65 protein-coding genes and 3 tRNA genes (1 of these 68 running past the window's edge) are annotated in these 53,966 nt (G+C 50.8%); 22 read left to right on the top strand and 46 right to left on the bottom strand.

From position 1 onward, the window contains the following. From P8H26_RS02220 to P8H26_RS02155, 14 genes are all read right to left on the bottom strand, one after another. The coding region (locus P8H26_RS02220; RefSeq protein WP_289631205.1) for a glycosyltransferase family 2 protein at positions 1-585 on the bottom strand (585 nt) is incomplete at its 3' end. Beyond that, a complete protein-coding gene (locus P8H26_RS02215; protein WP_289631204.1) occupies positions 582-1,685 on the bottom strand; it encodes a hypothetical protein in 1,104 nt (367 codons plus the stop codon). The genes P8H26_RS02220 and P8H26_RS02215, both read right to left, overlap by 4 nt. Before the next feature lie 136 nt (positions 1,686-1,821). After that, a complete protein-coding gene (locus P8H26_RS02210; RefSeq protein ID WP_122094406.1) occupies positions 1,822-2,046 on the bottom strand; it encodes a hypothetical protein in 225 nt (74 codons plus the stop codon). Positions 2,047-2,148: 102 nt separating this feature from the next. Beyond that, positions 2,149-2,415 carry a hypothetical protein gene (locus P8H26_RS02205; RefSeq protein WP_289631203.1) on the bottom strand — a complete coding sequence of 89 codons (267 nt, stop codon included), beginning with the start codon at positions 2,413-2,415 and terminating at the stop codon, positions 2,149-2,151. After that, positions 2,415-3,212: a hypothetical protein gene (locus tag P8H26_RS02200; RefSeq protein WP_289631202.1), complete on the bottom strand. Its 798-nt coding sequence runs from the start codon at positions 3,210-3,212 to the stop codon at positions 2,415-2,417. Before P8H26_RS02200 ends, P8H26_RS02205 begins: the two co-directional genes overlap by 1 nt. 49 nt (positions 3,213-3,261) lie before the next feature. Continuing rightward, a complete protein-coding gene (locus P8H26_RS02195; protein ID WP_289631201.1) occupies positions 3,262-3,675 on the bottom strand; it encodes a hypothetical protein in 414 nt (137 codons plus the stop codon). Then, positions 3,647-4,948 carry a hypothetical protein gene (locus P8H26_RS02190; protein ID WP_289631200.1) on the bottom strand — a complete coding sequence of 434 codons (1,302 nt, stop codon included), beginning with the start codon at positions 4,946-4,948 and terminating at the stop codon, positions 3,647-3,649. Before P8H26_RS02190 ends, P8H26_RS02195 begins: the two co-directional genes overlap by 29 nt. Positions 4,949-4,968: 20 nt before the next feature. Beyond that, complete coding sequence (locus tag P8H26_RS02185; RefSeq protein ID WP_289631199.1) at positions 4,969-5,172, bottom strand: hypothetical protein; 204 nt, start codon at positions 5,170-5,172, stop codon at positions 4,969-4,971. Between the two features lie 53 nt (positions 5,173-5,225). Then, complete coding sequence (locus P8H26_RS02180; protein WP_289631198.1) at positions 5,226-5,588, bottom strand: hypothetical protein; 363 nt, start codon at positions 5,586-5,588, stop codon at positions 5,226-5,228. Beyond that, on the bottom strand, positions 5,588-6,040 hold the full coding sequence (locus P8H26_RS02175) for a hypothetical protein (RefSeq protein WP_022711849.1): 453 nt from the start codon (positions 6,038-6,040) through the stop codon (positions 5,588-5,590). The genes P8H26_RS02180 and P8H26_RS02175 overlap by 1 nt, the downstream gene beginning before the upstream one ends. Position 6,041: 1 nt before the next feature. Then, positions 6,042-6,515 carry a hypothetical protein gene (locus P8H26_RS02170; RefSeq protein WP_075655074.1) on the bottom strand — a complete coding sequence of 158 codons (474 nt, stop codon included), beginning with the start codon at positions 6,513-6,515 and terminating at the stop codon, positions 6,042-6,044. Next, a complete protein-coding gene (locus P8H26_RS02165) occupies positions 6,515-9,139 on the bottom strand; it encodes a phage tail protein (RefSeq protein WP_289631197.1) in 2,625 nt (874 codons plus the stop codon). The genes P8H26_RS02170 and P8H26_RS02165 overlap by 1 nt, the downstream gene beginning before the upstream one ends. Positions 9,140-9,163: 24 nt before the next feature. Continuing rightward, complete coding sequence (locus tag P8H26_RS02160; RefSeq protein WP_289631196.1) at positions 9,164-9,595, bottom strand: GNAT family N-acetyltransferase; 432 nt, start codon at positions 9,593-9,595, stop codon at positions 9,164-9,166. Further along, positions 9,595-10,260: a hypothetical protein gene (locus P8H26_RS02155; protein ID WP_289631195.1), complete on the bottom strand. Its 666-nt coding sequence runs from the start codon at positions 10,258-10,260 to the stop codon at positions 9,595-9,597. Before P8H26_RS02155 ends, P8H26_RS02160 begins: the two co-directional genes overlap by 1 nt. Before the next feature lie 64 nt (positions 10,261-10,324). Here P8H26_RS02155 and P8H26_RS02150 point away from each other — a divergent pair, with 64 nt between their 5' ends. The 3 genes from P8H26_RS02150 (at position 10,325) to P8H26_RS02140 (ending at position 11,465) form a co-directional block, all read left to right on the top strand. After that, on the top strand, positions 10,325-10,564 hold the full coding sequence (locus P8H26_RS02150) for a DUF982 domain-containing protein (RefSeq protein ID WP_022711854.1): 240 nt from the start codon (positions 10,325-10,327) through the stop codon (positions 10,562-10,564). 429 nt (positions 10,565-10,993) lie between these two features. Next, positions 10,994-11,194: a hypothetical protein gene (locus P8H26_RS02145; RefSeq protein WP_156831459.1), complete on the top strand. Its 201-nt coding sequence runs from the start codon at positions 10,994-10,996 to the stop codon at positions 11,192-11,194. A gap of 31 nt (positions 11,195-11,225) precedes the next feature. Further along, positions 11,226-11,465, top strand: coding sequence for a hypothetical protein (locus P8H26_RS02140; protein WP_289631194.1), 240 nt, complete (start codon positions 11,226-11,228; stop codon positions 11,463-11,465). Here P8H26_RS02140 and P8H26_RS02135 read toward each other — a convergent pair. Then, on the bottom strand, positions 11,462-12,088 hold the full coding sequence (locus P8H26_RS02135; RefSeq protein WP_289631193.1) for a hypothetical protein: 627 nt from the start codon (positions 12,086-12,088) through the stop codon (positions 11,462-11,464). The genes P8H26_RS02140 and P8H26_RS02135 overlap by 4 nt on opposite strands. 72 nt (positions 12,089-12,160) lie before the next feature. Between P8H26_RS02135 and P8H26_RS02130 the strand changes: the two genes are divergently transcribed. Then, positions 12,161-12,697: a hypothetical protein gene (locus tag P8H26_RS02130; RefSeq protein WP_289631192.1), complete on the top strand. Its 537-nt coding sequence runs from the start codon at positions 12,161-12,163 to the stop codon at positions 12,695-12,697. A gap of 37 nt (positions 12,698-12,734) precedes the next feature. Here P8H26_RS02130 and P8H26_RS02125 read toward each other — a convergent pair whose 3' ends face one another. The 22 genes from P8H26_RS02125 to P8H26_RS02025 all read right to left on the bottom strand — a co-directional run bounded on the left by P8H26_RS02125 (position 12,735) and on the right by P8H26_RS02025 (position 29,982). Beyond that, the gene (locus P8H26_RS02125) at positions 12,735-14,513 is read right to left on the bottom strand and encodes a hypothetical protein (protein ID WP_289631191.1); all 1,779 of its coding nucleotides are present in this window, start codon (positions 14,511-14,513) and stop codon (positions 12,735-12,737) included. Positions 14,514-14,521: 8 nt separating this feature from the next. Further along, positions 14,522-14,701 (bottom strand): phage tail assembly chaperone, encoded by a 180-nt coding sequence (locus tag P8H26_RS18140; RefSeq protein ID WP_075655064.1) that lies wholly within the window; start codon positions 14,699-14,701, stop codon positions 14,522-14,524. 20 nt (positions 14,702-14,721) lie between these two features. After that, complete coding sequence (locus P8H26_RS02120; protein ID WP_221724009.1) at positions 14,722-15,138, bottom strand: hypothetical protein; 417 nt, start codon at positions 15,136-15,138, stop codon at positions 14,722-14,724. Next, entirely contained in the window at positions 15,135-15,551 is a 417-nt protein-coding gene (locus P8H26_RS02115; protein WP_022711860.1) for a phage tail tube protein, read from the bottom strand. Before P8H26_RS02115 ends, P8H26_RS02120 begins: the two co-directional genes overlap by 4 nt. A 43-nt stretch (positions 15,552-15,594) precedes the next feature. Then, positions 15,595-16,059, bottom strand: a complete 465-nt coding sequence (locus tag P8H26_RS02110; protein WP_289631190.1) for a hypothetical protein — start codon at positions 16,057-16,059, stop codon at positions 15,595-15,597. A 2-nt stretch (positions 16,060-16,061) separates the two neighbouring features. Further along, the gene (locus P8H26_RS02105; RefSeq protein ID WP_289631189.1) at positions 16,062-16,403 is read right to left on the bottom strand and encodes a hypothetical protein; all 342 of its coding nucleotides are present in this window, start codon (positions 16,401-16,403) and stop codon (positions 16,062-16,064) included. Further along, complete coding sequence (locus P8H26_RS02100) at positions 16,400-16,771, bottom strand: hypothetical protein (RefSeq protein WP_289631188.1); 372 nt, start codon at positions 16,769-16,771, stop codon at positions 16,400-16,402. Before P8H26_RS02100 ends, P8H26_RS02105 begins: the two co-directional genes overlap by 4 nt. A gap of 26 nt (positions 16,772-16,797) precedes the next feature. After that, positions 16,798-17,829 (bottom strand): major capsid protein, encoded by a 1,032-nt coding sequence (locus P8H26_RS02095; RefSeq protein WP_289631187.1) that lies wholly within the window; start codon positions 17,827-17,829, stop codon positions 16,798-16,800. Between the two features lie 27 nt (positions 17,830-17,856). Continuing rightward, a complete protein-coding gene (locus tag P8H26_RS02090; RefSeq protein WP_289631186.1) occupies positions 17,857-18,210 on the bottom strand; it encodes a head decoration protein in 354 nt (117 codons plus the stop codon). Positions 18,211-18,251: 41 nt separating this feature from the next. Then, positions 18,252-18,761: a hypothetical protein gene (locus P8H26_RS02085; RefSeq protein WP_289631185.1), complete on the bottom strand. Its 510-nt coding sequence runs from the start codon at positions 18,759-18,761 to the stop codon at positions 18,252-18,254. A gap of 47 nt (positions 18,762-18,808) precedes the next feature. Beyond that, a complete protein-coding gene (locus P8H26_RS02080; protein ID WP_289631184.1) occupies positions 18,809-19,699 on the bottom strand; it encodes a S49 family peptidase in 891 nt (296 codons plus the stop codon). Beyond that, positions 19,696-21,345, bottom strand: a complete 1,650-nt coding sequence (locus P8H26_RS02075) for a phage portal protein (RefSeq protein WP_289631183.1) — start codon at positions 21,343-21,345, stop codon at positions 19,696-19,698. Before P8H26_RS02075 ends, P8H26_RS02080 begins: the two co-directional genes overlap by 4 nt. After that, positions 21,342-21,566, bottom strand: a complete 225-nt coding sequence (gpW, locus tag P8H26_RS02070) for a gpW family head-tail joining protein (RefSeq protein ID WP_289631182.1) — start codon at positions 21,564-21,566, stop codon at positions 21,342-21,344. Before gpW ends, P8H26_RS02075 begins: the two co-directional genes overlap by 4 nt. A gap of 11 nt (positions 21,567-21,577) precedes the next feature. Next, positions 21,578-23,608: a phage terminase large subunit family protein gene (locus P8H26_RS02065; protein WP_289631181.1), complete on the bottom strand. Its 2,031-nt coding sequence runs from the start codon at positions 23,606-23,608 to the stop codon at positions 21,578-21,580. 11 nt (positions 23,609-23,619) lie between these two features. Further along, entirely contained in the window at positions 23,620-24,312 is a 693-nt protein-coding gene (locus P8H26_RS02060; protein ID WP_022711871.1) for a hypothetical protein, read from the bottom strand. A gap of 190 nt (positions 24,313-24,502) precedes the next feature. Further along, complete coding sequence (locus P8H26_RS02055; RefSeq protein WP_289631180.1) at positions 24,503-25,291, bottom strand: hypothetical protein; 789 nt, start codon at positions 25,289-25,291, stop codon at positions 24,503-24,505. Positions 25,292-25,794: 503 nt separating this feature from the next. Further along, positions 25,795-26,508 (bottom strand): GGDEF domain-containing protein, encoded by a 714-nt coding sequence (locus P8H26_RS02050; RefSeq protein ID WP_289631179.1) that lies wholly within the window; start codon positions 26,506-26,508, stop codon positions 25,795-25,797. A gap of 309 nt (positions 26,509-26,817) precedes the next feature. Beyond that, complete coding sequence (locus tag P8H26_RS02045; RefSeq protein WP_289631178.1) at positions 26,818-27,468, bottom strand: transcription termination/antitermination NusG family protein; 651 nt, start codon at positions 27,466-27,468, stop codon at positions 26,818-26,820. Further along, positions 27,465-28,631: a helix-turn-helix domain-containing protein gene (locus P8H26_RS02040; RefSeq protein WP_289631177.1), complete on the bottom strand. Its 1,167-nt coding sequence runs from the start codon at positions 28,629-28,631 to the stop codon at positions 27,465-27,467. Before P8H26_RS02040 ends, P8H26_RS02045 begins: the two co-directional genes overlap by 4 nt. Beyond that, on the bottom strand, positions 28,628-29,026 hold the full coding sequence (locus P8H26_RS02035; protein ID WP_289631176.1) for a helix-turn-helix domain-containing protein: 399 nt from the start codon (positions 29,024-29,026) through the stop codon (positions 28,628-28,630). Before P8H26_RS02035 ends, P8H26_RS02040 begins: the two co-directional genes overlap by 4 nt. Then, positions 29,023-29,304, bottom strand: coding sequence for a DUF2312 domain-containing protein (locus P8H26_RS02030; protein ID WP_289631175.1), 282 nt, complete (start codon positions 29,302-29,304; stop codon positions 29,023-29,025). Before P8H26_RS02030 ends, P8H26_RS02035 begins: the two co-directional genes overlap by 4 nt. A 189-nt stretch (positions 29,305-29,493) precedes the next feature. Further along, a complete protein-coding gene (locus P8H26_RS02025) occupies positions 29,494-29,982 on the bottom strand; it encodes a phage regulatory CII family protein (RefSeq protein ID WP_289631174.1) in 489 nt (162 codons plus the stop codon). A gap of 391 nt (positions 29,983-30,373) precedes the next feature. Between P8H26_RS02025 and P8H26_RS02020 the strand changes: the two genes are divergently transcribed. The 13 genes from P8H26_RS02020 (at position 30,374) to P8H26_RS01960 (ending at position 39,191) form a co-directional block, all read left to right on the top strand. Then, positions 30,374-31,120 carry a LexA family transcriptional regulator gene (locus tag P8H26_RS02020; protein ID WP_245257343.1) on the top strand — a complete coding sequence of 249 codons (747 nt, stop codon included), beginning with the start codon at positions 30,374-30,376 and terminating at the stop codon, positions 31,118-31,120. A gap of 224 nt (positions 31,121-31,344) precedes the next feature. Next, positions 31,345-31,563 (top strand): hypothetical protein, encoded by a 219-nt coding sequence (locus P8H26_RS02015; RefSeq protein WP_289631173.1) that lies wholly within the window; start codon positions 31,345-31,347, stop codon positions 31,561-31,563. 120 nt (positions 31,564-31,683) lie between these two features. Then, positions 31,684-31,890, top strand: a complete 207-nt coding sequence (locus P8H26_RS02010; RefSeq protein ID WP_289631172.1) for a helix-turn-helix transcriptional regulator — start codon at positions 31,684-31,686, stop codon at positions 31,888-31,890. Positions 31,891-32,083: 193 nt separating this feature from the next. Continuing rightward, positions 32,084-32,326: a hypothetical protein gene (locus P8H26_RS02005; RefSeq protein WP_289631171.1), complete on the top strand. Its 243-nt coding sequence runs from the start codon at positions 32,084-32,086 to the stop codon at positions 32,324-32,326. Further along, complete coding sequence (locus tag P8H26_RS02000; RefSeq protein WP_289631170.1) at positions 32,319-33,092, top strand: DUF5131 family protein; 774 nt, start codon at positions 32,319-32,321, stop codon at positions 33,090-33,092. Before P8H26_RS02005 ends, P8H26_RS02000 begins: the two co-directional genes overlap by 8 nt. Before the next feature lie 2 nt (positions 33,093-33,094). Next, positions 33,095-33,283 carry a hypothetical protein gene (locus P8H26_RS01995; RefSeq protein WP_075655016.1) on the top strand — a complete coding sequence of 63 codons (189 nt, stop codon included), beginning with the start codon at positions 33,095-33,097 and terminating at the stop codon, positions 33,281-33,283. Continuing rightward, positions 33,283-34,371: a tyrosine-type recombinase/integrase gene (locus P8H26_RS01990; protein ID WP_289631169.1), complete on the top strand. Its 1,089-nt coding sequence runs from the start codon at positions 33,283-33,285 to the stop codon at positions 34,369-34,371. The genes P8H26_RS01995 and P8H26_RS01990 overlap by 1 nt, the downstream gene beginning before the upstream one ends. A gap of 359 nt (positions 34,372-34,730) precedes the next feature. Further along, the gene (locus P8H26_RS01985) at positions 34,731-35,963 is read left to right on the top strand and encodes a site-specific integrase (RefSeq protein ID WP_289631168.1); all 1,233 of its coding nucleotides are present in this window, start codon (positions 34,731-34,733) and stop codon (positions 35,961-35,963) included. A 225-nt stretch (positions 35,964-36,188) separates the two neighbouring features. Continuing rightward, positions 36,189-36,431 carry a helix-turn-helix domain-containing protein gene (locus P8H26_RS01980; protein ID WP_289631167.1) on the top strand — a complete coding sequence of 81 codons (243 nt, stop codon included), beginning with the start codon at positions 36,189-36,191 and terminating at the stop codon, positions 36,429-36,431. After that, a complete protein-coding gene (locus P8H26_RS01975; protein WP_289631166.1) occupies positions 36,428-36,637 on the top strand; it encodes a hypothetical protein in 210 nt (69 codons plus the stop codon). Before P8H26_RS01980 ends, P8H26_RS01975 begins: the two co-directional genes overlap by 4 nt. Beyond that, positions 36,634-36,897, top strand: a complete 264-nt coding sequence (locus tag P8H26_RS01970; protein WP_289631165.1) for a hypothetical protein — start codon at positions 36,634-36,636, stop codon at positions 36,895-36,897. Before P8H26_RS01975 ends, P8H26_RS01970 begins: the two co-directional genes overlap by 4 nt. Beyond that, entirely contained in the window at positions 36,894-37,727 is an 834-nt protein-coding gene (locus tag P8H26_RS01965) for a hypothetical protein (RefSeq protein ID WP_289631164.1), read from the top strand. The genes P8H26_RS01970 and P8H26_RS01965 overlap by 4 nt, the downstream gene beginning before the upstream one ends. An 855-nt stretch (positions 37,728-38,582) precedes the next feature. Beyond that, entirely contained in the window at positions 38,583-39,191 is a 609-nt protein-coding gene (locus P8H26_RS01960) for a hypothetical protein (protein ID WP_289631163.1), read from the top strand. Positions 39,192-39,233: 42 nt separating this feature from the next. Here the strand turns inward: P8H26_RS01960 and P8H26_RS01955 are convergent, their stop codons facing one another. Continuing rightward, positions 39,234-41,987 carry a phage tail tape measure protein gene (locus tag P8H26_RS01955; RefSeq protein WP_289631162.1) on the bottom strand — a complete coding sequence of 918 codons (2,754 nt, stop codon included), beginning with the start codon at positions 41,985-41,987 and terminating at the stop codon, positions 39,234-39,236. A 109-nt stretch (positions 41,988-42,096) separates the two neighbouring features. Here P8H26_RS01955 and P8H26_RS01950 point away from each other — a divergent pair, with 109 nt between their 5' ends. The 3 genes from P8H26_RS01950 to P8H26_RS01940 all read left to right on the top strand — a co-directional run bounded on the left by P8H26_RS01950 (position 42,097) and on the right by P8H26_RS01940 (position 44,993). Further along, a complete protein-coding gene (locus P8H26_RS01950) occupies positions 42,097-42,522 on the top strand; it encodes a hypothetical protein (RefSeq protein ID WP_289631161.1) in 426 nt (141 codons plus the stop codon). Continuing rightward, entirely contained in the window at positions 42,519-44,408 is a 1,890-nt protein-coding gene (locus P8H26_RS01945) for a prohead protease/major capsid protein fusion protein (RefSeq protein WP_289631160.1), read from the top strand. The genes P8H26_RS01950 and P8H26_RS01945 overlap by 4 nt, the downstream gene beginning before the upstream one ends. Positions 44,409-44,594: 186 nt before the next feature. Beyond that, on the top strand, positions 44,595-44,993 hold the full coding sequence (locus P8H26_RS01940) for a hypothetical protein (protein ID WP_289631159.1): 399 nt from the start codon (positions 44,595-44,597) through the stop codon (positions 44,991-44,993). Positions 44,994-45,225: 232 nt separating this feature from the next. Here P8H26_RS01940 and P8H26_RS01935 read toward each other — a convergent pair. After that, positions 45,226-45,299, bottom strand: a tRNA-Cys gene (locus P8H26_RS01935). A gap of 155 nt (positions 45,300-45,454) precedes the next feature. After that, positions 45,455-45,745 (bottom strand): hypothetical protein, encoded by a 291-nt coding sequence (locus P8H26_RS01930; RefSeq protein WP_289631233.1) that lies wholly within the window; start codon positions 45,743-45,745, stop codon positions 45,455-45,457. A 413-nt stretch (positions 45,746-46,158) separates the two neighbouring features. Between P8H26_RS01930 and P8H26_RS01925 the strand changes: the two genes are divergently transcribed. Together P8H26_RS01925 and P8H26_RS01920 are read left to right on the top strand one after the other, a co-directional pair. Further along, positions 46,159-46,233 (top strand) — tRNA-Asn (locus tag P8H26_RS01925). 271 nt (positions 46,234-46,504) lie between these two features. Beyond that, a tRNA-Asn gene (locus P8H26_RS01920) sits at positions 46,505-46,579 on the top strand. Between the two features lie 136 nt (positions 46,580-46,715). On the opposite strand, the gene P8H26_RS01915 is transcribed toward P8H26_RS01920, so the two are convergent. From P8H26_RS01915 to kdpA, 6 genes are all read right to left on the bottom strand, one after another. After that, positions 46,716-47,411, bottom strand: coding sequence for a response regulator transcription factor (locus P8H26_RS01915; protein WP_289631158.1), 696 nt, complete (start codon positions 47,409-47,411; stop codon positions 46,716-46,718). Continuing rightward, positions 47,411-50,161, bottom strand: a complete 2,751-nt coding sequence (locus P8H26_RS01910) for a sensor histidine kinase KdpD (protein ID WP_289631157.1) — start codon at positions 50,159-50,161, stop codon at positions 47,411-47,413. The genes P8H26_RS01915 and P8H26_RS01910 overlap by 1 nt, the downstream gene beginning before the upstream one ends. Positions 50,162-50,188: 27 nt before the next feature. Beyond that, positions 50,189-50,752: a potassium-transporting ATPase subunit KdpC gene (gene kdpC / locus P8H26_RS01905; RefSeq protein WP_289631156.1), complete on the bottom strand. Its 564-nt coding sequence runs from the start codon at positions 50,750-50,752 to the stop codon at positions 50,189-50,191. 11 nt (positions 50,753-50,763) lie between these two features. Continuing rightward, the gene (kdpB, locus tag P8H26_RS01900) at positions 50,764-52,824 is read right to left on the bottom strand and encodes a potassium-transporting ATPase subunit KdpB (protein ID WP_289631155.1); all 2,061 of its coding nucleotides are present in this window, start codon (positions 52,822-52,824) and stop codon (positions 50,764-50,766) included. Between the two features lie 95 nt (positions 52,825-52,919). Further along, on the bottom strand, positions 52,920-53,096 hold the full coding sequence (locus P8H26_RS01895; RefSeq protein WP_289631154.1) for a hypothetical protein: 177 nt from the start codon (positions 53,094-53,096) through the stop codon (positions 52,920-52,922). A gap of 9 nt (positions 53,097-53,105) precedes the next feature. Then, positions 53,106-53,966, bottom strand: the 3' portion of a protein-coding gene (gene kdpA / locus P8H26_RS01890) for a potassium-transporting ATPase subunit KdpA (RefSeq protein WP_289631153.1). 837 nt of this gene lie beyond the right edge of the window; 861 of the gene's 1,698 nt are visible here — the last part of the coding sequence; its start codon lies beyond the right edge, outside the window; the stop codon is at positions 53,106-53,108.

Genomic DNA, 53,966 nt, shown 5'->3' with positions numbered 1-53,966 from the left:
AGAAAAAACATATCCATTAACCTTTCTCAAACATTCCAACCAAAACAGATGGTCTTCATTTCCTACTGATTTAAAGCGAATATCCTGAAAACAGGACCATTTCAAAACAGCTGTTGAGTTACCAATAAAATTACTTTTCAATAAATCTATATAAGAAACCTTACTCGGCGCATTTATAAAGCCAATAATTTCTTCATTTTCATCAATTCTATAATAACTCGAGAAAGTTATTGGTGTTTTGCTTCTTTTAATAAAATTAATTTGGATTTGTAGTTTATCAGAACTCCAGAAATCATCACTATCCAGAAATGCAACATAATCACTAGAAACCAAATTCAAACCAGTATTTCTCGCAACAGCAACACCCGACCATGCTGACAACTTTATCAACTGAATACGTGCGTCCCTCTCACACCAAGACTCAACAATTTGGACGGTTTTATCTTTAGATAAATCATCAATTATCAGAAGTTTCCAATCCGAATAACTTTGCTCAACAACAGAGGATATAGCTTTATTTATTGTCGTCATTGAATTATGCGCAGGCATAATAATAGTTACAGTCATATCACCATTGCCACTCATGCCAACATACTTCTTACCTTAACTAAATACAGTTCATTATAACTCTTTTGAAAATAATCAATATATTGCCTTACCCAAACAGCATGAGCCGCCTCACCTGCTGCATTAATTGAATCTGGATTTAATTGCTTCAACCAAACTGATATTGATTCCTGCCCTTCAGCAATAGCCCATCCAGTACCATTTTCGCGAACCCCTTCGCCAGGGCTTGTCCCTCGCGTTGTTAATAGCCCTCTTCCAAGCATAAGGTGTTCATAATACTTATTGGGTGATGCATAATAATGATTAGGAACACTTAAATAATACATTCCAATAATTACATGCATTTCCGACATTAATTTCAATCCATTTTTTGAATTAAGTATTCCATGATAATGGATATTAGAAGAAGATTTAACATATTTATTAACTTCATCTAGCAGACCACCATAACCTGCCACATGTAGTTCAAAATCAGGATTAACCGAAACCACACTCATTAAATCTTCTAAGCCACGATGATATGGCTCTAGTACACCAAAATAACCAAGTCGTATTTTGTCAAAACTCTGCGGCATCATCTCTTTAGCAATTTGGGTAGCGGGTACATTTTCCAGTACTATAAAATTGGATGGGAGTTTATCCAAACCTAACTGTCTATAGCGAGTGAGGCCCGCCAAGATGGTCAAATCCGCACTCTTCGCAATTGACAGCTCAATACTGTCAACAATACGTCCAACAATGCCAGAAATATTCCTCACTGCTGTGTACTTATCATATATATCAAAAATAATTTTTTTCCGAAAAATGCGACAAAAAACATTGCAGACAAATGCGGAATCCAAATCAACTACATGAACAATTTTTATTTCTTTCCTATGCGATACGAGTGTAAAAAATAGAAAGAAATTCCATTTTATTAATGAATATAGATTTCGCCAGCCCCCTCCTAGACGCCCATTCAAAAGATAGATGATCTCATCATTTTGCGGAGAATAATTATCGTCACCACGCCTCCAGCCAACAAACTTAAAAGATAGTCCTGCATTTTGGAGGCATTGAAAATATTTATGTATCCTAGAGTCGTAACTAGCTAAGCACGACCTGACAAAAAAAATCATAAACTACCTACTTTATAGACGCTCTCCAACTTATATATTATTTTTCGATGGCGTTCACAACAGCATAGAATGTTAGTACTCTTTACAAAAAAATTCTAATAAAACATACATTAAAAATAAACTATGAATTATAACATCACCTCCCCCAAATATACTGAACAAATGGAGTTATATTTGCCGCAATAAAACCACCAAAACCAACCAAAAAAATCAACATCCAACGCGCTCCCTTAGCTTGCGTTAGTAAATGATGCATTTCAGAGACCTTAGTATCTAGTCGGTCTATTTTTCGTTCAAGTTCTTCAACCTTTCCTTCCATACGAATAACTCTGTCCCTCGTATCCTGCGTTGCCGTTGCCATCACCAGCACCCCTGCCGTTTTCCATTTTGGTCATTACCTTCCACTCGCTCAGCTGCTGGCCGGTCAACTCTTGTCAGCGCCACCAAACCAACCGTTGACAGATCATTCTTTCGCCAGCCCGCGCAGCTGCTCACAGTCTGCGGACTGCACCCCGCGACGGCGAAGAGACTGAACACAGAAATCATAGTCCGATAGATTGCGCGTTTTCGCATCATCCTTCACCCTCTCCCGCTCAGCACGGATATCACTCTGCAGCTGCTGAATTGCCCCGCGTTGCCGCTCTTTGTATTTACCCAGCTGGACAGCACCCGTGAGCGCAACAGCACCCACGGCCAGCACAGCGAGTATTATTTGGAGCCGCCCCATCATCAGAGTGCCTCAAACAGTTTTTCGACTTTGGATTTCACAGACGGCATGGAATAAATCGCGTAGGCCGCGATACCGCTCACCACAATCACGGAAGCCAGCTGCACTCGCCAGTCCAGCAAACCAACTGCAGGAAGCGCCGCAGCTGTCAGCCACGTCCAAAAGCGCTTAGAATGAGAAACCGGTTTTGTCTTTTCAGGCTCAGGCGGTGGCGTTTCCGCTTCCGGATTTTCAGTTGCTGATACAGGTAAGCCATTGCCTGCGTCTCTTACTTTACGCAACACCACCACAATCACTTCTGGCTTCACCAGTGCCTTATTGAGTGCATCACCATCATAATATGACTGGCCGCGCTTTAGCTGACCGTGCGCCCCTTTCGTCGCGGCAAGCACCGGAAACGAAGCCCACTCCATTGCCAGCTGTTTGGCAAACTCAGTCATGGAGATTGTACCGGCCATGAACTCTTCATAGCCACGGCGTTTTAACAGGTGATAACCGAGTCGGTCTTGTAAATCCGGATCAAACACCTGCCGCCCGTTCAGGCGCAACTCACGCGACAAATCCTGCAAGGTCTTGCGCATGAACTGATAACCACCAGACGCCGATGATTTGAACCGCTTGGTAAAGCTGGCCTGCGCATCAACCAGTTCACCGATTGTCATCGAGGTGATTGGCTTCGGCAGTTTATCCTGATTGTGACCATAGATAACATCATAAGACGCGCGATCAGTCCGTCCGACTTCAGTCTTACGAATGAAGTCAAGCAGGATCGCCGCGCCAGCTGGCACGGTTTTATCCATCTGAATTTTCCTGTGAAATTTACTGTTAAAGCAGCATAAAAATTAGCGTTTATGCCAGCAACTCTGCAGCACGCTCAACACCGAACAGAGTAGCAGCAACCTGCTGCAAGAGTGGCCAAAGTTCATGATCTGAACGGAATGTATTGGCTGTGAGAAATATCTGACGAGTGCGTATTGGCTGCGCAGCCATTGCATCATTCACCTGAATGGCTTCAGCATCTGTCATACGTTCCCATAGAGTGACAGCAGGAATGACGATTACAGGCTCTGGCAATGGATCCGGCACGTAAGGTTCGATTTCATTTCCCGCAGCCACCCACTCTGCAATCATGGCACGATGTCGATTTGCCATATCGTCAGGAATTGCAATTTCATTCCCATCAATTACAGATATGATTAAACCATCTTTTGCAAATTTCGCGCTATTTACCATTTTAAAAATCCGCGTCCAAATTATATGCATTAGCTAATGCGTAGCAATCACCTACTTGTGCCGCAGAGACAATTTCAAACCTGCCGCCACGACCTGAGACTCCAGCTAGAGTAGCAGTTTTTAAGTTTGCAGACCTTTGCCCCTGATCATCAAGTGAAACTGAAGGTGCCAGCCTCATTGCAGACCATGTAACACTATTACTGGAATATTGATTTTCCTGAGTTGACCAAAACCGCGCTGAAACTGATACCTTTTGAAAGTAACGCGTACACATATGAAATTCATACGCAAGAGATCTCGCCACCCAAGGGTCGCTCAACGTAGCATCGCCCGCCACGACGCTTATTTTCGTTGCAGTTGCAGGCACCACCACAGATGCATTTCCAGCCGTTACATTAACTTTTATAGGTGATGCTTTTGTTTGCCCACCGAATGTTCCATTACCCCCGCCAGACCATGTGAGCGTATATTCACCAGCTGGCAGACCCTCAATAATCTGCTCAATTCCGTTTGAGTGACCTTTCCAGCGGTCAAAACCATAGACACCATTGGCAGGCTTTTTCACACCACCACGCTGATTAATGGTGAAATCGCCGTTGATGATCCAGTTATAAGAAGCTTTGGCATCCAATGCTTTATGTACTGCATCTGAAATCGGCAACCCCGTCTTTGGGATTGCAGCGCCAGTTGCATCAATCAGCTGATCAGCAGTACCATCGACTGGAAGATCATACTTTTTATCAATTTCGTCTGCATTTTTCGCAATCGTATCGGTCAGGTCTTTGATTGACTTCAGCGTAATTGTGCCGTCCGCCCCCATGATGATGAACTGATCATTGGCTTTCGCAATCGCTGCAAGCTCTGTGAGATTTGCAATATTCTCCAATGCAGCGAGAGTGGCCAGATTGCCTTTGGTATCATCGGGTCCGAATTCTGATTTCGGCACCAATTTCATAACACCTGGTCCAACAAAAACCGGTACTGCATCTTCTTCACCAACAAGTACAGCAAATGCTTCAAGATTACCTGTGGTCAGCAGATCTCTCATCATCCGAACAGCAGCCTGCACGCGGCTACCATCCGGCTGATAGCGAACCCGCAAGGGTTGCCCGTCACCGGCAGCTGCCACAGGGCAATTATCAAATAACCGGCCGCTGTTCTGCCCAGTGATTTCAGCAATGATGAGCACATAGCCTGTTGCGGTGATAATCGCATCACCGGCCTGAATGGCTGCGGTCTGCAAAGCCGACCCTGTCGTGGTGAAGTCAGGTGTTCCGGCAACGAGATTAAGCGTGCCGGTCATCCAGTCGGGACGAATAGCCATTAATCTGCCCCTTCCTTGCGCTCTACAATCAGTTCTTTGTTTTCCGCTTCCAGAGCTTGAATGCGTTCTTTCATCATTAGATTTTCTGAAGCCAAAATCAGATTACGCTGACGGATAATGCCAAGCTGAAACGCCGTTTCATGCAATTCAGCCAGCGGATGAATTTGTATTGGTGGAGTGATATTGGTCTGTGTTGCAGACATGCGATCTCCTTCCCGCAAAAAGCGGGTGATTGCTGTGAGTGAAGTAAGGAAAGTCAGCCGCCTATCGAATTCCAATAGACGTAATAGGTGACATAGCGCGAGGTGCCGGTTTTGTTGTAAATCCGCATTGAGGCCATATCGCCTTGGATGCGGGCTTCGAACTGCGATAGAAACGCGACAACACCATCGGACGGTTTAAGCATAATAAGTGCCGGCTGCTGATAGGTGCGTCCGAATGGAATGAGCACATTACTATTTGCTGGCACCTGAACCGAGCCTGTTACGTATGGGGCAACAGTGCCGATCCCCTCATGCAGCACAAAGTCAAAAAGATCAGTGCTGTCAACGTCCTTTCCGGGCTTGGAAATGCGGAATTTAAAGTTGGCACCACGCTGGAATAGTACCCGCCCCGCCATCAGAACTTCTCACGTAGCTTGACTAAAAAGACGGTATAATTGAACCGGCATTCATATTGAGGCACCCAGCCCCTAAAAGTCAGTTTGTTGTGAGAAATGCCAACAACAGGCATAAAGTTGACTAAGCCTATATTCCCGCCAAATGATTGCGTAGCCACAATACCGCTCAGATCAGGCGGGAATTGAAACGGCTCAGCAGCGGAAGATTTAAAGCCCATGAATGCCAGCGGAATAAACGGAAGCTCCTGAAACGGGACTTCAATTTGATGCCGCCATAAGCCTTGCGATTCATTGTAGCCGAATGACGGAACAGAACCTTGCGCATGGATTTTCAGCATGTCTTGGACAGATGACATCAGCATCTGGCCGCCCTGCTGGACGGTTTTGCCCTGCTTGGCTACCCAGATGCCATGCTGATTACCGTTTTTGCCGATAAGGATATTTTCATCCATGTCATATCCCCATCACCAGATAAATAAAGCTCTCCCGATAATAACCAGAAGGATTGCGAATTCGCGGGATAGTTATACGACTATTGGTGACGGTTATTTCGCCCGTGCGCCAATAATCACTTGGCCGATTGATGAGAGGCTGAGCGCCTAGCAATACCATGCCATGATTGCCCCAATACCGAGGATCAGACAGGCTGATTAGCAACACTGTCGGAACATAATCCAATGGCTGAAAGTTGATAATCTGCGGCGCCGACCAATCCGTTTGCTCATCCCAACGGGTCAAATTCTGCGGCGGTGGATCCATTTTATAACTGGATTGATCAATATGCAGACCGACCTCCACAATCGTGCTGGAGAATAACCAATCACTATCAAAGAGCTTATCACCCTCTGCCAATGATGGATTGTCCGCGTCAAATCCCTGTTTTGAAACCACGAGATGATTTTTTGTTAAGTGCAGTCTTGTACTCATCAGTCAGACACCTTCAAAAAACCCTCATCAAGATTAATGACGAATTTGCTGTCAGGTGAGCGGATCAGACCGGAGATGATTTCATTGATTTTTGCCAACATCAGGGTCAGTTCACCATTGATGAATGTCATCGGCGACATGCTGTCTACACCATTAGTTACGATCCAACGATCAGCATTCATGATGATCTGACTGAGCAATTGGCCACCATTACCTGTGAAGGCTTCCAGCCACATCGCCGCCTGTGCAGTCTGCCCCATAGCTTGCACATAACTGCTGAAAGCAATCCGGTTCAAAGCACTGCCGCTTGCGGCTTCACTGGTAATGCGGATCAAACCACCAGCTGAGAAATTGCCGACATCAGCAGTGAGCAGGGTAATTGCTTCAGCCTGAGCCTCAACAGTATCGCCAACAGTGTTGATACGCGTTGTCAGTTGGCTAACAGCCTGGGCAATATCCTCATCAACTTTTACCTCCAGCTTTTCGATACGGGAAGCAATTGCACTGCCGGGACCGATGGAAACGGAAACGAGCCTTGTGTAACCTGCCTTTAGATTGCCCGCAGTTACCGCCGCTTCCTCACGTAACAGTTTGAACATACCGGCATTGCCAGCCTCCTGCTCAGCTGCCAGCGCACCAATACGATCCAACTCCTCCTGAACATACCGATCCGTCTCTCCCAAACCTTTCAGAACATCGCTGATGTCCTTATTGAGCTGTTCAATATTGATCGCGTAAATATCAAGTGGACCGAAACGGATATCCGCAGTGCGCACCTCAATCCAATCAGACCAGACAAAGGGCGTACTGCCATCATAGGATGAATAACGTGCGCGGACTTCATAGAGCATATTCGGCAAAAGAATGCCTGGAGCAATCAATAGCGCCCCGCGCTCTACATCTTCAGTTCGGCCTTTATAGATTTCAGCCAGCGATGATTTGAGACGCACCTCAAACATAACCGTATCAACGCCGGTCACTTCACCATCCCAGACCAATCGAATGCCACACCGGCGATTATTGCCGTTACTGTCCTGTGCAATATCTGGTGTAACAGCAAAATCGAAGATCGGTGTCGGCAGCGGACGCATTGCACCAACTGCACCATCCACCGGTGGACGATAATCAGTGCTGCTTTCCCAATCATAGTCTGACGGGTCAACCTCAGTCATATCGACCATAACATCAAGATTGGCACGGTCTACCGAGCCATCAATCCGCATCAGCTTATTGACATAACCGTTGCGCTTGGAAGTCCATGACCAGATTACACCTGGCACTGCGTAAGCCCAAAACCTTGGCGGAATGACCAGAGTGTGCCGCCGCGCCCGCTGCCCCTCTTCAAGAGCCGATTTCATAAGCCGCTGCACCTGCTCCGCATATGGAACAAAGTTCAGTTCAACTTTAGCCATCAAACGCCGGTTGCCGTGTAAGGCTTCCAGATCGGCACGGAACAGTGACGGCGCGGACTTCATCACCCAACCGTCAGTGAAGGACGGATAAGTTGCCGAAACACCATTGATCGTATCCGACAGACCGAAGAACGGGGTGAATGTCTGCTCATCGGTCGAGAGAATATCGTCATCGGTGAAATGAATGACCGGCGCGTCGGGGCTACCGAGAAACATCTGATAGAAACCGCCGATTTCCGCGATACGCCCCTGACAGGAGGTGTTCAATGCCTCCAGTGCATTTGCGAGAGGCGCATCAATTGTGATCTCGCCACCTGCCCGATAGGTCGGCTCTAAGCCATTTGCCCCATAAATAGGTGCACGGCACTTATTGATGGCCTTGATCCAGTTGTCAGCTGGAAGACGCGTAGCAGACATGCCCTGCACACCATAAAACCACTGGTTATTCCAGCGTAGGCCACGCAGAAGGTTATATTCCTGTACGGCTGGCAGATGATCGCCATCGCCACCCCATGTGGACGGATCAGACCACCGATGCGAACCGTTTCCGCCTGCGGTGCTATCTTTTGACGGATCGTAGAATTTGAAGCCATCCAGCTCGAATTTGAAATTCGGAATACCGGAGAACATCTGCTTACTGACACGCGCCGTCACAATGGCATAGGCCACACCACGACCGACACGGTTCACATCCCATTGGCGGTTCTGATTGGAGCAGGTATTGACCAGAAAACTGTCAGCTGTCTTCTGAGTGCCGTCATAAAATTTAACCCAGAGGTTATCGCCATCGTTGCGATATTCTTTGACCTGCCAGCCCCACGACATATCCGGCGTATTGTAATCAAGGGTCACTTTCTGACCATTGACCCAAACCTCGCGTAGGCCAGCGACCGGCAGATCGGACAGTGCAATAACCTGTGTCAGATAAGCGTTTGGTGTATCGCCGTCATGCCCCCATGTGTTGACCCAAACTAAGGAACCCGCTGTTGACGTTCTCCCGATCAGGAAAGAACGCGGCAGATCACCACCGGCCTGCAGGCTGCCATTGATGGAAAATACCGGTTCCTGTGGTTTACCGGCAATGGATTGCGCAAGCAGATTGAGGCCGATACCAACGGCGGCTTTAAGCAAAAAACTGCCGACCGCCCCTGACAAAAAGGTAGAGGCCATCAGGCCGCCTATCGCAGACGCGATACCGGTAAAAATTGCCATGAATAATCTCTTTGAAACTAAGCCTCAGAGGCTTTTGAGAAAGTGTGTTTCGACCGGCACAAAGCCGCGTCGCTCATAGAGGCGGGAAACATCATTGGTCGCGAGTGAGGCCATACCAACAGCCGCACAGCCTTGCTCTCTTGCCCATGCTTCATAGGCATCCAGCATTTTGATTGCACCACGACCACGGGCGCTTTGAGCCACATACCAGACCGTTTCCTTGGCATAACGACCAGCCCCGAACGGATGCTCGAACCAAGAGGCCATCAACAGCCCCTGCACTTGCCCCTCATGTTCCAGAACAAGAGCACAAGCGTGAGCATGGTTCATATGCCCGTCAAATAAAGCAGCCGCATAGGCCGCCTGAAACGGGAAGGTAAAACCAGCAGCCTCATGGCTTTCCCGCAAGAGACAGATGCAGGCTGTTTTGTCCGCAACGACCGCAAAACGCACCATCAGAATATCCCCAAGAACCTTTTACGCTTCTTCTGTGTCGGCACTTTGCCCTTTTCGGAACCCCAGAACACTTCCCATTCTTCAACCGTGGCCGCATCCTCGTAAAAGGTGTCATTGGGATCGCGCAGGATCTGTGAAGCATGACTGCGCGTCTCAGGATTGGAGCGCGTAAATTCCTGTGTGTGGCTGGCACAGGTCATTGTGACTGCACCATCCTCATTCTCAGACGGTGTTTTCAGTTCAATCTTATCGACAAAGCCAACAAACCGGCACTCAGCCGGAGCGACCATCAAACGTGTTTCCGGATTGAACAGGCCACGATAGACTTCTACCCGCGCCTGACGGCAATCATAATCACGGACAATCCGTTCAACTTCCTCATGCACCTGCGACATGCGGATTGTGACATTCTGCACGGAAAGATTGGCGATGAGCGGAATATCGTCAATGGAAACCAGAGAACCTGTTCCATACCAATCACGTGTTTCAGGTATACCATTATCCGGATTGACCACATCTGCCGTGATATTCCCCACGTCAGACCACAGACCTTCCGTTACCGGAGCACCAGTCTGTCGGTCACGTGCAACAAGCCAGAGAAAGTCACGCGCTACCAACATCCGCTGTTCAAGCGCATGCTGGTTTTCTGCTGAAATATATCGCATTGCTGCACCTTCTTCAGGAACACTCTGGATAACTCTGCGTTATCTTAATAGGAGGTATGAACTCATGGATTTAATTTATTGGGATGAAGCCGTCGTTATTAAAATTTCAGACGGCATCACACATTCAATCGGTAATATTGCTGATGCGGAGAATTTTATGCTTTCCGATTGGCAGCGTTTTGATCTGGATAGTATGGGAGAAGCTATAACAGCCTGCCTTAGGTGTTCACATGATCATGGAAGCACGCAAAGTGCGCGGATTGCATTTAAACATGCAGCAGAAGTATCTGGGATTTTGGCATAAGAATTTCACCTTTTCGATAAAACCTCATAAACACAGCTCTAAAGATTGTTCTTGCGCATAAAACGAACATTTTCTGAGCCATTTGACTTCAAATTTTACCCAGATGTCACTTCCTTAAACAATGAGCCATCATATCAATCGTTGCCTTTGATAGATGCATATATGAGCAGATAAAAATTACAAACTGGCCAGGTATCTCCTGATCTCAGAAAATCTGACTCGATCAAAAACATAACAAACGGTCAATCACTGCAAATAAGACACAATTACATATTATATAATAATTATAACAAGTTATATCACATATTTTCTGTATTATATTAAATCTAACATACAAAATTTGAAGATAAATGAGATGGTTAAGTGATCATTTCATGTTCCGACTTTTCTCATTTACATCTTCATTTTAAATACACTGGGAGGAATATCATGAGTAATATTCTAAAAGCAATTGGAGGGAGACAGCCTCCACATGCAATCATAGAACAGCGTCATTTTCATCAAGATGTTGCTACTGAAAAACAAATTTCAATAGCTCATAAAAGTTCAGCCTCGCAATTAAAGGACGCTACTAAGCTCGGCAGCATTCTGAAAAGAATTGGCGGGGGGCTATCTAGGCATCGCCCCTAAACTATCGGTACCAATAAAAACGGAGCATAATGTGAATAATACAAACCAAGAAGATCTTATACAAAAAACATTTAAGAATACCTCAGCCTCTGAGTCTAAAGCTACTATTACGCACAAAATCGCAATCGCTATAATCGAGACTGAGTATAAAAAACGAGTTGCCAAAACACTCCGGTTAAAAAATGAACGCCTTGCTCACGAAGCAAGTTTGCTAGCCACTCCAACAAAACTTACTTCTAAGCGTTCAGTTAAAAAAGTTAAAACGAGCTAACGAGCTTCCACCGCCTGAAACGAGATTGTGCCACGCCCTGTGCTCAGTTCTGCAGATGTGGTCAGCGACCCCGGCAGAATGATCATCGGCACCGATGGCTCGATTAGTGTAACCACATTGCCGACCGCTGTACCGGGAGCCAGATGCGGGCGTAGTTCAAAGTGCGTGGTTTTACCTGAAGCATTCGCAACTGCACTTTCTAATACCTGATAAAGTTTTGTTCCGATTTGCACATAATCACCGATTGTTATCGAGAACCAAACCGGCATACCTTGAAGAGCGATAGATTTGTTATCTGCCCCAATACCTTCAATACTCGCCGTAGATACATCGCCAATGCCCGTACCATTCGGATAAGCAATCGGAAAACAACGGCTCATAGGTCTGCCACTAAACTGCTGTAAACTGCCGTCCACCGCTTTTAAACGTGCCCGCCAGATATCAAGCTCATTCGGTTGCAATATTACGGATTGAAAAGAAGCCTTCCACAGTGGCGTGCCCATATCCTTGGCAATCGTCGTACCACCTGCTGTCCGGCTATATTCCTGCCTGTACAACAGATCGAACTCCGTTGACCATCCGGGGAAACCAGCAAGAATATCTAATGGGTAGGTAAGAGCCATAACGAATATGGAACCTTTTCAAAACTGTGACGTTGGTTTTCGATATTTGTGACTGTATGGAGGTAAAGGAACGTGGCAATCACCCGCAAAGAAGAAGAACGTGCGCTAAATGCAGATGAGCTTGCATTGGTGGACAAAACACGCCATCCGGCTCTTCAATCCCTCCCCGACGCTGATCTAACCTCACTTGTTAAACTGCTCCGTGAGCGGCGCGAAAAAGCTAAAACTCAAGCGCACCAAAGACGACGAGAAATCAGGGGCAAAACTGCACCAAAAGGCAGTGCCGCATCAAAGGCAGATGATGGCTCAAAAACTAAACTCAGCGTTCTGGCAATGGCGATGCGCCGAACCAATGCTGAAGTTGAGCGCCGCCGTCAGATGGCCGCCAAACAAGAACTTGTTGAAAATGCGCAGCACGCTCTCGAGCTAAAGAAACATGCTGAAGCCAACAAAATTCCGTTTAATACACGCCACGCCCATGAAGGAATGCGTAATATTCCCAACAAGCAGGTAAAAAGCCTCATCAACCCTATGGAACGTGGCAGACAGAAAAAAGCAGCGAGCGTTAATCAGGCTAAACGCGATCAGCGACAAGCTACTGCATCATAAATCGGGCTCAGGCTTGGCATTGCCAAGCCTGAGCAGTCTATCCCAACTTTACAAATTTGCTTTGAGCTTCCCGAACGGTCTGGATCACCCGCGCTTGCATTTCCTGATTGGTCTTCTTCAGGCCAGCTTCCAATCTTGCTACAGCAGCCTGATCTGCCCCACGCGCATCGATTTGATAAACCGGCGCGAAAGAGAATGCACCGCCACCGCCTGCACCGTCATGCGGAATAATGCGGCCATGAGTGCCGGGAGAGAAAAATTCCTCACCCTTCTCATTGACGCGATAGAGATTGCCGGGTGTTACACTCCCACCCGCTGCGCGCGCGCCGCCGAACATCATTCCAAACAGACCGCCGAGACCAGAAGACTGAGGCGATATCCCAAACAGATTTGCCAATGGACCCTGCCCCATAAGCAGAGCTTGCGCCATTTGTCGGAGCAGCCCGGCTAATGCTTCTTTTGCGCTGAATGAACCATCAATGATTGTGTCGATCATATTCATGGAGATATCAGCCAGATCAAGAGCTGCATCAGCATTGCGGCGAAGCTGCTCTTCCACGGCCTCGACCGCCTTTTGCTCCTGATAACGCGCTTCAATCAGTGCTGTGATCTGATTACGCTGAGCATCCGTTGCACTGGCACCGGCTTTACGAAGGGCAATTTCCTTATCCCGCGCCTCATCAGTAAGCCCGACAAGCGTCAACTCTTCTTCGAGTGAGGTAATCAGATCATCAATCGCTTTTTTCTCACGTTCAGCATCGGTAGTTTTAACTGAGCGCGATCCGCCAGTCTTTTTCTTTTTATCTTCAGGCAAAATATAAGGCGTAACCGGTGGCAGGATACTATCATCAGGCTGATTAGGGAGCTTTTGCTTATCCTTGTGAGCCTTGATTTGAGCGTCAATTTCAGCGAGCTCTTTTTCAATCTGCTCTTTAGGAGGCAGAAATGCGCCGCGATAATCGCCTGTTTTCATGTTTAAGGCTCGCTGCTTCTCATCCCGCTGTTTTGTAAGAGTATCCAGCGATCGGTTCTCAACTGTATTGAACAAGTCAAGAAAGTAGCGAAGTTGCAAAGCCGCAGAAACAATTGCGGCTTTCAAACTCGTTGATACTGTATTCGTGATATCAACGAAGGCTTTATCAACATCGGCAGCAGCCTGCACCACATCATCGGAGAGAACACGGCCAAGCTCCTCGCCCTCTTTAATGGTTTCCGTAAGCTTATCGCGCCCTTGTACAATCAGGGACACAAACTGCTCACCACCCTGACCACCCATGATCTCATCAAAAATACGGATACCGGCGGCAGTGTCTTTCAGGCGGCGGGTACGGTCGATAATCTCCAGCATAAAATCTGCAGGATCTTTGAGCCGCTGCTTGACCTCCTCCGGAGACATACCAAGCTGAGCAAAAGCTTCTGCACCGGAGCCCTTGCCAGTCTGGGCATATTCATTTGCCCGCAGGTTTAACTCACGAAAGGCATCGGCCATCGCATCAACTTCAATGCGGTTGGTTTCAGCTACATATTTCATTTGCTGGAATGACTTTATCGTCATACCAGCCCGTTTTGCTGCCGTCTCGATATTACCAATATCGGAAATGACCTGCTTGACACCCTGAATTGACAGCCCGATGCCAAGACCTGCCAATGCTCCCTTTACCAAAGACATAGAACGGTTAAAACCGGCAGATAGATCAGAAAATTCCCGTTGCGCATTCTTGGCAGTTGCCTTGGTATCGCCGCGTACACGGGTCATGGCATCATGGAAGCCACGGGCATTGGCGCCGATAAACGCCATGATGTCATTGCGGGACATGAATTACCCTATCTGATGGATTTGGTAGGTGGATAATGACGGGCAATCTCTGCCGCCCTTGCCGGTGTGATAATGTCTTTTGAGCGTTTACCGGTACGCCCCTCGATAGCAGATTCCAGCTCCGGCCATGTGGATCGCCAAAAAACTTCCGGCGACCACCCTAATACTCCGGTTGCAAAACTAAGCATTTGCTGGATTTGATCAGTGATTACGAGGGGCTCAGTGCGTTTCCCGATGTGGCCTGCTCAAATGCCTTTTCCAACTGATTGAGATGATCGGTCTCGCCGCGCAGTTTCTTGCCATCATTGATATGGCCGGAAAGAGCTTTGGTGATAGCTTTGCGGAATGACTGTTCATCCGCGGCACTCAGCTCTGCGATGGCTTTGTGCGCCAGATCACGCGCTGCCTTGTCACCATCCGGATGCGTGGTCAGGACACGTAGGGCTGCCATCACCGTTTTAGGATGGAAACCAATAAGTCGCGTATAGAGCAGATCCATCGTGTCACAACCGGCCACTTCACAAAGCGTTGCCAACCGGCCAAACTCAACAACCAGGACCAGATTGGTATCGCCAATCTGGCAGGCAGCTTCACCACGGAGAGTATTGGGTAAAGCATCCGTCATGGTGATACTGCCGGAGTAAAGCCAACAGTGCCGGTTGCAGACATCCGCCCCTGACACTGCAGCTCATTGGTCTTATCGCCCGAGAATGTCAGCGAAATCAGGAAATCAGCTTCGAATGTCCCAACCCCCGGCACCACCACTTGATACGGCGTGACAACCTGATTGACTGCATCACCGATCATGGCCTTGGAGGCAGTGTTGCTGACGAAAGCACCATCAAGCTGCACATTGATACGCTGGATGCCATACATTAACTGCAACAAAAGCTTGCTGCCTGGATCAGCACAATTGGGCTTGGTGATGTCGATTTCTTCATTGTTGATTTCCAATGAGCGGGATTCTGTCACGCACACCGAGACAAAATCATCCGGCGTCATCAGACGCTTGATCACAAGCTCACGACCTAAAGCCATGGACTTATCTCCTGTTTAAATAAATGGAATGAATGGTCTGCGATCAGGCTCGTCTGTTGGGATAGCCTGCATATGTGCGGTAACTCACATCAAACACCATGCGTCCCGCACCAAGACTCTGCGCCGTACCGGCATCGATAAAATGATCTGTGGCAGACAAAATCATATCAATGACCAATCCGCCCAAATCTGATGGAGGCAATGCGCTCTCAACAGCCGCAGCCAAAAGATCAAACTCTGCAGACGGATCTTTGCGACCTTTAAAATGAATGACCACATTAACAGCAAGCCGATGATTGAGCCTCGTCAGTTCTTGCCGGGTGACATCATCATAGACCACACCATCAGGCGTTGTCTGGTCACTGGTGTAGAGCACTGTGAAGGAGGGCAAATCCTCCTCCGGCACTGCCGTTGAGCGTATTGGTGTAACAATGCCCAGATATTGTGCTGCGACCGGCTGGAGCTGCTCTCTGATCTTATCAAGGATCATTTGTCGAAGATGCACCATGATTATTCATCCTCATGCAGAAGCAGGCGTTTCATCGCTCGCCCATCATCAATATGACCGGCCACCAGAAAAACCTTGCCGATATCCTGCGCATCATCACTACGAATGATCGTGATCGTGTCAGACTGGCGAACACCATCGAACGGTGTGCCGGAAGCAGCAAAGCTATAGCTCACTCCTTCCAAACCCATGCCCTCGATGTCGAGCAAATCTGTCTCCCGAACTTTTCGCAAAATACCGGTCAACGGGACAGGACTACCCTTGATAGTGACACTGGCTTCGACATTGCCTAGACCAGAGACAAAAGCATCGGCCATATCGGAGAAAATGGCAGGACGGCTCATTCGCCGCCCGCCTTTTCCAATGCCGCTTCCGCAGCATTCAGGCGCTCTTCCGCTGCTTCAAAAGCCGCGAGCTGCTCATCACCGGCATCCGGCTCTGCAAGCGCTTCCTTGGTATTGTCATAGACAAGCTGAGCCGCTTCAAGTTCCGCATTCAGCGCATCCAGATCAGTAGTCTTTACCGGCGCGGGAGGTTTTGTCACTTCCTGTAGCTTCGGTAGAGATCGATCCTCCGGCACAGTGCCAAACAAAGCGGCGATTTTATCCGCTTCCTCCTGTGGCAGGGTGACTGCGGTACCAGGCGGCACGTCTTTACCAGCAATGGTCAGCGTTGCCGCATAGGCTTGTCGTACTGTTTTGACTTTCGCCATAGTTTCATTCCTCTCAAATTAAGTGGTTAGCGAACCATGGCAAAGAGCGATGCAGACGCATCACCTGGTACCGGCAGTGGCGCACTCTGTGTCATCAGGAAGGTTGCCGACGGATCTTCGACATTCCACATTTTCGGGAAGCGAGACAACGGCCTCATCTGCGCTGCCACATCCTGAATGGCACCATGCGCCATAAAGCCCTGGAACTGGCTTGGAGCAACCACACCAACGCCGAAACTTGGCCACAGTTCAAGATTGTTTCCCTGATCATCTTCAAACAGCTGGGTATATTGCCAGAAGTTGAACTGCCCGACAGTGCCAAGATAAATCGCCACCATATCCTCAGAACCGGCAGCAACAGGGCCGAATTGCATTTCACCGCCCATCTGGCGGCGGTTATCCAGAATTTCACGAATTTCAGGATCGCTCTGCAGCAATTCTGCCGCCTCGGCCCCAAGGATCACTTCTGTGGCTGCCCCGCCCGATGTGGTGGCAACACGTGTCGCCCATGAGCGGATAGATTTGCGGATGGATACGCCCGCCTCGCCCCAGCGATCCGCACCGGTCAGAGCAAGCGTGTGATTTGCTGGCCGATTATAATCAACTATCTGGGTTTCATAGTCTTCACCGCTGACGATGATCTTGCCCGTGCGCAGTGCCTCTGCCGCCATCACTTCTTCACGGCGTGTCACCTCATCATCCTGATCGGCCAGAATATCGGTGACAGTCTGCAGGTAGCGATCTTCCGCAGACATATTGCCGTTGAGCGGCTCGCCGGGACGACGACGGAAGCCTTCACCCGGGCGAATTGTGTTTTTCGGCTTCACATAGGCAGGCGTAAATGTTGAGGTCTGGCGGCCACGAATGGCGCGTTCTTTGCCCGGCACCAAAGGTGATACGAATGGTGCAACATTGCGGCGGCGTTTCAGTTTATCAAAGGCGATTTCTTCCGCATCGGACTGAAAACCGTTCGGGAAAAATGTATCGCGGATAAAGGCTGTTGGCCGGTCGCGGGATTCAATCACCGTCAACAGCGCGGCTGTGCTAAATAAATCCATTTGAGATTTCCTTAAATGAGCGCCGGATCAGGCGAGTTTGTGCAGGAAGAGCGGAGCAGAAGCTTTGCGCCATGCGCTTTCGACACTCGCTGCCGTATGGCCTGCCCCGTAGATCAGTTTGGCCGCATCAAAATTACCGGATGCATAGGCATCCGTGATCACATCACCGGCAGTGGTATCGACATCGATAGCCAGCACCATGCTTGGCACTTCGGAACCATCCGAGGATGCAGAGGCTGAGACCAGGAATTTGCCACTGGCCTCACCCAGCACTGTGCCACGTTTGAGAACACCCTGCCCGCCTGCAATAGTCACAACACGGACAGCAACGGGAAAATCACCGACGAGCAAATCGCCGGGAATATAAGTTTCAGTGCGCATAGCGACACTCCTGAAAAGTTAAGGGAACAGAATTACCGAGCTTAACGCTGCGGTTTACGTGACGCGGAACGCGCTTTGGCATGTGCCACCAGGCGCTCATCAGCACTACCGGCTTTAGGGGCAGCACCACCATTACCAAGCGCCGGTACACGACCCTGCATACGGCCAGACAGGCTGGACACTGCACGGGAGGAGCCGGAAGCCGCCAATGTGGCGACAGCCTGTTTGGCCGACATATTGGTATTGAACGCCAAATGAGCTGCCAGTGACGGGTTCTGTTCCGCTTTAGCCGAGCCTAAGATTGCCGACATGCGACTACGCTCAGCCTTGCGGCCACGGGCATAATCGCCGGGCTTTTCTTCATCATCGGCAACGGGCTCCTCTTCCTCAGCATCCGGATCAGGATCGGTTTCCGCGTCGGGATTTTCCGGATCATCCTCAGCCTCATCCGGCTGCTGATCGTCTTCCAGTTCTTCCAGCTTATCCTCTTCGAGGCGTTTGCGTGTATTGCGGCCACCAACAGCCGCGCGGATAGCGCTTGCAAGCGACATCAGCGTGTTCCTTTTTGATAATGTTGAGAGTTTTTAAAGGGGAGAGATCAGGCACTCATCGCGGCAAGAAATGCCTCGAAGACTTGTTTGGGGCGGCCCACCGCATCGGCAAGACCAAGATCAACTGCCGCCTGCCCACGAAACGTATCCGCTTGCGTGGCAAGTGCGGCCTCTACCGAGAGACGTGAACCACGATAACGCGATACGGTTTCTGCAAATAAACTACGCATCGCTTCAAGATCATTGACGGCTTCGGAATATTCTTCCTCGCTCATCGTCTCGAACATGCCGGGACGGGCTTTTTTTTCACCGGCACGTAGAATGGTAACTGCAAGCCCCTGATTTTTTGCCCAGCCGGATGCATCGACATGCATGGTGATGACACCAATCGAGCCGATATAACCGGTGGTAGGGATGACGATCTGGCGACAGGCTGCCGCAAGGAGATATGCGGCAGAACACGCATGATCGGTGAGAATGGCAATCGTCGGCTTTTCCTGTGAAAGTGCATAAAGCTCCTCGGCACAGGCGAAACATCCGTCCACTTCACCACCGAAACTGTCAAACTCAAAGACAACAGCCCTGATATCATCACGGGCAAGACAATCAGCGATCTGGATATTCAACCCTTCATAAGAGGTCATGCCGGAGGTTTTCCCCACCCATGAGCCCTTATTGACGAGGGACCCTTCCACCTCAATGACTGCAACATTGCCAACCATTTTGGGGCCACTATAGATTTTCTCGCCCGTCCAACCGTCGCGCAGTTCCCGCATATTCTCTGACAACACACCCATTTCCGGTGTGTCTGCCATCGCAACATTCTGCCCCAACACACGCGGTCCGAAAGCGCGAGCGATAATATTGGCTTTGGCCTCATGCAGCATCAGCGGCGTATCGAACAAACGCGCCGCAATTTCCGGCATTGCAAATGTCATTTGCTCTGATCCTTATTGGTTTCTTCCGGTTCATCTTTCGGTGTCTCACTACCGAAGCGTGACACCACACCGGTACTTGCCACCTCACCGGAAGTGACACCGTGCTTGGCGGCAAAGCGCTGTTCACGGGCACGTTGCAGCATGTCTTCCTTCCAATCGCGTCCCTGTTCGGCGGACTCTGATTCCTGCGTTGAAAGGCCAGTAGCCAAACGAATAGCCGCGGCACGCGCTTCTTTCTCCGGATCAACCCAACCACGACCGGAACCGATCCAAGCTGCCCTTGCCCATCCGATCGGATTGGCCTCAAAGGAAACAGCATGTGACGGTAGTTTGATCCGACCTTGGTCGAACACTTCTTCAAGCCAGGCCATATAAATTGGCTGCATAAAGCTATGAGCAAAGCTGGTTTTGCGTGCAGTCAGCCCGCGCCAGATTTCCAGAAGTGCCGCACGCGCACTGGAATAATTAACCTTTGACCAGTCCATGGTCAGCTGCTCATAGGTCAGGCCAATGGATGACGCGATATTACGCAGTGCTGCATTGACGAATACCTCAAAGGCAGCGTTCGGATGTTCGGATTTGGTAAAAACCACATCCTCACCCGGATTGAGGAAATTGAGCTGCGCACCTTTCAACCGGATCGGATCAGCCTTATATGCTGCACCTTGTGCCGCTGCCTGCGCATCAAAAAATGCGTTAATCGATTTGCCACTATCACCGGCACTGAAACTATCAGCCAGCTGATCCATATCCAGCGGCGTTTTGATGAAAGCCGCCATTACCGCATTGAGTGATGCTGCCTGCAGCTCATAATCATTGTAATCAGAGACTTGCTTGAGCTGCTGCAACACGGATGCCCAAGGGCTGACACCGCGCGTCATACCGGCGCGGCTGGCCTCAAAGGCATGCACCGAGACCGGCCTGCCCCATTCGGTTTCGCGCTCCACGCGATCCCAGATAAACATATCATGCATCGGTCTGGTGATATCGCCGGGATGTGTGCGGCGCACATGATAGGCCAGCGGCGCGCCATAGGCATCAAGCTCAACACCATCACGCAGAAACTCGCTATCCATCGCCCCTTTCGGATTGGAGATACGCGCCGGATCAATCACATGTACGCATGTGCCGTAACCATTGGCACCCATCCGAAATGGCAAAACTGCGAAGGCCTCACCATCCGAGAAGCGGTGGCGTGCGGCCAGTCCCAGCAATCCCGCAATAGATTTTGTGCGTTCTGCATCAAACCAATTACCGGGATCGGTCGCCACATCCGACCATAGCCCCTCGATCTGGTCGCCAATCTCATCTGCCTCATCAGCACTCAAATTCAGAGTTCTGGCATTTGGTTGACTGGATAAGCGCCATCCGGAACCGATCACTGTATCCACGAGACGGGACACACCAGCCGATGCCCAACCGTTATTGCGCACCGCATCATTGACACGATCAATAACAACATCGCGCGACAATGTGAGTGCAGCTTGTCCGGAATATGTACCAGGTCGCCAACCAGCCATAGACGAATGATCCGAACCGGCAGCGCTATAAGCTGCCGCATTCATCGCGTAACGTCTGCGGGCTGCAACACGCACCTCCGGTGGCATTGGAGCGCCGTGAGCGTCCAGAATAACCGGTTCGCTCATAGAAACACCACACGGCGCGAGCGGGCACGTGCTGCACTGGCAATCCCCAGCTGTGTCCGTAGCTCACCAATATAAAGCCGCAACCGCCCTTCATCTGCTGTGGTGAAAGTCACACTTTCCCCCTGATAGCTAAGCTGTACTGATGCTTTGCCAACCATGAGTTTATGCAGCGCCGTCTCTGCTTCCGTGAGACGTGCCAATAAAATGCTTCTGTCTGTCATGTTGTTTCCGATCAGCCGCGGCGGCTGGCACGCGCCATTGCACGAGCGATGGCCGCTTTTACCAATGGCGATTGTTTCTGTTCATCTGCAGTTTTGGGTGCCGGCACCTGAGGCTGGCGTAAAAGCTGATCTTCCAGATCAAGCTGTGCCGGTGGCGGTTCTTGTGAAAGACGTTCCGCCAATGCGTCCCATTCATCCTCAGTCCAGTAATTGATCCCTAAGCGTAGGGTCGCGGCCAAAGACTGGTTGAGCATATCCAACGCCTCATTGCGTTTTCCAGCTGGCAAATCCCATTCATAATAAGGATGGCCAGACCGGCCACGGCGCTGAACACGTATCTCGGATGTTGCCTGTTCAAAGAAGTCATCCCCCAGACCATGCACAAAATCGATATAGCCAGTCTGGCCCGGATCTTCCTTGCGGAATGAGCGATAAAGAGCTGCTTTCATCACCGAAGCATTGAAGTTAAAAAAGCGCCGTGAGTATTTGAGCGGCCTACCTTTTTTGTCTTTCTCTTTTTTAACTTGCGCCAGCATTGGAGCGGCTTCGCGATTATCACCACGCACCATAATCACATCCGTGATCGGATGACGCCGCGCCCACTCCCAGACATCTTCGGTATAGGCATTACCATCAATCGCGGTCAGATCGACTTTGCGCCGGTTACCCCAACAATCCAGCCATTCACGTTTAACCAGTTGCGACAATGCCTGTTGCACTGCAGGCTCGGAGATATGGCCGGAATGCGCTGTAAAACCCGGTAGATTACGACCGGTATTATCGTCAAATGTCCCGCGATCTATCACCACGCGGTAACGGTTCTTGCCATAACCAACCAGCAGCCATTCAACACGATCCCCCTGCACGTCTATGCCAATTGTCAGGATCAGTGCCTTTGATGGGATAATTCCACGCGGCAGGCCAGTTTGCGCTGCCCTATCGCGCAACACTTCCCAGCCAATAGATTCCCCGTCAGTCTCAAAGGGTTGGCCGAGCCAGTCATTGAAAAATACCTGCTCAGCACCGGCCTTCTTGCCTTTATCATCGGGACCGCCGCGCTGCACATTGAGATAGGCACGCGCCAGCGCCTCCCAACTTTCCAACGGCGAATAGGCAACCCAGATATGGAATGAGCGATGATAGCGTGCTCGTTCCGGATATTTAGCAATCCATTTGGCACCATTCTCTCTTGCTACCATCCATGCGCGATGATGCTCCTTGATTTCGCCGCCACATTTAACGCAGTAAAAACACGCTTTCTCAGGATGCTCCGGATCAATGTGATCACGCATCTGCTCCCATTCGAGCGGTTGCAACTCCAAACAATGCGGACACGGCACATGGTAACGCTCCTGCGTGCCCTGCTCAAAGTTGGAGCTGATACGGCAGCCCGGCGCAATCAGCGGCGTTGAGATTTTCAGGATCTTCGCCGCGATGAATGCTTTTGACCGGCTCTCTGCCTGACTTTCCGGATCACCTGCCTCATTGTTTTGCCATTTCGACAGATCATCCTGCACCTGCTTACGCGGTGAGATCATCGACAAGCCGGAAGGTGAATTGGCACCCGCTGCCTGAATAGCCCCGCGCCCGTCTGCACGCTCCTTATAGTGGATGGAATTACCACCCTCGCGGCTTTTCTCAGGAAACAGTGCCGTCAAAGACGTAGTTTCGCGGATCAGCGGCATCAGCTTCTGTTTCGACCAACGAGAGGCATTTTCCTCTGTCGGATGCACATACAGAAAATCGCACGGATCCATATCCATAGTGCCGAGCGTGAAGATATTCGCCAGCACCGTGCCGCCGACCTGTGCCGATTTGGCAATAGTCACAATCCGGCACGGGTCTTCCGGTGAAATAGCTTTCAATATCTCCGAGAAGAACGGAAACAGCGTTTCATTATAGGGACCAGGAAACTGTGTGATACGATCAGAAAAGACAATATTCTGTTTTGCCCAAGCTAGATAATCAACCGGTGGCGGTGGCATCGTCTCCTGTGCCAGAATGGAATATGTCAGCCATGCCGGATTGCAAAGCAGTGTCATGTACCAACCATTCAGTCTGGGTGTTGATCCTCACTTTCAAATAAATCAGGATCAATCACGTTTTCCGGCTCTGAAGCCTGTTGCTCTATGAAACCCTGTGCTGCTCGCTCACGTACTTTGCGGAAAGCTTGCTGCAGGTGATGTAGGATGTCGCGTTGTGGTAGTTCAAACTGGCCGGCCAGATGCGTTGCCATATCAGCCAGCCCGCCCTCCATCACACGGTAAGCCATCGCCACTGATCGCGTGATTTCTGATCTGGCTTCATCCGCCAACATGAACCGGCCAGATGCTAATGCTTCTTCGCGTTTGGCACGCGCTGTCTGCATTTTGGCTTGTTCAAGCTTTTCGCGGGCTATCTGGTCAGCAACCAGATCACTTGGTGTCTGAAACACTTCCGGTGGCCGCTTTTCTGCATTCTGCAGTAAAGGTGCATCCGTTTGTTCGACTGCAGCGCGTGGTACCGGTGAAACAGATATTCGCGTGCCTAGACCATTAATGCCTACACGCTGTGAGACATCAAGGCGCCCGCTCAAGTGGCGCTTGGCGCGTTCCACTACAATACGGGCGCTTCGTCCTTCGCCTTGCAAAGCATCCGGTCCAATCTGGCCGGACGCAATATATTGAGATATTCGTCCGGCAGAGACATTGATCAGCTTGGCAAACTCGCCCTTGCTCATCGTCTGATCTGACTGGATGGCCGTCATAACTTTTCCTGAGAATACAGCCGGATATTTAATCCTCTGAGTTTAGTGCCTGACTTTAGTTCTTTAGCCTTCGACTTTAGGCTTTGATTTCACGCTCAGACTGACCAAAACCCGCGGTGCGAAATACCCGCAGGCAAGGTGCGTCAGGAAGGACCCGAAATGTTAGAAATGATCCATATCGACTGACCAACTATCGGTGGCTTCGCTTGCCGACCTCTTCCGCGAAGTATCGGGCGAAACGTTCTTCTGCCACGCGCTTTACTGTCTCATGGAAGTTAACGGTTTGAACATAGGAGCGCATACGAACAAAGAGCAGCATGGGTTTTATTAACTTATCCATGGGGTTTCGCTGCCATACCCCCGGATGCAAATGTGATCCGCGCTCTGGCACAAAGAAGCGAGCATTCTTGTATCGCGCATTGCGCCTGGTTGAAGCTGCCGTTCGCTTACGATTATAACCAACAGTACGTTCAGCAATTTGCAAATCAGCCAGAATGCGTACAATCAATGCCACGCGAACATTGCCATACTGATCAAGAGGACAATCCTTTGAAGGAACGGCATAAAGCCCCTTGTCCATATGCCCTGCGGAGATCAGCTGGCGCTCAAAGGATTTGAGATTGCGCTGACCACCGAAAAATTGCGGCGTCAGAAAATTAGCAGGCGGCGTTGAATTCTTAGCCCATGACTTTCCTGCAATGATAACAGCTGCTGAAAGACTAGAACTACTTGCCTGCTCATAGGCAACACCCCGTTTTGCAAAAGGTGTCACTCGATCAAGCTTAGCCTCCATCTCATCCTGCACAGCCAATCGACCAACTGCCGCGGTTCTGTTCAATGCACTGATCGTTGCCTTTGGAACTACTTCCTGCTCGAACCGGTCAAGCTCCTGCTCCCACCCCTTCGTGTCAAAACTCATGAACACGGATGGACCATCAGATAACAATGGTCCACTCAATAATGAGGTGACATTCAGCATGGTCAATTATTCCAGTGAAAGAGAGATCAGCAATACTCAGTCCTGACCGCCAAATATTCGCGCATGTTGAAATGTGCATGAATCTCAACACTCATGGTCCGCACGCATTTTACCGCGCACTACATTAATTCATACGCATTTGACGGAATAATATTCGCATGATTAGTGAAAGATGCTGCTGGCGGGGAAAATAATCCGGTCGGCAATTTCTATTGTACTTCCGTGGGGCAAGGTCACGACTAGAACGTGGCTTGAGTGACGAGCTCGACCCCGTCTGTACCGGAGTGTGAATACAATGGAAACAAAGTTGAAACGCAAGTTAGTCGCCGTTCGGGCTTATGTTCGTAAGCGATATGGAAAGTTAGAATATGTATGTGCGCATTTTCGCTCACATCCTAATCAGCTTTCCTTTAACTTTTAGGGAAGAGTCACGCCCTTGCCCCAGCCAGCAGCACCCATCACTAAGCACCTTCATTATCTGGTTTGTGCCTGCCATAGAGCCGCTATCTTGCTCTTTTCTTGCGATACATTCGCTCATCAGCAAGAGACATAATATCTTTGAATTTCTGATTAGATTTTAATGGCATATATCCAACAGAAAGCGATAAAACATGCGTAATACCAGTCTGTCGCTGCTGAAACTCATCATGCGCTTTCGCATTCATCTGCTCAATTGCATCATCAACATCAGCACATGAAGCCTTTGGTATGAAAGCGCAAAACTCATCCCCACCAATACGCGCAATCAAACTATCTGTCGGCAATACGTTGACCATTGCCTGAGCGACAGAAACAACAGCATCATCACCAACAAGGTGACCATATTTGTCATTTATCACTTTCAGATAATCAATATCAGCTAACATAAACCAGCCTCGAACACCCGCGGCACTTGCTGCATTAAACTGCTCGATAAAACTACGGCGGTTAAGGATACCGGTTAAAGGGTCCACACTCGCGATGCGCGTAAGCTCATTGGCTCTGCGGATGGCGCTACGATAAGAGAGTTCCAGTTTTTCCAGACGAGAAAACCAATAAATACCAATCGGTATTGCGATCAGAAATGGTAGCGTCAATCTAACAAAGACCGTTATTAAATCGGACTCTGTTCCCGTGATTATTCGAATACCAGTTGAAAATGATATTGAAATAGCCGCTGCAAATACTGCGACTATTGCCGTTCGTTTCAACACAAACTTCGATAACAACCGCCCCACCTTCCGGGATCATATCTTATTAAAAAAACTGCAATCTAGCTTTTTAATCCGCCATGCAGTTTTACCGATATGGATTTCAGAAACACCAACATTTGTGCATCATACGAATATAATCCACAACTCAGGTATGATGCAGTTTTAGTAATTTCTTAGGGCTCGAAATTTCCTCATAGCTTCGCACTTGGGGAGAAGCGGTTGCCGGTCTTCCGGTAGCTTCTCCGAGGTCTGTGCCGAGCTCTGCCATATAGGCTGCTACAGGGTATCGGAAGCACTACGCTCCACAGTCCACAGTCGTCTCTGCGACTATGGCTATGCCGATTTGATCAAATTGGCAAGAGGCACTTCTATTGTCCGCTCTTGACCAAATATGAAGGCAAGAACACGGGCTGCTCTTGCCCCGACATAGCCTTCTATGACGCCCTCAAAAACACCTGCAGAGCCAACCGGAAACGATACGCGTTCACCGTTTTTGTAACGTGGGAAATTCCTTAAATCATTAAATGAACCAACGTCATTCAAACATTTGAGATCATTCATATATTTATCGCTAACAACCAAAGCGCCACATTGGCCAAACACAACAGAAATAGCACCATCAATACGCGACAGGCCTACCCAACTTTCAGCACACGGAACAGCTTTAACAAAGAGATATCCGCCAAATACTGGCACCTCAATCTCCTTTGCAGGACGGGTATATCGACGTGGCTGCAAGGCTTTTTTCAAAGGCAACCATGTCTCAATTCCAAAGTTACTCACCGATTTACTAACAGCTTTCTCTTGTTTGTTCGCAGTTTTGAGAACAAACCATTGTTTTTCAGACTGCTCATTACCGGCAGCAATAGCCAAAAATTTCTCTTGCATCCGTATTTTGATACGATCTGGATCGCGCTCATCGAGCTGTCGTGCTGTTTCCAAGATACGCGCTTCCTCAAATGGTCTGTTATTTGGCATCATCATTTTTCAATTCCTCGCAACAGAGCCTGTAATTCATTCAATGCATCGGGACCGCCTTCCGGCAGGTAGACATATTCCAGCGTTCCGGTGTTAGGCAGCCAAGGCCAGCCACGCGCAGCATGAGCATCAATCCACGCCTGCCACAGATCGCCACCAACCTTCATCGCAACCATGCGCCCAGCCACCGGCTGCAAATAAGCAGGAACAAGATCGCCACGGCGGTTTGAAGCCCGTTCAAACAAATCATTCACTGCTGGGAAACCAAGCTTCACATGCTTATCGGCCAACAGATACTCAACCGTGAATTGACCAGCCTCAACCATCTTCCGCTCCAAAGCTGTCAGCTGACCGACATGCGTAGCACCGGCAAGTAAAAGCTCATAAACCCGTGCAGCCCACATTTTGCCGAAAGGCGCAGCTTGAACCTGAGCCGGAGCATTTGCAGCAACTTGCGCTGGTGCTGGAAGCTTTTCCCAACGCTTTTCGCTGAGATAAACCGCAAACGTACAAAACTTGCTCCGACCAGAAACCTTGGAAGCCTCAAGATAGCGGCCTAATTCCTCAAAAGCCTGCTGTTGCTCATCGGCGCTCAGACGCATCCATGCTTTGAACGCCTTTGGCTCACTATCCGTCACGAATGTTGGCCATTGCCGGTAAGCTTTTTTGAAAGCCCGTTCGTTTGCCTTACGGATTTCCTTGTTTTCAAGTTCGCTTGCGCGCCCTCTCTCAAGTGATGGTTTATTTAATGGTTCTATTACGGTTTGGGTGACATGGTGACACCCGTCTATGTCGTCAATGTCACCCGTCTCTGCATCCAGTGTCACGGGTGTCGTGGTGTCACCCGTGACATGGTGACACCCGTCAGACACAGTTTTACCCCTCACAAGAGCTTCCAATTTCATCATATCAAAGTCGTATCGTGTGGCCTGTCCGGGGCGACCGCCGCCCTCAGCGACCACGATCAACAGACCCTCATCAACAAACTCTTTCAGAAGGCGCTGCACGGTACGCTCTGACAGCTCAGTTTCGTTTGCCAACCGGCCAACAGTCGGCCAAATTCCGCGCCCCTCATCATCAGCGAAGTCACCTAGCCGGATCGCAAGTATCTTGCGGCTTGGAGAACCGATCTGTGCCTTGAAAAGACGCGACATGACTGCAATGCTCATTGTGCAGCCCTCCGCAGCTCGCGCAAATTCCGCCCCATAGCAGCCCGTTTGCGCCGGTAGGTTCTAATCCCATACAAAACCGTGGTGTGATCACGATTGCCCATGCGACGGCCGATCTGGGAGGATGAAAGCTCGGTCAGGCGCCAAGCCCAATAATAGATGGCCTGCCGTGCCATAGAGACTTCACTATCACGGCGTTGAGAACGGACTTCCGTTAAGCTTACGTTGAACACACGGCAGAACCGGTGCGCAATCTTATCAAGACGCGGCCTATAACCCTTATCGCCTGGCATTTGTGCAATGAGGGCCGCGTCATTTACAATTGAAGCAATAAACCGCTCGAATTTGACGGCTGTCGCATTGCGCATCGCAATAACTGCAGGATTGAAATTCATAGCAGCCCCCGAAACAAAGGCATGCCAAGCGCATCAGCATAGAGCTGCACCATGGCCTCCTCTTCCTGCCGCTCATGATCCTCTTTTTTGCGTAACCGGATGATCGTGCGTACAGCCTTCGTGTCGAAGCCGGAGCCTTTCAGTTCGGCAAAAACCTCTTTGATATCATCACCGACAGTTTTCTTTTCTTCCTCAAGACGCTCAATTCGTTCAATAAAAGCACGAAGTTGCCCCACTGCGATGGTCTGCGAGCTGTCTTCTCCAACATCGTCAGTCATGATCTTGCCTCCGCTTTTTATCGGAACGAACCGGCACGAGACAAAGCCGCGGCAAACGTCCTTCTATGGTCAGCCGCGCCAGCCGGTCAGCATTATTAGGAAATTTTTCCAGCACAGCTTTAGATTTGGCCGCACCATATCGAGAGTGGGAAACAAACGGTTCGGAGCCGTGGAAGCGAAAGTGGCACATCATGCGTCACCGCCTTTTGAAAGCGCGCCATCAACCTTCCGTTGAAATGCTCGAAGCATTTGCACGGCTTCCTCAATTTCAATGTCAATTTGCTGCTTTTCACGGGGCGTGATTGAACCGTCTGCAATCGCCTGCGCGTATTCCTGCATCACATCAGATACAGACTTACTCAGGCGGGACATATCCCCGATATCCGGCAAGGTGTTGCCGAAATTCTGATTGCCAAGCGACACCAGTTTATAGCCAAGCTGTGCGGCCATAATGGAAACAATACCGTTCGAGCGCGTGTCGAGCATTAAATCCATAGCCACATCAATCGGCATATGGTTGATCGCCTCATCCGGCGCACCATAACGCGAAAGCGCCGAAGCATTGACCCGCGTCACCTTTTCAAAAGCAGAAACACCGCCAGCCATCGGCAGCAATCGACGTACAGCAGCCTTGAGAGCCTGCCGATCTTGCTCAGTTGTGGGGCGAATTTTCACCATGACAGAACCTCATAAAAAAGACCAGTCTTCGCGCTCACGGGAGCCAAAGCACGAAGACAGGCCAGCATCTGCCGTGGGAGGTACCGGCAGAGATAAGGGAAAAAACTATTGTGTGATTTTCGGTGACAACTGCAATGCAGTCGTGCTCTGTGAGGCAAAGCGATCATTGCACCACCTCATCAGTACAAGGACGCATGATATTATCAGGCCATGCCGCCTTATCCGGCCAGTTATGGGAAAACCACAGAACTGCGTCATTGAAACGAGAAACAGTAATATCAGCCCCATTTCTAAGGGCTGAGAGTTTTTTGGTATCACTAAACAGTCGATTACTGAGAGTTTTGTCAGCACAAAACTCAACAGCCTGATATCTGTCAGCAAGGTCTAATAGATGAGTGATTTTCAACATACGGACATAAGCGGTTATTTTACCGCTTATGTCAATGGTATTAATACCGCTAACAAAACCCATCAAAAGCGGTCATATTACCGCATTATGCTAAATGATGTCATTGATCGAATTCAAATCCGCCTTGATAAAGTAAATTTATCAGCCACAGCCGCCTCTTTAAAGGCAGGGCTGAGCCGGGATGCAATTCGCAATATTCAGCGCGCAGTAAAAGCCAACAACGGACGCAAGGGCGTATCCACAGGCACCATTGCTGCCTTAGCACCCATCCTTCAAACAACACCGGCATGGCTTCTTGATGGAACTGAACCAGAAGAAGCAATCCATGAAGTTAAACAATCGATATTAAACTATGTGCCGCTCATATCATGGGTAAGCGCTGGTGAATTAGGCCACCAAGACGGGGTTGAGGACTTCAACGGCTATCCAACAGTCGCAACCGCCGACCTTCCGGAGGGGGATTGGATTGCTCTGCGTGTTGATGGGCCATCTATGAACAAGATATCCCCACCTGACTCAATCATTCTTGTAAATCGCGCCGACAAAAGACTGGTTACAAACGGATGCTACGTTATCACTGACGAAACAGGGCAAGCTACATATAAGCGTTATCGCCCCAATGATGATCCACCATTCCAACCGGCATCTTACAAAGATATTCCTGCACCAAAGCTAGACGGCACCATCACCGTTATAGGTCGCGTTCGTCGATCAATTATCGACATGTAATCATTCAACATCAATTGTAATAATTTATAAGCAACTGAACTATGCTGCATAAAGCAGCAAGTTCAGAGTGATATTTTTCATCTCATCATCACACACTAAAAGAGGTTTTTTTACCGTATACGATTGACTAGCGGTAATTTTACCTCTATCTCTGTATCTAGCATTCTGTTTGCCATTTCAAAACGGCTACAAAATCAAAGCTATGATCACCAGAGGTTATAATCATGATCATTTATGAAACCCGCCCTGCTCCGGCACCATCAATTCAAGAATTGTGCATCGTCTCTGGTATGGCCGCGACTATGCAGGATATGGACGCTGCAGGTGAAGCCGTAACACCGGAGAACTTGCGCGGACGTGGCTACAATATGGGCGACATTTCCCGTTACGGCCTCAAAGCCGCCAACCTTGCCCGCAAGCGCTCAGTTAAAACGGTGATGTGAGCGACTTAGAAACGGCAATCATTCAGATTATTCTGAATTGCAGAACCGAACCTGACTAAGCCACCCCAACAATCTGACACTGCCACAACTGCCGCACCCTCCGGCAGAAGGAGAACTTGCATGCAAATTAAGGTCAATATCAAAGCTCGTATGGCTCAAGCAGGCATCCGCGGCCGCCAATTGGCACCACTGCTCAATATCACGGAGCCAAATGTCTCCTTGCTCATAAATGGCAAGTCCAAATCCATTTCCTACAAGCAGATGGCTACATTATGCCAGATATTAAACTGCCAGCCAAACGACCTGTTTGAGTTAGTGCGGCCATGACAAGATTTCTATTCATTCAGACCGTTCCTTTGTGCTGTTTCCATGAAGGAATGAGAGGTGATGGATCGCGTTCCAGCGCGATTCATCACCGCCAATCTTGCTACAAATATTTGATTTTGTCCGTTTATAAGGCCGCAAAAACAGCTCTCTCCCAGCTATTCACAGGCCATGCAGCACTATTGGAGGCAGGCAAGTGAAACTGACAATCGCACAGAAGGAAACGCTTTTACTGATCGATAACGGTGAGGTCTACCGCGCAAATCATGGGTATGCAGCATGGCGTATAAATGTCGCAAGCCCTCAGGTTGTTGGACGTTTAATTGCAATGGGTTTGGCTACATGGGGGCAGCGTAACGACACGCTTAACCAGTATCCATGTGTATTAAGCCTCTCAGGCCGCACAGCCTTGGCGCAAGGAGATTATGGTAATGGCTGAAAACAGTAGAATCGAATGGACTGATCACACGTTCAATCCGTGGATTGGTTGTACCAAAGTTTCCCCTGCATGTGACGGCTGCTATGCTGAAAACCTCATGGCAAATCGTCTCGGTCGTGTTGAATGGGGTGCCGGCGAAGACAGGCGACGCACCAGCGAAAGCAATTGGCGCAAGCCTTTGGCATGGGACAAAGCAGCATCTGGCCTAACCGGCGCGTCATTCGTGTTTTGCGCATCACTTGCCGATGTGTTCGACAATGAAGTTGATGACCTTTGGCGGCGAGATCTGTTTAAGCTGATCGAGGCAACACCGAACCTTACGTGGCTGCTGCTGACTAAGCGCATTGGCAATGTTATCAAAATGACAGATCCAATGCGCGGCAACCCTCTTCTGCCGAATAATGTGGCGATCGGCGCGACCATTGCGAACCAAGAGGAATACGATCGGGATAACTGGAAGCTTAAGGAGGTAAAGGAGCGGCGGGAGCCTGTATTCACCTTTGGCAGCTTCGAACCCCTGCTCAGTCCTATACGACTGGATGCGCACGCGCCGGACTGGATTATCACCGGTGGAGAAACAGATCAGGGCGCTCATAAAGCGCGATACGCGAATCCGGAATGGTTTCGATCGCTGAAGCATCAATGCGCCAGCCTTAACCGGTCGTTCTTCATGAAGCAAATGTCACGAAAAGCGGAGATACCGGCCGATCTATTAATCAGACAATGGCCGGGAATGCGTGCCGCTTTGGCACAGGGAGGTGAGTAAGCATGGATCACAAAGCCGAAAGAGAGAAAATGCGTTACACCCGCGCGCAAATCCGCAGTGCAGCGATCATTGCCAAAGAGCAGGGCGTGAGTGTGCGCCTAGAAGCTGACGGCTCTTTATCAGTGCAACCTGCACCACTCACAGATACCTATCCTCATTTGATTGAACATAAAAATATAGTGCGGCTGTAATGACCAAACTGAGACGTAAACTCCCACCTCATGTTGTGCGTGAAGTGAGCAGACACGGCAAAGTGAAATATTTTTACCGGATCGGGAAAGGTTTACGCGTGCGTCTGCCCGATGATGTGAACTCACGGGAATTCAAAGAAGGCTACAAGCAAGCTGTAATGGGCTATAAAATCGAAGAAGCCCCGCGTGGTATTCCTACCCAGCCCTATAGCTTGCGATGGCTTATTGACCGGTATCGTGAAAGTTCCACATGGAGAGCATTTTCGATTGCAACACAGCGCCAACGAGAGAACATTTTTATTGAGGCAATCAAACGCTCCAATAATACCCGCTACACAGCAATTGACCGCCGCTCGATGGTTATGGCTCTTGAAGCACGAGCTGACACGCCTGCCCAAGCTAATCACTTCCTGAAAGCAATGCGAGGTCTCTTCAGCTGGGCACTCCAAAATGATTATGTGACCATTGATCCAACTGCAGGCGTATTGCCGTTAAAATACAAAACCGTTGGTTTCGCGCCCTGGACAATGGAAGATCTGCTACAGTTCTATGATCGATGGCCAGTAGGGACCAAAGCTCGTCTTGCGGTAGAATTGTTACTGCATACCGGATTGCGTCGATCTGACGTTGTGCGCGCTGGCCGCCAGCACATGCGCGGCAATATTTTCAGCATTAAAACTCAAAAAACCGGTTCCCAGATTACCGTAGAGTTTCCTAAGGCGTTGCTGGATGTGATTTCCGTTACTGAAACCGGAATCAACACATTCCTCATCAGTGAAGCTGGTAATGCATTTGAAGTTGCCAGTTTTGGAAACTGGTTCAGAGACAGATGTAATGATGCCGGCATCAAGAAAAGCGCACACGGGTTGCGCAAACTTTCTGCAACTCTATCTGCAGAAGCCGGTGCAGCCACACATGAGCTAATGGCACAATATGGCTGGTCAAATGTTAAACAGGCAGAACTTTACACCAAAGGCGCAGACAGAGTGCGCCTAGGCATTAAAAACTCCAGACGCGTTGCAGACCAGATTGAGAGTGAAATCGCTCTCACCCGCTCAAGAAGAAAAAATAAAAAACAAGCCGATTAAAAATGGAATTTTACAACCATAAATGCCAGCTAATTCTCTAGCTGGCTTTTTTATTTCATTGTTTTTCATGATAGAAATTCAGAGATTATATACGCACTTTGCCCTCACCTCGTTCATTAGTAAGGGATTTAAGCAAAATAAATCATATATAACAAATGCTTAGAATTTAGATGGAGGCCTCGCCCGGAATCGAACCGGGGTGCAAGGATTTGCAGGCTCCAAGGGGGCTATTAGGGAGGGTTCGGGACTACACTGAAACCCTTTATTTGCAAGCATTTAGATTGACCAAAGTTCCTTGCACCTTTATGAAAAACACATTCAAAATGTATTCCTGGTGACTCAATGGAGGTGCAAAGGACGTGGGGACTCAAGTTCGACTGACAGCCGAGTTTGTCAAGGATCTGCCGATAGACGGCAAAGACAGAATCATTTTTGACGACCTCGTGAAGGGGTTCGGCATCCGGACGACGAAATCAGGCTCTAAGATTTTCATTGCCCAACGTCGGGTAGCCGGAAAAGGGCTTCGCGTCACCATTGGCCGGTTCCCTGATATCTCAGTTCTGAAAGCTCGAGACGAGGCCCGTAAGCTCCTGCTCGATATGAGTCAAGGTAGTGACCCACGGCGGGAGATCCGCTCCGAAGAGCCGGAAGCAACCCCACCCCTCAGTTTTGCCGACGCTGTCGAGCGTTGGCTCAATCTGCATGTCCGCACAAAACTGAAACCTCTGACGATCCGAGATTACGAAAAAATATCGGATGCTCTGAAAGAACGTTTCACAGGCCGATCTCTGGAGAGCATCAGCAAAGCCGACGCCCTGGAGCTTCATGCAGCCATGTCCGCGACCAAGCGCAGGGCGAACTATTACCTGACCACGCTGAGCACAATCTGTGCGTTCAATGATCACTCAGGTATCACCGCAGGTATTAAGCGTTACCGAGAGACCCAACGCGAGAGGATTATGTCGCCCCAAGAGCTGGAGCGTGTCTTTGTCGCCATCCAAAAGGCTGAGGGCGACCAAAAAATATCCGTCTGGATAGCTGGGGCATTGCGCTTCGCCATTCTGACCGGTGCCCGCCCTGCCGAGATCACCGCCATCGAATGGACGCACCTAGACCATGACCGGCAACGTGTCGTCCTGCCGGACTCTAAGGCAAATCGACAGAGGATCCTTTATACAAATCTCGCCGCTTGGACGGTGATGACCGCCATGCCGCGGTTTGGCAAGTTCGTCTTCGCTGGTCGTGACAAAAACAAGCCAATGGCCCGCCTCACAAACTCTTGGGGTGATGTTCGCAAATTGGCCGGACTAGATGACGTGAGGCTATACGATGCACGTCACACGTTCGCGTCTGAAGCCGCCTTGGCTGGTCATAACCTGCCGATGATTGGCGCTCTGCTCGGGCACACCGTGGCCGCCACAACTCAGAGATATGTCCATCTAACTGACGCCCCAGCTTCGAAAGCATCGCAGGATGTTGGCGACCGCATGGCCGCAGCAATGGCTGGAGCAGTCGAAAAACAAGGTGCAACACCTATCCGGAAGCAAGCAACAACGTCACCAAGCAAGCCTCGGAAAGTACGAAACGTATAGAAATACAATACGCAACGTATTTAGTTATTAGATAAGCAATACAAGTCGAAAGTTATCCACAGGATTTATGCTCAATAAAATCAATATCTGACCAATATAATTTCATCAAATATGAAATTTGCCAAAGCTAATATTTACGAATCTTCTGGTTGGTCACAGCATGTTTAAGGCATCTTAGTTGTTATTCGAGGTTCTTCACGAATAACAACTAAAGGATGCTAAACAATGAACACCCCAAATAGTAGTACAGAACACTTCGACGATCTAGACGGCCTTCTCTCCGAAGAAGAAGCAGCAGATCTTTTGAAGCTCGTGCCACGCACGTTAACCGTGTGGCGCACCCAATCCAAAGGCCCCCGGTTTCTCAAAATTGGCCGTCGCGTGTTCTACCGCCGCGAATGGCTTGTTGAGTTCGCCCGCAGTCGCATCGTTGACCCTGCAGCCCGTGAAGTGAGGGCGGCCCGATGACCCTCAATCACGTCGAGCGCATAGAAGATCTCAAGACCGTATCCGGGCTTATAGGGAATCTCGTGAGTGATCACCTGAGCATCGTCTCAGACCTCAACGGCCAGCAAGTCATCATCATTTCGGCGAAACACGCCGAGCGAATTCACTTGCTCGCTCGCGATATGGAACGCCGCGTCTGCGAGTTGTCGGAAGGAGAAGCCCGATGAGAACGCCCCACCTCTCGAAATCCACATTGCTGAACTTCAACGAGAAAGGCCGGCGCGGTCAGGTTGCCACAGAAATGCGCATTCGCCGGAAGGCCCAGCGCCTCGGATTATATGCGAGCAAAACTCGTCTTGCGACTGGGGGCTGGACAATAGACTGCAACACATACGGTACGCTGATCGCGGGTCCGGGTTTGTGTGATTGGCAAGCGGAAGAACTTTTGAATGACCTCATTGCCAAGAAACGGGGGGCTCGCATATGACCGCCACCGCAAAGAAACGCCCCTGCCCGGTAGCAGCCGGAGCAGAGGCAGATAGCAAGTTCAATCAATCCGAAATGTATCAGGGCTACTCTGATCAGGCAAGCCCACAAGATTTAGCGCAGGCTAAGCTGCACCAGCTTTTCCAACAGCCGGGTTTTGATGCTGAGCAGTTCCTTCGCTGGGATGTTAACACTTTCGCTGAGCAATCCGGGCTCGATCAAGGTCAAATAATCAAGATTGTTCGCAAGTTTGAGAAGCAACAGGTGGCCTCTGGCTATGCTGTGCTCAAGCAATGGCACGATAGCATTATCATTCATCCAGAAATGACCGCACACGAAAAGATCGCCGCACTGCGTATCTGGTCGCACATAAATCATCAGCACCGCTATGCATGGCCGTCGCAGGAGCGCATTGCTGCAGAGCTTGGATACTCCCGAGGTTCAAACTTTGGCAAGGCACTCCGTCGCTCATTTGAGATTGGAGCTCTAAGCCCGGTCAAAGTTAAAAACCTGCCTGAAGAGCAGCGAAAGCTCGCCGTGAATGTCAGTCGAAGATCACTTAGAGGCACCGCTTACAGGCTTAATCCGATCGATAAATGGAATGAAGAAGCCGCTCAATTTAATGCGTTGCAAAACAGCAACAGGTTCCTGGGAGGAACCCTTGAAGGTTCCTGTGGGGAGTCACTTAACAGAGAACATAACAATACACCGCTTCGCGGGATTTCATCCAATCATATAACTCATCCGGTTATCGTTGTGCAGGTTGATAGGTCTATACAATGCACTGATGGTCCAGGACTTGGCTCTAGGCACATGGAGGCAATCGCATGAAATGTATAATTCATATGTTCCCGCATGATTACGAGGTTATTATTCGTCTAGAGGCTGCCGAGATCCGCAAAATAAGGCCAGCTCACAGAGCAAAACGTATTCGACAGCTTGAGACACAGATCATCTCAGAAGCCGCCAGAGCAGGACTGAAGAGATGGGAAGCCTTCAAACGTGCAGATGATTTTCTGTCAGCTCTGAATGAGCGGATCACCGAACTCGATTGCCTGTCCCGTGGACATAGCCGCGTCCTGTCATTCGACCGCAAGACAGCGGGAGGTGCATCATGACCCAGCCATGCAGCATCATCCGAACATTTGCTTGCGCCATGCAGCTCGTAGCCCGTGAAAATGACATGCCACCCCTTCAGAGAAAAAGGCCACCCACCATAGAAAATCAAACAGGCACCATATCAGAGCCCATAGAGGGACAGGCAGAGGCTAGAGCCGAAGGCGAGAGGTTGCAGCCATGACCGCCCCCCTTGGCCCCACATTCAGCATACAGACGATCATCGCGACAGTCACAGGGCACGCGGTTGAGATCGACGGCACAAGCCTGACAGTCCCATGTGAGCCATGGGGGGCCCATCTGGTGGCAGTTCGCCTTAATGGGAAACTGACCTCATCAAGGCTGTTTACCACCGAGCACGAGGCACGCAGAGCTCAACGCGAATTGGTTTCATTCTTGAATGCCCAGCCTGGGGCAATACCCCGCATCGGTCCTGTATGAGCCACAGCACCCCCGTAGGGCATAGGTTCTTTCGGGGGGAGGGGCGGTACCGCGGGTCGGCGGCACCGTGTGATGTGACACTCGTGCCACGCAAAACAAATCTATTATCATTATCATTGGAGCTAAAAAATGAATGATTTCAATGAAATCCAAGTAACTTCAGCGCAAATTGCTGCAATGCTGGACTTGTCTGAGCCGCGTGTCCGTCAGCTTGCTCAGGCCGGTTGTCTCGTACGCGGATCAAAGCGCGGCCAGTACAAGCTCGCTGACAGCCTCAGGGCGTATAACCTTCATCGTGAAGCTGAAACCAACTCGCCGGCACGACAACGCCGTGAGCATCGTGAGCAAGCAGAACATGCACGCTTTTTGGAAAAACTCGCGATTGAACGAGGCGACGCAATCTCAATTGAGGCATTCCATCACGCAATTTCAGCCATCGAATTAGCTGGCCGGAAATCAATCCAGAGCACTGAGCGAGCACTTATCAATACGCTTTGGCCCCAAGGGAAAAAGGACCTAGCGCTTGTAAACCGCGCCCTGGATGGGGCTGAAGCGACATTCTGCGCTTGGATGAACGTCGCCATCGACATGATCCGGCGTGGTGCTACCGCCGACGATGTACGAGTTCACCTGTTCAATTCACATGCATCGCCACCGGCGGGCCCTGTTGGATTTGGTACGAAGCAAACGCGGGCTCGGAGATCGAAAAAGGCCACGAACGAAGCCCCAGCGGCATAACGAAAATGGCGCCCTGTGAAATGCAGAGGCGCCATTTTCGATTCAGAAATCTCCGAACTTCAGACCACCGAACAACGTCTGTGCTGACCGCGAAAGTTTTCCCTCGATAATCTGTGCCAATCGGTGAGCCGCTTTTTCATCGCCACCGCCATACACATTGATCTCAAATTTATTGTGATTGACCACTGAAACTGGCCCACCGCTGCGACGACCGCTGCTGAGGCTTGCGCCGTGCGGAATGATGGTGCCGTCAGTGCCTGGCACAAACAGCTCTTCGCCTTCCTCGTTGACACGGTAGACGCCACCCTTGCGGACTGGACCACCTTTGGCTCTCGCACCATCGACCTTGATAGACGCACCGCCACCGGAAGGAGGAGCTGCCACTGCCGGATTGCCACTGATGACGGCCGCGACCTGTCGGGCCAGACCAAGAGCTCGCTCTAGGCTTGCGGTTGCAACAGTTGGATTAGCTTCGAACGACATAATCCGCTCTATTTCTGCGGCAATAACCGCGGCCTTGGCCTCTGCCTCATCCCCACCTTGTGCGAGGGCGTGGACGTAATCCCTCATCCCTTGCTGTGCAGCGATGTGCCATTTCATAGTTTCCTGAGCGAGCTGGTCACCAGCTGCTCGCGTTGGATCCTTTGAGGTGAATGCCCCGCTCAGATATTCCCCGACAGCATCGCCCACGAAGTAACCACCAACGCCACCAGCCGCACCACCAATTGCAGCACCCCATGGTCCGCCATATGCTCCAAGCGCAGCTCCGGCTTTTGCGCCGGCCAAAGCGCCACCGGCACCGGTACCGGCTCGCGTGTACCGTTCCGACTTCTGGGCTTGCGTGAGTTTCGGATCATTGGCAGCGTCATAAACATCCAGACCGGTGCCAGCTATCACGGCCGCAGGGCCAAGTACCCTCGTAGTCCGAACAAGCCGCGATGTAGCACCGCCGCCAGCGCCAAGGAGGCCAGCTCGTCCACCTGCTAACCGGCCGCCGACAACGCCACCCACAATCCCGGCCCCGGCAACGGCACCCAACGTTGTGGCAATTCCATAGACTGCCGTGGTTAGCGCCGGAAATGCACGACTCGTTTCGGCAATCTTCTCAGCGAGTGATCCAAGCGGCCCTGAAACGGCATCGAAAGTTTTCTCATTTGCTAGGTCGAGAGCGCTGCTCGAATCCTGCGTCTTGCTCCACGTTTGTGAACGAACGAACTGGGACTCGACATCAACCGCACCACGAGCGGTAGCCAGCTTCGCCTCGATTGCCTTTTGCTCAGACTTGTAGACTTGCAGCGCGATCGAAGCAAACAACGCCTGGCGGTCTGCAAACAGGGCGCCAAACGCGGAGCCTTCTGCGATGGAGGTGGCGCCGTCGATATTTTTTATACGTTCGCTTTGAGTTTTTGCATTGCGAGCATCTGCCAGAAGGGCCTGATATCTCTTATCATCTTCGAGTTGGCGATTAAGAATTTCAGTCAACGCCTCCGGTGCAGCAACACCTTCCTGCCGCCGTCGGATCATGTAGCCTTGCCAGTCAAAGCCGCCGTCTGTCAGCGTCGGATCTCCCGGGCGTGCCTTCACTTGGTCTGACATTGTTTTCTGCAGTTCGCGGCTATTCAGCTTTTGAAGAACATTGATCAGATTATTTGCGGCTTCATCGGTACTGCCAGCTGTTTTCAGCTGCGTCTGGTTAGCAGCCGAAAGATACTCGACTGCGTCGATACCTGTCATGCCGCTACCGCGAAGCAAAGCCATTTGGGCTGGAAGCCATCGCGAAAGATCTTTCAGCTCGAATCCGCCAGATTGTCCCGCCCTGAGCATCTTGTCCAAAGCGAAGGGAATGTCTGCCTGCTCGACGCCATTGACGATCATCGCGACAACTGATTTTGCAATGTCTTCCGTGTTTGCACCGCTCGCAAAAGCCGCTTTCTGGACGGTAGGCAAGACACGCATTGCGGCATCTTTAGCCATAACGCCGGACGCGACGAGCGTATCCAGACCAGCCAGTGCATCATCACGACGACCGCCACCGATCTGAATAGCACGCTGAATAGCGTCAGAGGCTTCCTGTTTTGCGAGTTGCTTGTCCGCAGCGCTACCGTCATCAGCCATAGTACCAGCCAAGTACGTCAGTCGCTCATCGTAAGAAAGGGCCTTGCGAACGGGATTCGCTATGACTGCTCCTGCCGCATATGCACCAGCGGCGGTTCCCGCAAACCCGTAGCCACCAGAACGATTGCTGGCCGCTATTGCTTGTTTACGAATTGGCATCGGCTTTGCAGCTTCAGTTCGCATTTGGCGCATTTTGCTAATAGTCAGCGCCATTTGACGACGGATCTCGCCTTGAGATGTGCTGATTGCGGTTCGGCTATTGAGTCCGAACGTTCTCAGCGAGGTCTCCGCATTGCGAGCAGCAGTGCGCTGTTGATTGAATGCGGCCGACGTCATTGTCAGAGCAGCTCGGGCTGTTTTCAAATCCGACGCCATTTTGGCGGTTGGCTTGGTGGCAGAGGAGAGAGCTGCCTCGAGCGCCTTAACATTAGCGCGAGCGGATCGAAACTCACCAAAGGCTGCAGCCGTGCCACGGCGCAACGCTGAGAACCGTCCAACAGCAGCGGACTTTTGTCTTAGGTGTTCCAGCTGGTTAACAAGGTTTTTAGCGCCCTTCATGCCACCCTTGCCGAGCTTTGAGATTGAGCCCTCAAGGCCGCTAAGCGCCTTTGATGACCCTTTTGCAGGCCCTGAAATGGCATCGATCAGTTGAAGTCTAAGTGCCGCTGTTCTTGTGGTCATAAGTAATACCTCTAATACGTATCGTATTTATATTTGCATTCTAATTTATACTATCAGATTACACCGATTTATGTTATCAACACAGTGTATTCGATAAGGAAAAACTACGATGGGGCAAATACGCCAAGCAGACATTGCTCGTGAACTCGGCATTTCCGAAATGTCAGTGCACAGACTGCGCAAGGCCATGCACATTGGAGATCAGGCGCTATCTGATCAAGCGTGCGTGATGATCCTTACAGCCGCAGAGCTCCAGCATGCTGGGCTGGTTACTAATCGAGCTTGTGAGCTGGTTTCGCGCTTTTCAAGTGAAGTCCGTTATGCAGCTGGTGACAATTCACGCCGTGCTTGGTTGGTTTTCATCGAAGGCACAAAACGCGACGTCATAGTCCCAACACTGACAGGCCGACATCTTGAGGCAGTTCTCGACGTGCACCCGATGAGCATTGTTCTGGCGCTACATGAATTTGTTGCCCGTGCTTCTGAGCGTCTTGCGGCGATGAAAGCAATCTTAGCTCGGAAGGAAGCGGCATGAGCAGACATCAGCAGCCTGAAATGCTCACACGTGCTGCCGCTGTAACCGGTTCTCTGAATGTCGAAGATCGCACAGTTCAAGTGGTTTTCGCCAGTGAGCAGCCCGTACGTCGCTACTCTTGGGATGAGGGCCATTATGATGAGATCCTACTGTGTGGCCGTGACAATCTCGATCTGAGCCGCGCCGACAACATGAGCCTTTTGGACAGCCACGGCGCTTACAGCCTTGATGATCGTTTAGGCACGGTATTGCCAAACTCCATCAAGTTTGAGCTTGGCCAAGTGACCGCGACCGTCAAGCTGAGCCGCCGCGCCAAAGCAGAAGAATTGCTCCAAGATCTGAAGGACGGTCACGCCTTACCAATCTCAGTTGGCTACAAAATTCTAACAACCGAACGCACCGAGCCTCAGCAGGGCAGCATTGCGACCGTTACCGCAACTCGCTGGCAACCAATGGAAATCTCAGTCGTGCCCGTACCCGCAGATCCGACTGCTAAAACGAGATCCCTTAAGGAAAACAACATGACACACCCAGCCAAACGCAATTATATTCGTAATGACCAGCATGAAACTGAAAATGATGAGCAGCGCAATAACGATGAATCCTCAAATCGCAGCATGAACCTACGTGAAGTCCGTGGGTTTGCCGTTGAATTAGCCACTACCACCGGCAACACACAATATTCTGACCAGCTGCAAGCCAAAATCAAACGTGGCATGACCGAGGCCGATGTCCGCTCAGAGCTTCTGAGTATTCTGGTGGAGCACCAAAATAAATCACCTACATTTCCCCATGTAAAAACCCAAGGCATGGATGGGCGCAGTGATGAAGCCGAAGCCCGCATTGAGGCTCTGACTTGCCGTATGAGCGGCGATAAGCCTTCAGAACGCGCTCGACAGTACATGTCCTGGACACTTGAGCAGCATGCCCGTGCCTCGCTTGAAGCAGCCGGCATAAGCACCCAGAACCTTTCGCGTGACGCGGTGTTCGGCGGCGGTAGTACGCGCTCATACGGACAGCACACCACGAGCGATTTCCCGCTTCTTCTGCAGAGCGCTGGCGAGCGCATTCTAATGGCGCAATATGAGGCCGCGCAAAGCCCGATTAAGCAGCACCTTTGCCGCTCCACGACCATGAGCGATTTCCGTAAGGCGCAGAAGATCAAAATCGGTGATATCGACACACTTGCGCCATTGAATGAATCTGGTGAGATCAAAGCCACTTCACGCAGTGAAGCAGCCGAAAGCTATGGTTTGTCCACGTTTGCCAGAATCTTCAGCCTGAGCCGCAATGCGCAAATCAACGATGACTTGTCCGGCCTTGCTGACTGGTCTCGTGCTGCCGGACGTTCAGCCGCTGAAACCGAAAATCAGATCGTCGTCGGTCTACTGCTGTCCAATCCAAAGGTGGGTGAGGACTCGAAGGCGCTGTTCCACGCTGACCATAAGAACTTGGCTGCAGCCGGTAGCGCATTGGATGTTGCAGCCTTATCGGAAGCCCGTAAGTCCATGCGCAAGCAGAAGGCTTTTGGCGGCAAACTTATCGCTGGTGTAACGCCGTCATTCTTGCTTGTCGGCCCAGAGCTGGAGACTGAGGCGGAAAAGATCCTCGCAACTCTGGCAGCTGCAACAACCAGCGACGTCAACCCATTCGGTGGACGTCTCGAGCTTCTGGTTGAGCCGCGTATAGATGACAAATCCTTCTATGTGTTTGCCGCACCATCGAATGCGCCAGTTATCGAATGGGCGCATCTTTCCAGTGCTCCGGGGCCGCAGATTGCTTACCGCGAAGGGTTTGAGTCCTTGGGCACTGACTTCCGTGTTCATTTGGATTTCGGCGCCGGCGTGATCGACTTCAGAGGTGCCTATAAAAACGCTGGCCTCTAAGGTCAATGAGATCCCCACCACTTTGCGGCGGTGGGGTGCTTCCCAAGCGATTGGGGCTCGCGCCGGTGATCGTGAGTATTCAAAATAATCACCCCACAAGCCAGCTGCCGCTCCGTGGCAGTGGTGGCATCCAGCCCTTGTACCGAGCACAACCCGGTGCAAGGGCATTTTCACAGAGGAACTGCCATGTCCATTTTCGACCGCCTAGAACAGACGCTGAGCCGAACAATCGACCGGCAGTTTGCAAATGAGTTCACTTGCAGCCCGGCTCTGCGTAGCCCTAATGGCCGACCGGTTGCAGACCCAAATCGAGTGAGCTGGACGGGAAAAGCTGTCTTTGAGGAAAATGACGTTTATCAAGCTGTTGAAATTGGAAAACGCGAACGCAGCGGCAACGACCTTCACACCCTTGCGACAGGGCATACTTTCGAACTTAGCGTTGACCGTGTGAGCTATCCACTGGCCGACGAAGCCAAACAGGCCGACCGGATCAGCATAAGCGGTGACCCTCGCTCCTTTGAGATCGTCAGCGCAAGACGCGACGGTATGAGCCGGATTGTGTTTCAGCTGGTTGAGATCAGATAGCGCCGCATTCCCTTAACCTGCCCCACCAGCAAGCGCGGCATTGTTTTCAGCGCCATGCACCAGCTCGAATCAAACGCTCTTCAGGGGTCTTCTACGGCTGGAATAAAGAGGGGCGTTTCGAGCGGGACTACATTCAAAAATGTATTTAGTGAGTCACCAATGAGTCACCAGAGCCGCTTTAGTCTAAAAATCTTCTACATCAAAAACTGAGTTAAGTGCTTGATTTTAAAGGTGGAGGCCTCGGAGGGAATCGAACCCCCGTGCAAGGATTTGCAGTCCTCTGCGTAACCACTCCGCCACGAGGCCATCCGTATGTGGTTGAGTGCTGAATAGGTTAAGCCAGATGACTCGTCAAGTGTCCCGACCGTGCTTTCTGTGAAAAATTAAATTTCTTATCAAAATAATACAGATAGCGGATATTTCTGCGCATTATATGCGGGCTCACGCACCAACAAAACCGGTTATTCCGGCAGTTCCGCTTTCTCAGCTTTTTTCCGCGCACGGTATTCCCGCCAACGGCGCATCAAGCCGACTTCAGATTTCCGTCTGATCCGCCTTATACGTTTGGAATCGCGCGAAAGAATAATCAGCCCGAGCGGCAGCATCCAGACACCCAGCACTGGTAGAAAACTGAACACGCCACCAACGATCAAACCGCCACCCAGAATTCGTCGCAACCAGACCGACTGCGGAAGCGGTAAGGTTTTGCCAAACAGCTTTATCCGATGTTTCCCATCGACTCCCTTCTCAATATCCGGTTGTTCTGCTGCCACTTTTGGATCGGCATCTGGATTGTACAATCTGTCAGTCCTGTTTTCAGTTATATCGTATGTTTATAGCGCTATTATATAAGTGGCGTTTCTTTCAAAAAAACACCGCAGCCCGCAAAGCGACATTTTTATTTTAACCCGGAATCAATCCTGAGATTCCACCCGATATGTTTGATTCCGTTTATTTTTATGCGTGCAGCAATCAAATCTGCAATTTTAAGACGTTGAAATCTGCCAATTCAAAAAACTATGAGTCCCATATCAGGCCTTTTAATGCCTGAAATATGCCTCTCACCAACTATTCCGCTAGAATCCTGATAAAAAAGCGAAAAAGGGCTTGGCAAAACCGAAAAGCTTTTGCTATACGCCAAATCGCTGAAAGCAAGAGCACCTGTTCCTCGGTAGCTCAGCGGTAGAGCAACCGGCTGTTAACCGGTTGGTCGCTGGTTCGAATCCGGCCCGGGGAGCCACTCTTTTCTCATAAAGAGCGTGCAATTTTTCAAAACTAAAATGCAAAAGAAATATCTCTAGCGGGATACTTGCATGCTTTTCATTCGCATCTCTTAATTATCTGAAATCACTGATTATTATTGTTTTCGTTGCGCGGCTGCTGCTCTGTCCGCACAGGAAATATCCGCTTCCGTCATAAATCTGCTTTTTACCTGTAGAATATCAAAATTAGGGCTTGGCAAGATCATTTTGCGTTGCTATACGGCTGTCATGCAAATGCAGAGCAACTGTTCCTCGGTAGCTCAGCGGTAGAGCAACCGGCTGTTAACCGGTTGGTCGCTGGTTCGAATCCGGCCCGGGGAGCCACTCTTCTTTAAGAGTTCATAAGTCTGCACACTTCACCAAAACAAATTATCGTAACGCACTGCTGATGCAGAACACTTTGACACGCATATGATTACGTTTCGTCAGAGATTATAGAAACCCCTGACGAAACTCTCAGTCAAATATCCCCTTCGCGCAAGCGATAGCCAACGCCTGTTTCTGTCAGAATATAAAACGGCTGATCCGGCGATTCTTCGAGCTTCTGACGCAACTGGCGCACATAGACGCGTAAATATTGCACATCGCTCATACCGCCCCAAATCTGATTGAGTATGTATGAATGGGTCAGCACCTTGCCTGCGTGCTGCACCATGATACGTAAAATATCATATTCCTTAGGCGAAAGCTTAATCTCCTGCCCTTTAAGTCGCACAATGCGCTTCACCAGATCAACCGATAGCTCACCCGTCTGGAAGACCGGCTTCTCGCCCTGCTCTTGCAGCTTGTGGCGCAGTGCCACGCGGATTCGTGCGGCAAGCTCCTTCATACCGAACGGCTTGGTCACATAATCATCCGCACCAAGCTCCAGCGCTTTCACGATCCCACCCTCATCCGTGCGGTTTGAGAGAATAATCACCGGCAGATCAATCAGCTCCGAGCGCCATTGCGCCAGCAAATCATGGCCGGAGATGTCCGGCAGGCCTAAATCCAGCAGCACCAGATCAGGCCGGTCATCACGCATAATTTCCTTAGCGATTGTCGCGGAGGGTGCTTCAAGGATGGAAAACCCTTCTGTTCCCAGCCCCACGCGCAATAGTTTGCGGATTGGTGGCTCATCATCCACGACGAGGATTTTGATAATGTTCTGCGTCATCAGGAAAATGATCTTTCTTCTGTACTGCCAATGTCACTCATAGCCTCGGCACAAGTGTTCAACGGTAATCTGATTGTAAAAACGGCACCGCTGCGGCCGGAATCGTCGCTGCGGTTTCCTGCTGTAATTGTTCCGCCCATTGCTTCTGTAAAGCCTTTACAGATCGCCAGCCCCAGCCCCGTACCGGCACGCACCTGATCGGACTTGCGCACACGGTAGAAACTGTCAAAAACCCGCCTCTCATCGCCAACAGGGATACCCCCGCCCTCATCCACGATACGCAGCACCACATCGCCCTGCTCGGAGCCTGCCTGAATTTTGATTAGCGTGCCTTCCGGCGCATATTTCGCAGCATTATCAAGAAGATTGAACAAGACCTGCTCAAACAGCACCGGATCAAGTTTCAGCATCGGCAAATCAGCAGCAATGTCCGTCTCAACATGGTGATGCGACAAGATTTTTGCAGCGCGCTTCAATGCGCTGCCGACAATATCGCCCAGATATTGCAATGACTTATTCGGCTGCATGGCACCGGATTCAATCCGCGTCATATCCAGCAAATTGGCGATAAAGCGGTTGAGGCGCTCAGACTCATCAACAACAGTGGTCAAAAGCTCCCCGCGATCCTGATCAGGCAATGAGCCGGAATAATCCTTGAGTGTACCGGCAGCACCGAGAATGGCTGCCAGCGGCGTCTTGAGATCATGAGAGATAGAGGTCAACAAGGCCGAGCGCAAACGATCAGCCTCAACAGCAAGCTGGGCGCGATCCAGATCATCCACCAGCTGAATACGGGCAATCGCCAACGCTGCCTGCTCTGCCAGCGCATCGAACAGTCTTTGCTGCTCCGGCGTCAGAAGCGGCCCTTGGCGGTCATCATCCAGCCCTACAACGCCGATTGTATTGCCACCGGTGCGTAGAGGCATATAAAGCCGCTTGGCACCCGGCAACGTGTCCGCGCCGCGTCCTGCGGGGCGGTCGTGCTCCCATGCCCAGCGTGCAGCGGCAATATCCGCATCGACCAGTGTGTCATCTGGCGGATAACCGGCACGCACGGAAATACTGGTATTGGCCACGCCTTCATCCGGCAACAGCACAACCACGCGCACTTTGAGCATGGCCGCGATCTGATAAACCGTTGCCCAGAGCACATCCTCCAGAGTTCCGGCACCAGCCAGCTTTTTGCTGAACTGATAGAGCCCTTCCGTGGTTCTGGCGCGGTTGCGTGCCGCCAGAGCCTGACGTTGTACCCGCGCAGTCAGATTGCTGGCGACCAGCGCCACACAGATGAAAAACGCCAGAGCAATCACGCTCTCCGGCCCTGCAATGTGCAACGTATAGAGCGGCGGCAAGAAGAAGAAATTGAAAGCGAATGCACTAACCAGCGAAGCAAATAAGGCAGGCCGCAGACCTGAAGCCACAGCTGTCGCCAGCACCGCCATCAGAAACACCAGCGCGATATTACGCACGTCCAGCACATGATCAAGCAATGTACCGGCAACCAGCGCGATCACAATATAGCCGAGACTGAGCAAATAAGGCCGCAGCGAAAATGCCTTATCCTGTGCCACAGCCACCTGCCGCACGGGCGGCACAACTTGCTGCGCACCGGAAATGATGTGAATGCTGAGATTGCCTGCCTTGCGGATCAGGTCATGAGAGACCGAACCTTCAAAAATCTCCCGCAGACGGGATTTATTCGGCTTGCCGATAACGATATGACTGAAATTATGAGTCAGCGCGTAGTTTATAATATCCTGCGCCACATCATGACCGGTCAGCGTGATGATTTCACCGCCCAGTTGTTCTGCTAACCGCGAGGTGGCTGCAATACGATCTTTCTCTTCCTCGGAGAGTGCGGCAGCACGCGATGTCTCCACATAGAGCGCTGTCCACGGTGTTCGCAGCCGGTCTGCCTGCCTGCGGGCATAGCGGATCAGCGCCGCACAGTGCGGCTGCTCATCAATACAAACCAGCACACGCTCGCCTGCCGACCACGGCCCCGATATGGCATTGGCCTGCATATGGCTAAGGAGCTGGTCGTCCACACGCTGCGCCGTGCGCCGCAGCGCAAGTTCACGCAAAGCGGTGAGATTACCCGCAGAGAAGTAATTCTGTGTCGCGCGTTTCGCAGTCTTGGGTAGATAGACCTTGCCTTCTTTCAGGCGCTTAATCAGGTCTTCCGGCGTAATATCAACAATCTCGATATCATCGGCGCGGTCGATAATGCTGTCCGGCACGGTTTCGCGCACGCGGATGCGGGTGATCTGCGCCACAACATCATTAAGGCTCTCCACATGCTGAATATTCAGCGTGGTATAAACGTCAATGCCGTTGGCCAGCAGCTCTTCAACATCAAGATAGCGCTTGGGATGGCGACTGCCAGCAGCATTGCTATGGGCAAGCTCATCCACCAGCACCAGCTGCGGCTTGCGTTCCAGCACCGCATCCAGATCCATCTCCTCAAGCACGTGTCCTTTATAGTCGATACGCGCCCGCGGGATAATCTCATAGCCTTCTGTCAGCGCCAGTGTTTCCTGCCGCCCGTGGGTTTCCACCACACCGATCACCACATCAACACCGTCTGTCAGCAGAGCGCGGCCGGACATCAGCATTTCATAGGTCTTACCAACGCCCGGAGCCGCCCCGAGAAATATCTTGAGGCGGCCACGTGTTTCCTGTTCGGCTTTGGCAAGCAAGGCTTCCGGCAACGGTCTGTTATCGCCGGTGCGCGAACTGTCGTCATTCATACAGAGCTATCCTGCCTGTTATATTGCTCACTTAACCTGATCCAGCGCGAGATTAAGCGCAAGTACATTCACCACCGGCTCACCGATCAGCCCCAGCATTCTTTCCTCAATATGCGCCTCGACCAGTGTTTTCAGCCGTGCCTCATCCATGCTGCGCGCTTTGGCAATGCGCGGGATCTGGAACAAGGCTGCTTCCGGCGTCAGATGCGGATCAAGCCCGCTGCCGGATGCGGTGACCAGATCAACCGGCAACGACTGGCCGGGGTTTTCCGCTTGCAGCTTTGCCACATCGGCTTTCACCCGCTCCAGCAATGCCGCACTGCTTGGCGCCAGATTGGAGCCGCCGGAGGATGCAGCATTATAACCATCCCCCGCAGCACTCGGCCGACCATGAAAATAACGCTCAGAAGTGAATTGCTGGCCGATCAGTGATGAGCCGATCACCTTATTCTCCTTCACAATCAAACTGCCATTAGCCTGAGAGGGAAACAGGGTCTGCGCCACGCTGGTCATAGCCAGTGGATAAGCAATACCGGTGATTACTGTCAGACTGACAATCATCACCACAGCAGGACGTAATTGTTTCAACATGCGTTTATTCCTTACACCAGACCCAGAGCAGCAATCGCCATATCAATCAGCTTAATGGCAACGAAAGGCACGATAATCCCGCCAAGACCATAGATCATCAGATTACGGCTCAGCAGCGCACCGGCACCGACGGCACGATATTTCACACCGCGCAGCGACAACGGGATCAGCGCCACAATAATCAGGGCATTGAAGATGATTGCCGAGAGAATGGCGCTCTGCGGACTATGCAGCCCCATAATATTCAGCACACCAAGCTGCGGATAGAAAGCGAGGAACATTGCCGGAATAATCGCGAAATATTTGGCAATATCATTGGCAATCGAGAAGGTTGTCAGCGCACCGCGTGTCATCAGCAATTGCTTGCCGATTTCCACAATCTCGATCAGCTTGGTCGGATCACTATCAAGATCGACCATATTGCCCGCTTCACGCGCAGCCACCGTACCGGTATTCATCGCCACGCCCACATCGGCCTGCGCCAGTGCCGGAGCATCGTTAGTACCGTCTCCGCACATTGCCACCAGCTTGCCCTTGGCCTGCTCTTCGCGGATCAGCGACAGCTTGTTCTCCGGTGTTGCCTGCGCCAGAAAATCATCCACACCGGCTTCCGCAGCAATCGCGGCAGCAGTCATCGGATTATCACCAGTAATCATCACTGTGCGGATACCCATGCGGCGCAGTTCAGCAAAACGCTCACGGATGCCGCCTTTGACAATATCTTTCAGCGCGACAATGCCCATCAGCTTGCCGTCTTTCACCACAGCCAGCGGTGTGCCGCCTGCCTTGGCGATTGATGCGGCAATACCCTGTATTTCTTCTGTACCCGCCGCGCCTGATGCCTGAGCATGCTGTGACTGCACATATTTCAGCACGGCATCCACGGCACCTTTGCGGATAGAGCTGCCATCCACATCCACACCGCTCATCCGGCTTTGCGCAGTAAAGGGCACAAATACCGCATGCAAATCGGCCATATCACGGGCACGGATGCCATATTTCTCCTTAGCCAGCACAACGATGGAACGACCTTCCGGTGTTTCATCAGCCAATGAGGCGAGCTGCGCGGCATCGGCCAGTTGCTGCTCACTCACACCTTTCACAGGCTTGAACTCAGTCGCCTGACGATTACCGAGCGTAATGGTGCCGGTTTTATCGAGCAGCAGCGTATCCACGTCACCGGCAGCTTCCACCGCACGGCCGGACATAGCCAGCACGTTGAAACGAACCAGACGATCCATACCGGCAATACCAATGGCTGAGAGCAGTGCGCCGATCGTGGTCGGGATCAGCGTAACGAACAAGGCCACCAGCACAATCACCGGCACGGAACCACCTGCATAAGTGGCAAAGCTCGGAATTGTCACAACAGCGAGCACGAAGATCAGCGTCATCCCGGCGAGCAGAATATTCAGTGCAATTTCGTTTGGTGTCTTTTGGCGTTCTGCGCCTTCCACCAGTGAGATCATGCGGTCAATAAAGGTGGAACCGGCAGCCGCAGTAATACGCACGCGTATCCAGTCGGACAGCACCTGCGTGCCACCGGTCACCGCAGAGCGATCACCACCGGACTCGCGGATAACCGGAGCCGATTCACCGGTGATCGCCGCTTCATTGACCGAGGCCACACCTTCAATCACTTCACCATCGGAAGGGATGATATCTCCGGCTTCTACCAGAACCACATCACCAACTTTGAGGCTATTGCCTGCAACGATGGTGTAATTGGTTTTACTGTCACCGCTGAGCAGCTTGGCTTCCGTTTCGGTGCGGGTGCGGCGCAGGGATTCCGCCTGCGCTTTACCGCGCCCTTCAGCCACCGCTTCCGCAAAATTGGCAAACAGAATGGTAAACCACAGCCACAGAATGATCTGGAAAGAAAAGCCCAGATCAGATCCGCCGCCTGCCAGATCGCGGAGAAAAAGCACCGTGGTCAGCATGGTTACAACAGCAACGACAAACATCACCGGATTTTTGGCAAGGCTTCGCGGATCAAGTTTTCGAAATGCACCGCCGATGGCGGGCAGCAGGATACGGGCATCGAGAATGCTCGTAGATTTTGACTGGCTCATGAGAGCACTCCGTCTTAAATCTTATGCGGAATATTTATAAACCACATAGTATTTACAATAATATAGGGTGATAAATTAATGTTCAGACTTAAGTTTCAAACCAGTGCTTTCACAAGGAAAACTCCGCCCAGCATTGCCAGAACAAGGATCAGCACAAGGCTGGTCAGTTTCGGGCAACCCTCTTTTTTCGCGTCACTTACCAGCATATTTTTCGCCGGTTTCGCCGCACGGTTTTGAAACAGCTGCCTCATCAGAAAAGAACTTTTAGCCATGTCTCACCTTTAAAAGAGCTGACCAGAGAGCACTGCGAAATGCTCGACAACAGGGCCAAGAGCCAGCGCGGGGAAGAAGGTCAGGCCACCGACTATCATCGTCACACCAACAACCAGACCGACAAACAGCGGACCCGTAGTCGGCAATGTGCCTGCGGAAACCGGAACTGTCTTTTTGGCTGCCAGAGAACCGGCAATGGCCAGCACCGGTACGATCAGCAGGAAACGCCCCATCAACATCGCAAAACCAATGGTGAGATTATAGAAAGGCGTATTGGCATTGAGACCGGCAAAGGCACTGCCGTTATTGTTGGCACCCGAAGAATAAGCATAAAGCACTTCGCTGAAGCCATGCGGGCCTGCATCCTGAATGCTCGACAATCCCTGCGGCAGAACCACAGCTAATGCAGCAAAACCAAGAATGGCAAGTGAAGGTCCAAGCGTAGCCAGCAGGCTCATCTTGACCTCTTTGGCCTCGATTTTCTTGCCCAGATATTCCGGTGTGCGGCCAACCATCAAACCAGCAATAAAGATCGCCAGAATGAAGAACAGCAACATGCCATAGATACCGGCACCGATACCGCCGAGATTAGGGATCTGCATGTTGAACATCGGCACCAGTCCGCCAAGCGGCATCAGGCTGTCATGCATATTATTGACCGCACCGGTAGAGGCCGCAGTCGTCACTTCAGAGAACAGTGCAGACAGTGCAATACCAAAGCGCGCTTCCTTGCCCTCCATGTTACCACCGGCAACACCCAGAGCCTGCATCAGCGGATTACCACCGGCTTCCGCCCAGTAAAGCACTGTCGTACCTGCAACTACCAAAACGCCAAAGACCGCAAACAATATCCAGCCCTGACGCTGATT

This window comes from Pseudochrobactrum sp. sp1633 (genome assembly GCF_030376605.1).
In the GTDB taxonomy this organism is placed as follows: domain Bacteria; phylum Pseudomonadota; class Alphaproteobacteria; order Rhizobiales; family Rhizobiaceae; genus Pseudochrobactrum.
Note: the sequence above shows the minus strand (reverse complement) of the source record. Positions and strands in the feature narration are given on the sequence as shown.

Excerpts from the sequence above, each read along its gene's own strand:
- P8H26_RS02195 (WP_289631201.1), bottom strand. The coding sequence starts at position 3,675 with ATGCATATAATTTGGACGCGGATTTTTAAAATGGTAAATAGCGCGAAA.
- P8H26_RS02025 (WP_289631174.1), bottom strand. The coding sequence starts at position 29,982 with ATGGTGAAAATTCGCCCCACAACTGAGCAAGATCGGCAGGCTCTCAAG.
- P8H26_RS02150 (WP_022711854.1), top strand. The coding sequence starts at position 10,325 with ATGGATTTAATTTATTGGGATGAAGCCGTCGTTATTAAAATTTCAGAC.
- P8H26_RS01990 (WP_289631169.1), top strand. The coding sequence starts at position 33,283 with ATGACCAAACTGAGACGTAAACTCCCACCTCATGTTGTGCGTGAAGTG.
- P8H26_RS01895 (WP_289631154.1), bottom strand. The coding sequence starts at position 53,096 with ATGGCTAAAAGTTCTTTTCTGATGAGGCAGCTGTTTCAAAACCGTGCG.
- P8H26_RS02160 (WP_289631196.1), bottom strand. The coding sequence starts at position 9,595 with ATGGTGCGTTTTGCGGTCGTTGCGGACAAAACAGCCTGCATCTGTCTC.
- P8H26_RS02095 (WP_289631187.1), bottom strand. The coding sequence starts at position 17,829 with ATGGATTTATTTAGCACAGCCGCGCTGTTGACGGTGATTGAATCCCGC.
- P8H26_RS01910 (WP_289631157.1), bottom strand. The coding sequence starts at position 50,161 with ATGAATGACGACAGTTCGCGCACCGGCGATAACAGACCGTTGCCGGAA.
- P8H26_RS02100 (WP_289631188.1), bottom strand. The coding sequence starts at position 16,771 with ATGGCGAAAGTCAAAACAGTACGACAAGCCTATGCGGCAACGCTGACC.
- P8H26_RS02020 (WP_245257343.1), top strand. The coding sequence starts at position 30,374 with ATGAGTGATTTTCAACATACGGACATAAGCGGTTATTTTACCGCTTAT.
- P8H26_RS02135 (WP_289631193.1), bottom strand. The coding sequence starts at position 12,088 with ATGGCTCTTACCTACCCATTAGATATTCTTGCTGGTTTCCCCGGATGG.
- P8H26_RS01915 (WP_289631158.1), bottom strand. The coding sequence starts at position 47,411 with ATGACGCAGAACATTATCAAAATCCTCGTCGTGGATGATGAGCCACCA.
- P8H26_RS02045 (WP_289631178.1), bottom strand. The coding sequence starts at position 27,468 with ATGATGATGCCAAATAACAGACCATTTGAGGAAGCGCGTATCTTGGAA.
- P8H26_RS02015 (WP_289631173.1), top strand. The coding sequence starts at position 31,345 with ATGATCATTTATGAAACCCGCCCTGCTCCGGCACCATCAATTCAAGAA.
- P8H26_RS02055 (WP_289631180.1), bottom strand. The coding sequence starts at position 25,291 with ATGCTGAATGTCACCTCATTATTGAGTGGACCATTGTTATCTGATGGT.
- P8H26_RS02040 (WP_289631177.1), bottom strand. The coding sequence starts at position 28,631 with ATGAGCATTGCAGTCATGTCGCGTCTTTTCAAGGCACAGATCGGTTCT.
- P8H26_RS01955 (WP_289631162.1), bottom strand. The coding sequence starts at position 41,987 with ATGACCACAAGAACAGCGGCACTTAGACTTCAACTGATCGATGCCATT.
- P8H26_RS02205 (WP_289631203.1), bottom strand. The coding sequence starts at position 2,415 with ATGATGGGGCGGCTCCAAATAATACTCGCTGTGCTGGCCGTGGGTGCT.
- P8H26_RS02185 (WP_289631199.1), bottom strand. The coding sequence starts at position 5,172 with ATGTCTGCAACACAGACCAATATCACTCCACCAATACAAATTCATCCG.
- kdpC (WP_289631156.1), bottom strand. The coding sequence starts at position 50,752 with ATGTTGAAACAATTACGTCCTGCTGTGGTGATGATTGTCAGTCTGACA.
- P8H26_RS02145 (WP_156831459.1), top strand. The coding sequence starts at position 10,994 with ATGAGTAATATTCTAAAAGCAATTGGAGGGAGACAGCCTCCACATGCA.
- P8H26_RS02000 (WP_289631170.1), top strand. The coding sequence starts at position 32,319 with ATGGCTGAAAACAGTAGAATCGAATGGACTGATCACACGTTCAATCCG.
- P8H26_RS01995 (WP_075655016.1), top strand. The coding sequence starts at position 33,095 with ATGGATCACAAAGCCGAAAGAGAGAAAATGCGTTACACCCGCGCGCAA.
- P8H26_RS01975 (WP_289631166.1), top strand. The coding sequence starts at position 36,428 with ATGACCCTCAATCACGTCGAGCGCATAGAAGATCTCAAGACCGTATCC.
- P8H26_RS01960 (WP_289631163.1), top strand. The coding sequence starts at position 38,583 with ATGAATGATTTCAATGAAATCCAAGTAACTTCAGCGCAAATTGCTGCA.
- kdpB (WP_289631155.1), bottom strand. The coding sequence starts at position 52,824 with ATGAGCCAGTCAAAATCTACGAGCATTCTCGATGCCCGTATCCTGCTG.
- P8H26_RS02065 (WP_289631181.1), bottom strand. The coding sequence starts at position 23,608 with ATGACACTGCTTTGCAATCCGGCATGGCTGACATATTCCATTCTGGCA.
- P8H26_RS02215 (WP_289631204.1), bottom strand. The coding sequence starts at position 1,685 with ATGATTTTTTTTGTCAGGTCGTGCTTAGCTAGTTACGACTCTAGGATA.
- P8H26_RS02110 (WP_289631190.1), bottom strand. The coding sequence starts at position 16,059 with ATGGTGCATCTTCGACAAATGATCCTTGATAAGATCAGAGAGCAGCTC.
- P8H26_RS01970 (WP_289631165.1), top strand. The coding sequence starts at position 36,634 with ATGAGAACGCCCCACCTCTCGAAATCCACATTGCTGAACTTCAACGAG.
- gpW (WP_289631182.1), bottom strand. The coding sequence starts at position 21,566 with ATGACAGACAGAAGCATTTTATTGGCACGTCTCACGGAAGCAGAGACG.
- P8H26_RS02210 (WP_122094406.1), bottom strand. The coding sequence starts at position 2,046 with ATGGCAACGGCAACGCAGGATACGAGGGACAGAGTTATTCGTATGGAA.
- P8H26_RS02105 (WP_289631189.1), bottom strand. The coding sequence starts at position 16,403 with ATGAGCCGTCCTGCCATTTTCTCCGATATGGCCGATGCTTTTGTCTCT.
- P8H26_RS01940 (WP_289631159.1), top strand. The coding sequence starts at position 44,595 with ATGTCCATTTTCGACCGCCTAGAACAGACGCTGAGCCGAACAATCGAC.
- P8H26_RS02075 (WP_289631183.1), bottom strand. The coding sequence starts at position 21,345 with ATGAGCGAACCGGTTATTCTGGACGCTCACGGCGCTCCAATGCCACCG.
- P8H26_RS02035 (WP_289631176.1), bottom strand. The coding sequence starts at position 29,026 with ATGAATTTCAATCCTGCAGTTATTGCGATGCGCAATGCGACAGCCGTC.
- P8H26_RS02090 (WP_289631186.1), bottom strand. The coding sequence starts at position 18,210 with ATGCGCACTGAAACTTATATTCCCGGCGATTTGCTCGTCGGTGATTTT.
- P8H26_RS02060 (WP_022711871.1), bottom strand. The coding sequence starts at position 24,312 with ATGACGGCCATCCAGTCAGATCAGACGATGAGCAAGGGCGAGTTTGCC.
- P8H26_RS02165 (WP_289631197.1), bottom strand. The coding sequence starts at position 9,139 with ATGGCAATTTTTACCGGTATCGCGTCTGCGATAGGCGGCCTGATGGCC.
- P8H26_RS02030 (WP_289631175.1), bottom strand. The coding sequence starts at position 29,304 with ATGACTGACGATGTTGGAGAAGACAGCTCGCAGACCATCGCAGTGGGG.
- P8H26_RS02200 (WP_289631202.1), bottom strand. The coding sequence starts at position 3,212 with ATGGATAAAACCGTGCCAGCTGGCGCGGCGATCCTGCTTGACTTCATT.
- P8H26_RS02120 (WP_221724009.1), bottom strand. The coding sequence starts at position 15,138 with ATGACGGATGCTTTACCCAATACTCTCCGTGGTGAAGCTGCCTGCCAG.
- P8H26_RS01945 (WP_289631160.1), top strand. The coding sequence starts at position 42,519 with ATGAGCAGACATCAGCAGCCTGAAATGCTCACACGTGCTGCCGCTGTA.
- P8H26_RS01980 (WP_289631167.1), top strand. The coding sequence starts at position 36,189 with ATGAACACCCCAAATAGTAGTACAGAACACTTCGACGATCTAGACGGC.
- P8H26_RS02180 (WP_289631198.1), bottom strand. The coding sequence starts at position 5,588 with ATGGCGGGGCGGGTACTATTCCAGCGTGGTGCCAACTTTAAATTCCGC.
- P8H26_RS01965 (WP_289631164.1), top strand. The coding sequence starts at position 36,894 with ATGACCGCCACCGCAAAGAAACGCCCCTGCCCGGTAGCAGCCGGAGCA.
- P8H26_RS02190 (WP_289631200.1), bottom strand. The coding sequence starts at position 4,948 with ATGACCGGCACGCTTAATCTCGTTGCCGGAACACCTGACTTCACCACG.
- P8H26_RS02080 (WP_289631184.1), bottom strand. The coding sequence starts at position 19,699 with ATGACATTTGCAATGCCGGAAATTGCGGCGCGTTTGTTCGATACGCCG.
- P8H26_RS02010 (WP_289631172.1), top strand. The coding sequence starts at position 31,684 with ATGCAAATTAAGGTCAATATCAAAGCTCGTATGGCTCAAGCAGGCATC.
- P8H26_RS02170 (WP_075655074.1), bottom strand. The coding sequence starts at position 6,515 with ATGAGTACAAGACTGCACTTAACAAAAAATCATCTCGTGGTTTCAAAA.
- P8H26_RS02155 (WP_289631195.1), bottom strand. The coding sequence starts at position 10,260 with ATGCGATATATTTCAGCAGAAAACCAGCATGCGCTTGAACAGCGGATG.
- P8H26_RS01950 (WP_289631161.1), top strand. The coding sequence starts at position 42,097 with ATGGGGCAAATACGCCAAGCAGACATTGCTCGTGAACTCGGCATTTCC.
- P8H26_RS18140 (WP_075655064.1), bottom strand. The coding sequence starts at position 14,701 with ATGCTTAGTTTTGCAACCGGAGTATTAGGGTGGTCGCCGGAAGTTTTT.
- P8H26_RS02085 (WP_289631185.1), bottom strand. The coding sequence starts at position 18,761 with ATGTCGCTTGCAAGCGCTATCCGCGCGGCTGTTGGTGGCCGCAATACA.
- P8H26_RS02115 (WP_022711860.1), bottom strand. The coding sequence starts at position 15,551 with ATGGCTTTAGGTCGTGAGCTTGTGATCAAGCGTCTGATGACGCCGGAT.
- P8H26_RS02125 (WP_289631191.1), bottom strand. The coding sequence starts at position 14,513 with ATGTCCCGCAATGACATCATGGCGTTTATCGGCGCCAATGCCCGTGGC.
- P8H26_RS02175 (WP_022711849.1), bottom strand. The coding sequence starts at position 6,040 with ATGGATGAAAATATCCTTATCGGCAAAAACGGTAATCAGCATGGCATC.